Here is a 44709-nt window from a genome sequence, read left to right on the forward strand (position 1 = left end):
CGCCGTCGAGCGCGGCATGGGGATCGGTGGTCTGGCGGCCTTTGGCGTCGAGCGCGTAGCCGGGCGGGATGGGTTCGCCGCGCCGCGCGGCGCGCCGGATTTTTCCGCGCGCGGCGACCGCCGGCGACATGTCGAGATCGAACGGCATTTCCGTTCCGCCCGGTGCCGCCACCGCGATCGGGCTGGTGCCGAGCAGGCCTTCGCGGCCGCCCCACGGCGGCATCGCTTTCGAGGCATTGGTGAAGACGATGCCGATATAGCCTGCATCCATCGCCTGCAGCGCATAATTGGCCGCCATGCCGAAATGCGTGCTCCGGCGCGCGGAGACGATGCCGACGCCGAACTCGCGCGCCATCTCGATCGCTTCCGCCATCGCTTTGGTCGCGACCACGAAGCCGAACGCGTCCTGGCCATCGAGCGCGCCAACCATCGGCGTGACGCGCTCGACTTTCAAGTCCGGGCGCGGATTGATCAATCCGCGCCGCACGCGCTCGAGATAACGCGGCAGCGTCTGCAGCCCGTGGGTGTCGACACCGCGCAGGTCGGCGCGCACCAGGCATCGCGCGACCGTCGCCGCATCCGCCTCGGGCAAGCCATGCGCGATCAGCAGCCGGCGGCCGAACACCTCGGCGGCTTCGGCGTCGGCGTAGAACGGACCTTGCGTGCCGGGACTGGTTTCCTGCGTGACCGTCATGATGAGCACCGCAACCCTTTCAATCTCGATGGCAAAGACGCGCGTGTCCCGCGCGATGATTTCCTCTGCGCCGAAATGGCTTCTGAAGAGCGTCTTGATCGCGTGGTGGGCCCGGCAGGACTCGAACCTGCAACCAGACCGTTATGAGCGGCCGGCTCTAACCATTGAGCTACAGGCCCCGCCGCAGGGCGGCCGACGGGCTGCTGAGCGGTGCCGGGTCCGTTTACAGGGCGGGGGGCAATCGCGCAATGCGCCGCGGCGGGCTCACCCAAAGTCAATCCACCGATACACCGGCGAACTGCACGACCTTGCGCCACTTCTCGGTCTCGTCGGCGAGGAATTTGCCGAATTCGGACGGCGACATCGGCCGGGGAAGCCCGCCGAACTGGGCCAGCCGCGCCAGCAGCTTGGGGTCCTGCAACGCTTCGGCGACCGCCTTGTTGAGGATGTCGACGACCTCCGGCGGCGTACCCTTCGGCGCGCAGATGCCGTAGAAGCCGAGTGCCTCGTATCCCGGCACGGTCTCGGCGATCGCCGGCACCTCGCTCACGCCCGGCCAGCGCTGCGGCGAGGTGACGCCGAGCGCCCGCACGGTGCCGCCGCGCGACTGCTCCAGCGCGCCGGGCAGGTTGTCGAAGATGAGCTGCACCTTGTTGGAGATGACGTCGGGATAGGCGAGCGCCGATCCCCGATAGGGCACGTGCACCATCTCGCATTGGGTCATCGCCTTGAACAGCTCGGCGTCGAGATGCACCGACGTGCCGTTGCCGGAGGAGGCGAAGAACACCTTGCCGGGGTTCGCCCTGCAGTAGTCGATGAACTCGCGGACGGTCTTCGCGGGCACGTCGTTGGCGACCACCAGCATGTTGGGCAGCTGCATGATGCTCGCGACCGGCACGGTGTCGCGTAGGAAGTCGAACGGCAGTTTCTTGTAGAGCGAGGCCGAGATCGGGTTGTTGGCTCCGACGAACAGCAGTGTGTAGCCGTCCGCCGTGGCGTTGATCGCCGCTGCGGCCGCGATGTTGCCGCCGGAGCCGGTGCGGTTCTCGATCACGAACTGCTGGCCGAAATGATCCGACAGCCACTGGCCCATGATCCGCGCCGTGGTGTCGACCGGCCCGCCCGGCGCGAAGCCGTTGATCCAGTGCACGGCGCGGTTCGGGTAGGTATCGGCGGCGGAAACGGGCGCTGCGCCCGCTGCAAGGCCCCCAAGGCAAACGAGGGCCGACAGCGCGGCACGCAAGGTCCGAGGCATGAATCCTCCCATTCGGCTTCTTGTTGTCGGAGGATGCTTCCATAAAATCGCAGGCTTGCCTACTGCAATGATGCGGCGTCGCGCCGTTGACGCAGAGCTCGCCTGCTCGCGCTCATTTCTTCACCATCGGGCACGCCCGGTCGGGCGGGCCGAACGCCTGCTCGCCCGGGATCTTCGCCAGGATCTGGTAATAGTCCCACGGATACTTGCTCTCGTCCGGCGACTTGACCTGCGCCAGCCAGAGATCATGCACCATCAGATTGTCCTCGCGCAGCCGGCCGTTGCGGGCGAAGAAATCCTCGACCGGTTTCTCGCGCATCCTGGCCGTGACCTTCAGCGGGTCGTCGGTGCCGGTCTCCTTGATCGCGTCGAGATAATGCCAGACGGCGGAATAGACCCCGGCCTGCCACATCGTCGGCATCCGGTTCACCTTGGCGAAGTAGCGCCTGGACCATTCCCGCGTCTTGTCGTCCATGTCCCAGTAGAACGAGGTGGTCAAAAGCAGGCCCTGCGCCGCCTTCAACCCGAGGCCGTGGACGTCGGTGATCAGCGCGAGCAGCGCCGCCATCTGCTGGCCGCCCTTGAAGATGCCGAACTCGCCGGCGGTCTTGATCTCGTTCACGTTGTTCGGCGGGCCGCCGGCAATGCCGACGATCTTCGCCTTCGACGCCTGCGCCTGCAGGATGAAGGACGAGACGTCCGAGGTCGCAAACGGCGGCCGCACCGAGCCGACCACCTTGCCGCCGGTCTTCGTCACGACCTCGGAGGCGTCGCGCTCCAGCGAGTGCCCGAAGGCGTAGTCGTCGGTGATGAAGAACCAGCTGTCGCCGCCGCGCTTGACCACCTCCTGCGCGGTGCCCGCCGCGAGCGCATGGGTGTCGAACACCCATTGCAGCGCATAGGGCGAGCAGAACTTGCCGTGGAAATCGGCCGTTCCCGTCGACTGGGTGATGAACAGCTTCTTCTTCTCGTTGGCGATGCTCTGCACCGCAAGGCCGACTGCGGAGACCGGCACGTCGACGATCAGGTCGACCTGCTCGGTGTCGTACCAGCGCCGCGCGATGGCCGCGCCGACGTCTGGCTTGAGCTGGTGGTCGCCGATGATGACGCTGACCGGCTTGCCGAGCACCTTGCCGCCGAAATCGTCGACCGCCATCTGCGCCGCCGTCACCGAGCCCTGGCCGGTCGGCGTCGAGGCCGGCCCGTTCATGTCGGTGAGCACGCCGATCTTGACCGCGTCGTCGGAAATCTGCGCCCGCGCCGCGCCCGGCATCAGCATTGCGGCGAGCAGCGCCGCGAGCAGGGATAATGTCCTGGCTGGAATCAAGTGGTCCTCCCCCAATCGACGCGGCGTGCGTCTTTCGTGTTGCTGCGCCTCGCCACCGGCCGAGCTCGAAGCGAGCCGGCACGCGTTTGTGTATCCCGCATCCTTATGCAGATTTCTGCGATCTTCAACCATCCGGCAAACAGCGGAAATGTCATGGAGCAACGTTCCCGCGGCGCGAAACGCCCGGGTGATGCCATTGATCCGGCCCTCCGGAAATCAAGAGGGCGCAGGGAATGCCGAGTGCTTCAGCCGCACCCATGGCCCGCGTGCAACAAGAACGCACGCGGCGGTTACCACAGGTTCAGCCGAGATCACCGGCATTCCCTGCGCGATGGTGTTAACGCTTATGCCGTGCTCTCCCCGGGGACCGGGCTTTCTTGCCCCCGTCGCTCGCAAGATCATCTCTCTTTGCGAGCTTGACACCAGCGTCGGGGTGTCAGGACCACACGGTTTCGCCGTCCGCGGCATCCCGTTCGTCTGACGGGTTGCCTGCGTCCATCGCACCCCGTCCCGCGTTCGTGACGATCGCGATACGCCCCCCTTGCCGGGACGGGATGCACCTATAATCGCACTGATTTGGGGTCGGCGTCAAGCGATTTTCCGAAAATCGGAAGGCGATAGTTGCCGTAGGCCACGGCCGGTTTTGCGCATGGTCGGCACGCGGCCTCTTGGCTCGCGGCAGTCGCGAGCGCCTCAGGCAGTGACGGCGCGATGATCGTGGCCATGTGAAGCAAATATGATGATCGTACGACAATGATAAAGTGTTGAAGCCGGTTGACGTCAATCGACGCCTTTCTATCTACGCCGGGCAAATGATGCGACGTTGGCTGCCGTTTCTCCTCGAGAGCGGCGCGACAAGAAGATAGGAAGAAAGAATGAAGCCGTTATCGAGGACGATGATCGTCCCCCCTGTGAAAGCGCTGCTTGCAATCGCTGTCGTTGCCACGACTGTGTCGAAGGCCAGCGCGGAAGATTGGTGCCGGATCAACGAACACAATCTCTTGAGCTGCGGGTTTGCGAGCAAGGAACAGTGCAATGCCATGACGTCCGGCCGCACGGGCTACTGCGACCACAATCCGTTCCCGGGCAAGCCTGCCGCTCACCACCCGATCGGGGTGTATTCCCAGGCGGAATACACCGCCTGCCTGTCCATGAAACTGGATTGCGGCGGTGGTGCGTTTGCCTATGCACCGAAGACGAGGCCGGCAAGGAACTGAATGAAACGATCGGCGGCCGGTCACGCGGCTTGTAGAGCGGATGAGCGAAGCGCAATCTGTCTCAAACACCAGAGTGAAGGCCTGATTTCCAGCTCGGTTCGATGCGGCCGTGGGGCGGATTACGCTTTCGCTAATCCGCCCACAGGCTTCGGCGAGCTGGATAGAACGGGCAAAAGCGCGACAGTTCCGACGTTTGCAGCGGATTACGCTTTGTCGATCCATGCGCTATACCGGAGCGGCGGAACCGGTTCGGGAGTTGAAGATGGCCGTTCGCAGTGTCTCGATTGCACTCTCGACTGAGAACGTCGCGCGGTCCGTGAGGTTCTATGTGGAGCAGCTCGGCTTCACCTGCACGCTGCAATCGGAAGGCTTCGCACGCGTTCGGCTTGGCGTTGCGGACATCATGCTCGCGCAGCCCAACGCCCATCTGCCCTGGCAGGGCCCACGCTTCACCGGCTCGATCTATCTGGAGGTCGACAATGTCGAGGAGCTGTGGGAGAGCCTCAAGACTCGCGCGCGTATCTCTTACCCAATCGAGACCATGGCTTACGGCGTGCGTGAGTTCGGCCTGTTGGATGATAACGGCTATGCGTTGTCGTTTGCCCAGCATGTCGCAACGGACGAACGAGTGTCGCCGACGCCGTGACATGTCCCGATCGCGGCGATAGCATCCGGCTGACGAAGCTGACAGGCTCGGAGGCATGACATGGATCTCGATCTCACCGGCAAGACCGCGCTCGTCACGGCCGCGAGCGGCGGCATCGGCGCCGGTGTGGCGGAGGCGCTCGCGGACGCGGGGGTGCGGGTGGCGATCAGCGGGCGTACGCAGGCTTCGCTCGACGTGGTGGCCGAAAAGCTCGCCGCCAGCGCGGGCGGACGGCCGGCGATCGTGGTGGGCGATGTCGGCGCCAAGGATGGCCCGGGCCAGATCGCGGCCGAAGCCGCGGCAGCGCTCGGCGGCCGGATCGACATCCTCGTCAACAATGCCGGCGCCGCGCGGCCGATCGCCGGCGAGGTGGACGATGACTATTGGGACGAATCGTTCAACCTCAACTTCATGGCCGCGCGGCGGCTCGCCGATCTCGTCGTGCCCGCGATGAAGGCGCAGCGCTGGGGCCGGATCATCAGCATTTCCGGGGCGCTGGTGGCGCCAAGGCCGAATGCCGCGGCGCCCGCCAAGGCGGCGCTGGCGAGCTGGTCGCGAACGCTGGGGTTCGCGCTCGGCGGCTACGGCATCACGGTCAACACCATCGCGCCGGGGCGCATCAACACGGCGCAGATTCTGACCAGGCTGCACCCGACGGAGCAGTCGCGCGCCGACTACATCAAGCAGAACATTCCCGCCGGCTATTTCGGCGAGCCCTACGACATCGGCCACCTGGTCGCGTTCCTGGCCTCGCCGCTCGCGCGCTACATCAACGGCGCGGCGATCCCGGTCGACGGCGGCGCGGTGCGGCAGACGCTGTGAATCGCGGTGCGCCCCAGGGCGAGCATCCGCGGACAAGCCACCCTCGCGCCGGCTATCCTTCGTCCGCCGCGGCGAGCCGCTCGGCTTCGGCGAGATCCTCGGCCGTGTTGGCGTTGAAGAACGGATCGAGCGGTGTCGTCGGCCAAATGACGGTGGCGAGCGAAAAGCGCGCGGCCCAGCGGCCGACTTTCCTGACGCCCTCCACCACCAGCGCGTGGCGCAGCTCCTCGCGCAAGCCGACGCGCCACAGGCCGATCACCGGATGCGACTGCTCGGCGGAGGCCGCGATGGCGAGCTCGGCGTTCTGCTCGGCACGGGCCCGATGCAGGCGCGCGACGAGATCGCGCGGCAGGAACGGGCAATCGGCCGCCGCGCTCAGCATCCATTCGACCTCCGGCCGGTTGGTTGCGGCCCAGTCGAGGCCGGCGAGGATGCCCGCGAGCGGTCCTGGAAAATCGGCGACGCTGTCGCCGATCACCGGCAGGCCGAACGCGGCGAAGCGCGCCGGCTCGCCATTGGCGTTGAGGACGAGGCCGTCGCATTGCGGCGCAAGCCGCGCGATCGCGCGTTCCAGGATGGTGCGGCCGGCAATGCTGCGCATCGGCTTGTCGCCGCCGCCCATGCGCCGCGCCAGCCCGCCGGCGACCAGCACGCCCGGCGTGGGCGGCACGCCGCGCCCGTTGAGGCGCGGAGCATCCGGATTTGCCACGGCGGCCTTGTCGGTCTTCATGATACCGCCGAGGTTAGCATGACAGGGCGTGCGCGCGGATATAGCATTGGTGAAGATTGAACGAAATGCGGCCCCAGCCGTCATTGCGAGCGAAGCGAAGCAATCCACGTATCAACCCCGGGGAAAGATGGATTGCTTCGCTGCGCTCGCAATGACGAGGCGGCGGGTTCCGGAGAGTAGACTGAATGAGAGTCATTGGGCTCGCCGGCTGGAGCGGCGCAGGCAAGACCACGCTGGTGACGCGGGTGCTGCCGCTTCTCAAGGCGCAGGGGCTGCAGGTCTCCGTGATCAAGCATGCCCACCACGATTTCGACGTCGACGTTCCCGGCAAGGATTCCTGGCGGCACCGCGAGGCGGGCGCCGAGGAGGTGCTGGTGTCGTCCGGCAGGCGCTGGGCGCTGATGCACGAACTGCGCGGCGCCCGCGAGCCCCGCCTGCCGGAGCTGTTGGCGAAGCTGTCGGCGGTCGACCTCGTCATCGTCGAAGGCTACAGGTCCGACCCGCATCGCAGGATCGAGGTGCACCGCGCCGCCAACGCCAAGCCGCTGATGTTTCCCGACGACCCCGGCATTGTAGGGATCGTCGCCGACGTCACCGTGGCGACCACGCTGCCGACCGCTTGGCTCGACGACATTCCCGCCGTCGCCACGATGCTGCGGCGGTCCGCGATCGGGCTCGAGGATGTGCTGGCGCTGAACGCCGCGGAGATCTGAGGCGCGGCGACCTTCGGTGACCGGAGGAAAGCCGGGCGCCGTCAATATGTCCGCTTCGCAAGGCGGAGGATGGCATCTTCGCGGCGATGAAATTCCCGCACGGTGGCGTCCCGGCTCTCGTGGAGACCGACGGATGCGCCGAGCTTGGCGAAAGCGTGACCGTCGTGCGGATCTGCCGGCGCGGCAGATCGGTTGACGGCGCCGATTCCGCTCGCCATGCTGCGCTGCATGACGACGATACGACTGGATCTCACCGGGCTGAAATGTCCGCTGCCGGTGCTGAAGACGCGCAAGGCGCTGATGCCGCTGAGATCGGGCGACCTCCTGGAAATTCATTGCACCGATCCGTTGTCCGTGATCGACATTCCGAATCTGGTGCGGGAGACAGGCGACAAAGTCGAGATCACCGAGCACACTGCGCAGCGGATCGTGTTCTTGATCGAAAAGACCGATCGACTGATCGGAAAGGCTAATCAGTCGTCAGCTACACAAGGCTGACCGGCCTTTCGCATCAGCGAAGGTCGCTACGCGACCTTTTGTCTATCGACAACGAAAGCGGCATCTGCCCCAATCAATCTGTCGTTGCGATAGAGGTTGTGGCATGCCACGATCACACGCAAAATGGGCGTTCCGATCCCGGCGTATCTTGCGGATAGCGCAGGAGGATTCACGCGGCCCTTCGCGGTCATGCGACCGGAACAGGAATCCCAGGAGCTAGAAGAGTCCAACACGGGTGGTTGGAAGGGGAGAGATGTATGGCAAGTATCGACAGCGCGGGAACCATGGCCGGCGTGGGGGCTGGACTTCTCGATCGCGAGCACACTATCGCGAAGGCCGGATTCAATCGATGGCTGGTGCCACCGGCGGCGCTGTGCATCCATCTCTGCATCGGCATGTCCTATGGGCTGAGCGTGTTCTGGCTGCCGCTGTCGCGCGCGATCGGCATCGACAAGCCCGCAGCATGTTCGAGCCCATCGATGTTCGGTGACCTGTTCACGACCACCTGCGACTGGCAGATCACGAATCTCCTGTTCATCTTCACCATCGGAATCGTGATGCTCGGGCTGTCGGCGGCGGTGTTCGGCGGCTGGCTGGAGCGGGCAGGGCCGCGCAAGGCAGGCGCCGTCGCCGCGCTGTGCTGGGCGGGCGGTTTCGCGATTTCGTCGTTCGGCGTCTACGTCCATCAGCTCTGGATTCTCTGGCTCGGCCTCGGGCTAATCGGCGGCGTGGGGCTCGGCCTCGGCTACATCTCGCCGGTTTCGACCCTGGTGAAGTGGTTCCCGGATCGGCGCGGCATGGCGACCGGTATGGCCATCATGGGTTTCGGCGGCGGCGCCATGATCGGCTCGCCCCTGGCCAATCTCCTGATCAACTATTTCAAGACGCCGACCGACGTCGGCGTCTGGCAGGCCTTCCTGGTGATGGGCCTGATCTACTTCGTCTTCATGATGATCGGTGCTTTCGCCTATCGGGTCTCGCCGGTCGGTTGGCAACCTGAGGGCTGGACGCCGCCGGCACAGGCCAAGGCGATGATCACGCGGAACAACGTTCACCTCGAAGATGCGCACAAGACGCCGCAATTCTGGTTGATGTGGATGGTGCTGTGCATGAACGTTTCCGCGGGCATCGGCGTGCTCGCCATGGCCTCGCCGATGCTGCAGGAGATCTTCGGCGGTTCGCTGATCGGCCATCCGGATATCGGCGTCTCCGCGCTCGACGCGACGCAGAAGGTGGCGGTCGCGACCATCGCCGCCGGCTTCGTCGGCCTGCTTTCGCTGTTCAACATCGGCGGCCGATTCTTCTGGGCCTCCCTGTCGGATCACATCGGAAGGAAGAGCACCTACTACACCTTCTTCATTCTCGGCATCGCGCTCTATGCGCTCGCGCCGAGCTTCGCTCATATGGGGTCGCGGCTGCTGTTCGTCGGAGCGTTCTGCGTGATTCTCACCATGTATGGCGGCGGTTTCGCGACCATTCCGGCCTATCTTGCCGACATGTTCGGCCCGCAATTCGTCGGCGCGATCCATGGCCGTCTGCTGACGGCGTGGTCCACCGCGGGCGTCGTCGGTCCGCTCCTGGTCGGCTACATCCGCGACGCCCAACTGCAGGCCGGCATCGACCGGGCGCTGGCTTATGATCGCACGATGTACATCCTGGCCGGATTGCTCGTGATCGGGCTGGTCTGCAACTTCCTGATCAAGCCGGTCGACGACAAGTGGCATCTCAGTGATGCCGAGGTCGCAAAGCTGCAGGCCGAGAGCGCCAAGAGCGAGGCGGCGATCCAGCACGGCTCGTTCGGCATCGGCAAGGGTGGCCTCGACGTCAAGGCCGCGCTGTTCTGGCTGTTCGTCGGCGTCCCGCTCGCCTGGGGCGTCTGGAAGACGCTGGAGAGCGCGGTCAAGATCTTCTGAGCAGATATTCTGAGCGTTGCCATTCGCCGCGGGACGCCTTGCATGGCGCGTCCCGCGGCTTTCGTTTGACGTTTATCCGCAATGACGTTCGGCGCGGATGGTCACGTGAAATTGTCGCAGCAAAGCGGCTCGGCGAGCAGATCGATCTCGCTCTGCACCTCGGCGGGTTCTCGCACCGCGATCGGCGCGGTCTCGGCGGTCGGCACCTCGGGCGCAAAACGGTGGCGCGCCTTCTCGATGATCTCGCGCAGCAGCGCAGCGCTCCGCGTCAGCAAAGCAGGCATGGCGTCATCTCATGTCGATGTTTGCCGCCGCAGCGGCATACGTCTCGCCAGGATGACGGCTGCGGCATTTAAAAACGAGATGGCCGGGTGGGGAGAAATATAAGGGCGGCATAAGCGTCGCGTCCGACCGCGATCGTCTTTATGGGATTCCTATAAGTTCAGCGCTCCCGTCTTCTCGAAAACCTATGCGGCCGATGACACGTTTCGGCCCCGACATCGGGATGAAGGGCACCCGGCGGATTTCGCTCGCCGTTGATCCATCGCAATTCGCCCGTCCTCCCGATTCGCAACGATTGTGCGCGAAGCGCACAATGAGGAGCACCCCCCATGCTGGACGTTCTGATGATCGCCCTCGCCTTCGGCCTGTTCGCGCTGGCGATCGGTTACACCTATGCCTGCGAGCGGCTCTGAAGGAGACACTCATGATCTTCGACTATTCGCTGGCCGCCGCCGTCTCGCTCGGCCTGTTGGTCTATCTCACCTACGCGCTGCTGCGGCCCGAGCGGTTTTGATCTCGCCCCGTTCCGCGTCCTCTGAAGGCAAAACCCCATGACCGCAATTGGCTGGATTCAAATCATTCTGTACTGCGCCATCATCGTCGCCCTGACAAAGCCGCTCGGCTGGTACATGACGCGCGTCTTCAACGGCGAGCGCACCTTTCTGTCGCCGGTGCTGCGCCCGGTCGAGGCCGGTCTCTACCGGATCAGCGGCGTCGACGACAAGCGCGAGCAGCATTGGCTGACCTACACCGTCGCCATGCTCCTGTTCCATGTCGGCGGCGTCCTGATCATCTATGGCCTGATGCGGCTGCAGGCGTTTCTGCCGTTCAATCCGGCCGCGCAATCGGCCGTCGCCGAGGACCTGTCCTTCAACACCGCAATCAGCTTCATCACCAACACCAATTGGCAGAACTACGGCGGCGAGAGCACGCTGTCCTATCTGGTGCAGATGGTCGGCCTCACCCACCAGAACTTCCTGTCGGCCGCGACCGGCATCGTGCTGGCCGTGGCGCTGATCCGCGGCTTCGCGCGCGCCTCGATGCGCACGGTCGGCAATTTCTGGGTCGATGTGACGCGCTGCACGCTCTACATCCTGTTGCCTATCTGCATCGTCTACGCGCTGTTCCTGGTCTGGCAGGGCATGCCGCAGACGCTCGGCGACTATGTCGAGGCCATCACGCTGGAAGGCGCAAGGCAGACCATCGCGGTCGGCCCCGTCGCCTCGCAGGTCGCGATCAAGATGCTCGGCACCAATGGCGGCGGCTTCTTCAATGCCAACGCCGCGCATCCGTTCGAGAACCCGACGGCGCTGTCGAACTTCGTGCAGATGATCTCGATCTTCGCGCTCGGCGCGGGCCTCACCAACGTGTTCGGCCGCATGGTCGGCAACCAGCGCCAGGGCTGGGCGATCTTCTCCGTCATGGGCGTGCTGTTCCTCGCCGGCGTCGCCGTCACCTATTGGGCCGAGGCCAACGGCACCACCGCGCTCAATGCGCTCGGCCTGACCGGCGGCAACATGGAGGGCAAGGAAGTCCGCTTCGGCATCATCGCTTCGTCGATGTTCGCGGTGATCACCACCGATGCGTCCTGCGGCGCGGTCAACGCGATGCATGACAGCCTCACTGCGCTCGGCGGCATGATCCCGCTGATCAACATGCAGCTCGGCGAGATCATCATCGGCGGCGTCGGCGCCGGGCTCTACGGCATGCTGCTGTTCGTCGTGCTCGCGATCTTCGTCGCAGGCCTGATGGTCGGCCGCACGCCGGAATATGTCGGCAAGAAGATCGAGGCACGCGAGGTCAAGATGGCGATGCTGGCGATCCTGGTGCTGCCGCTGATGTATCTCGGCTGGACTGCGGTCGCCGTGGTGTTTCCGCCGGCCGTCGCCTCGATGGCCAATGCCGGGCCGCACGGCTTCACCGAGGTGCTCTATGCCTATACGTCGGCGACCGGCAACAACGGCTCGGCCTTCGCAGGCCTCTCCGGCAATACCTTCTTCTACAACCTGACGCTCGCGAGCGCGATGTTCGTCGGCCGCTTCTTCATGATCGTGCCGGCCATGGCGATCGCGGGCTCGCTTGCGGGCAAGAAGTCGATTCCGCCGTCGAACGGCACGTTCCCGACCACCGGGGGCCTGTTCGTCGGCCTCGTCGTCGGTGTGATCCTGATCATCGGCGGCTTGACGTTCTTCCCGGCGCTCGCGCTCGGGCCGATCGTCGAGCATCTCGCGATGACCCAAGGCGCCGTGTTCTGAGGGCACCGTGTTCTGATCGTTTCATTTCGGAGTTACGTCCATGGAAGTCGTCAAGGCCAACAAGCGGATGCCGGTGTCGGCGATGCTGGATCCGAAAATCCTCAAGCCCGCGATCGTGGCTGCGTTTACCAAGCTCGATCCGCGGCTGATGATGAAGAACCCGGTGATGTTCGTGGTCGAGATCGTGGCCGCGCTCACCACCGTGATCTTCGTCCGCGACCTCGTGACCGGCGGGGCTTATCTGGGCTTCACGTTCCAGATCATCCTGTGGCTGTGGTTCACGGTGCTGTTCGCCAACTTCGCCGAGGCCGTCGCCGAAGGCCGCGGCAAGGCGCAGGCGGATTCGCTGCGCAAGACGCGCACCGAGAGCCAGGCCAAGCTGCTGTCGGGCGCGGACGGCACGTTCCGCCTGGTGCCGGGCACCAGCCTCAAGGTCGGCGACATCGTGCTGGTCGAGGCCGGTGACGCCATTCCCTCGGACGGCGAAGTGATCGAGGGCGTGGCCTCGGTGAACGAGGCGGCGATCACCGGTGAATCCGCGCCGGTGATCCGCGAGTCCGGCGGTGACCGTTCGGCGGTGACCGGCGGCACGCAGGTGCTGTCCGACTGGATCCGCGTCCGCATCACCGCGGCGCAGGGCTCGACTTTCATCGACCGCATGATCCGCCTGGTCGAGGGCGCGGAACGGCAGAAGACGCCGAACGAGATTGCGCTCAATATCCTGCTCGCGGGACTCACCATCATCTTCGTGTTCGCGACCGTGACGATCCCGAGTTACGCGTCCTATGCCGGCGGTCAGATCTCGGTCGTGGTGCTGGTTGCGTTGTTCGTGACCTTGATCCCGACCACGATCGGCGCGCTGCTGTCGGCGATCGGCATCGCCGGCATGGACCGCCTGGTGCGCTTCAACGTGCTGGCGATGTCGGGCCGCGCGGTCGAGGCCGCGGGCGACGTCGACACGCTGCTGCTCGACAAGACCGGCACCATCACGCTCGGCAACCGGCAGGCGACCGCCTTCCGCCCGGTGCGCGGCATCAGCGAGCAGGAACTGGCGGACGCGGCGCAACTCGCCTCGCTCGCCGACGAGACGCCGGAGGGCCGCTCGATCGTCGTGCTGGCGAAAGAGCAGTATGGCATCCGCGGCCGCGACATGGCCGAGCTCGGCGCGACCTTCATCCCGTTCACGGCGCAGACCCGCATGAGCGGCGTCGATGCCGGCGGCTCGTCGGTGCGCAAGGGCGCGGTCGAGGCCATCCTCAACCATATCGGCGGCGGGTCGGCGCAGACGATGGCGAGCGGCAACACCGTCCGCGCCATCCAGGCGACGGCGAATTCCGATGTCGCCCGTGAAGTCCAGTCGATCGCCGACGAGATCGCCAAGGCCGGCGGCACGCCACTGGCGGTGGCGAAGGACGGCCGGCTGCTCGGCGTCATCCAGCTCAAGGACATCGTCAAGGGCGGCATCCGCGAGCGCTTTGCCGAGTTGCGCCGCATGGGCATCCGCACCGTGATGATCACCGGCGACAACCCGATGACGGCCGCGGCGATCGCGGCCGAAGCCGGCGTCGACGACTTCCTGGCGCAGGCGACGCCCGAGGACAAGCTGAAGCTCATTCGCGACGAGCAGGCCAAGGGCAAGCTGGTGGCGATGTGCGGCGACGGCACCAACGACGCGCCGGCGTTGGCGCAGGCCGACGTCGGCGTCGCCATGAACTCCGGAACGCAGGCCGCGCGCGAGGCCGGCAACATGGTCGATCTCGACTCCAACCCGACCAAGCTGATCGAGGTGGTCGAGATCGGCAAGCAGCTCCTGATGACGCGCGGCGCGCTGACGACGTTCTCGATCGCCAACGATGTCGCGAAATATTTCGCGATCATCCCGGCGATGTTCCTGGCATTCTATCCGCAGCTCAACGTGCTCAACGTCATGCATCTGGCGAGCCCGCAGAGCGCCATCCTGTCGGCGATCATCTTCAACGCGCTGATCATCATCGCGCTGATTCCGCTGGCGCTGAAGGGCGTCGCCTATCGCGCGATCGGCGCCGGCGCGCTGCTCCGCCGCAACCTGATGATCTACGGCGTCGGCGGCATCATCATTCCCTTCATCGGCATCAAGGTCATCGACCTCGCGGTCGCGGCCCTGCATCTGGCTTGATGACGAGACCCTGGAGACACAACCATGCTGAGAGAAATTCGTCCCGCCGTCGTTCTGCTGCTCCTGCTCACGCTGATCACCGGGCTCGCCTATCCGCTCGCGATCACCGCGATTGCCGGCGTCATCTTCCCGGACCAGGCGCAAGGCAGCCTGATCCGCCGCGACGGCAAGGTGGTTGGCTCAGCGCTGATCGGGCAGCAGTTCAGGAGCGACCAGTATTTTCACGGTCGTCCGTCGGCGACCACCGCGCCGGACCCGAATGACTCCACCAAGACCGTGCCGGCGCCCTACAACGCCGCCAATTCCGGCGCCTCCAATCTCGGCCCGACCTCGAAGGCGCTCGCCGACCGCGTCAAGGACGATGTCGAGAAGCTGAAGGCTGAAAAGCCCGGCAGCCCCGTGCCGGTCGATCTGGTCACGACCTCGGCAAGCGGGCTCGATCCCGACATCTCGCCGGAGGCGGCGCTGTTCCAGGTGCCGCGCGTGGCCAAGGCGCGCAACCTGCCGGAGGGGCGCGTCCGCGCCCTAGTCAACGACAACATCCGGGGCCGGCTTGCGGGATTGCTCGGCGAGCCGAGGGTCAACGTGCTGGCGCTGAATCTCGCGCTGGATGCCGCGTCCAGGTCGGCCGGCAAGTGAGCTAGGCGTCGCTCGACGCCGAGGCTATATTCGTTGCATGGCCAATTCCCGCCGCGATCCCGACCAGCGACCCTCGCCGGAAGCCTTGCTGGAAGCAGCCAAGCGCGAGGGCGGGGGTGTCGGCCATCTCAAGATTTTCGTCGGCGCCGCCCCAGGCGTCGGCAAGACCTACGAGATGCTGCAGAGCGCGCACGCCAAGCTGAAGGCCGGCGTCGATGTCGTCGTCGGCGCCGTGGAGACCCATGGCCGGGCGGAGACCGAGGCGCTGCTCCGCGGGCTCGAGGTGATCCCCCGCAGGCGCATCGAGTATCGCGGTCAGGTGCTGGAGGAAATGGATCTCGACGCGATCATCGCGCGCCGTCCGAAGATCGCGCTGGTCGATGAGCTCGCTCATACCAATGTCGCCGGCAGCCGCCATCCCAAGCGGTATCTGGATGTCGAGGAGCTGTTGTCGCGCGGCATCGACGTCTACACCGCCGTCAACATTCAGCACATCGAGAGCCTCAACGACGTCGTGGCGCAGATCACCCATGTCCGCGTGCGCGAGACCGTGCCGGATTCGGTGTTCGACCGCGCCGATGCCATCGAGCTGATCGACCTCACGCCCGACGACCTGATCCAGCGCCTGAAGGAGGGCAAGGTCTATGTCCCCAGACAGGCCGAGCGCGCGCTGGAGCATTACTTCTCGCCCGGCAACCTGACCGCGCTGCGCGAATTGGCGCTGCGCCGCACCGCCGACCGCGTCGACGAGCAGCTCCTGAATCACATGCAGGCCAACGCGATCGCCGGTCCCTGGGCCGCGGGCGACCGCATCCTGGTCTGTGTCAGCGAGGACCCGCGCGCCGCCGGCCTCGTGCGCTACACCAAGCGGGTGGCCGATCGCGTCCATGCGCCCTGGACCGCGATCAGCATCGAAACGCGGCGGACGCTGCAGCTCTCCGACGCGCAGCGCGATCGCCTCGCCGACACACTGCGGCTGGCGGAGGCGCTGGGCGGCGAGGCGTTGACCATTCCCGGCGTCGGGCGGCGCATCGCCGATGACATCATCAGCTTCGCCCAGGCCAACAACGTCACCCAGATCATCATCGGCAAATCGAGCCGCTCGCGCTGGTTCGAGATCATGCAGGGCTCGGTCGTTCACGAGCTGGTGCGGCGGACCGGCAACATCAGCGTCAACGTCATCGCCGGCGATGAGTTGCCGCCGGGGCCGGCCGGCAGGAGCGCGGTGCAGACCGCGGCGCGGCAGGAGCCGTTCCATCCGCGGCCCTATCTGATGGCGCTCGCGATCATCGCTGTCGGGCTCTTCGCCGGCGAAATGATCGATCGCTGGCTCGGCATCGAGAATGTCGACCTGGTGTTCCTCACCGCGGTGGTGATCGTCGCGGTGCGCTACGGCCTGTGGCCGTCGATCCTGGCCAGCATCGCCGCCTCGCTCTGCTACAACTTCTTCTTCCTGCCGCCGATCTACACCTTCACCATCACCGACCCGGTCAATATCGCAGCGTTCATCTTCTTCATGCTCATCGCCGTCCTGGTTTCCAATGTCGCAGGGCGCGTGCGGGTCCAGGCCGACACCGCGATCGGCCGGATCAGGACCACCGAGCAGCTCTACGCCTTCAGCCGCAAGCTCGCCGGCACCGCGACCCTCGACGACGTGTTGTGGGCGACCGCCTATCAGACCGCGCTGATGCTGAAGGTACGCGTCGTGCTGCTGCTGCCGGAGGAGGGCGTGCTGGCGGTGAAGGCCGGCTATCCGCCCGAGGACCATCTCGACCAGGCGGACCTTGCCGCGGCGAACTGGGCCTGGAGCAACGACCGCCCCGCCGGACGCGGCTCGGACACGCTGCCCGGCGCCAAGCGGCTGTTCATCCCGATGCGCACCGGCCGCGGCTCGATCGGTGTCATGGGCATGGACAACGATCGCACCGGTCCGTTGCTGACGCCGGATCAGCGCCGGCTCCTCGATGCGCTGATCGACCAGGGCGCGCTCGCGATCGAGCGCGTGCTGCTGGTCGAGGACATGGACCGGGTCAAGCGCACGGTGGAATCGGAGCGCCTGCGCTCGGCGCTGCTCACTTCGATCTCGCATGATCTCAAGACGCCGCTGGCCTCGGTGCTCGGCGCGGCTTCCACCATGCGCGATCTCGCTGACGGACTGGGCGACCAGGAGAAGCGCGACCTGCTTGCGACCGTGATCGACGAATCCGAGCGGCTCAACCGCTTCATCGCCAACCTGCTCGACATGACCCGGCTGGAATCCGGCACCATCGTGCCGAACGTGGCGCTGCACGACATCGGCGAGATCGTAGGCTCCGCGCTGCGGCGTGCCAGCAAGATCCTCGCGAACCACAAGGTCACGCTCGAGCTCGAGGCCGAGCTGCCGATGCTCGAGCTCGACGCGGTGCTGTTCGAGCAGGTGATCTTCAATCTGCTCGACAACGCTGCGAAATATTCACCCGCCGACACCACCGTCGCGATCAAGAGCGCGCGCGAGGGCAAGCATGTCGTGCTGCAGGTGACCGACGAGGGCGACGGGATTCCGCCGTCCGAGGTCGAGAGCATCTTCGACAAGTTCTACCGGGTGCAGAAGGTCGACCAGGTGCGGCCCGGCACGGGGCTGGGGCTGGCGATCTCGCGCGGCTTCGTCGAAGCCATGGGCGGCCGGATTTCGGCCGCGAACCGGTACGACCGCCGCGGCGCCGTGCTCACCATCCGCCTGCCGATTCCGGCCGGCGCCGCGGCGCTGGACACCGCCGCATGAGCGCGAACCCGATCAAGGTGCTGGTGATCGACGACGAGCCGCCGATCCGCAAATTGCTGCGGATGGGGCTGAGCACGCAGGGCTACGAGGTCCTCGAAGCCTCCAACGGCAGAAGCGCGCTGGAGATGCTGGCGAAAGAGCCCGCGCTGATCATTCTTGATCTCGGCCTGCCGGATATCGACGGTCACGATCTCCTGCGCATGATCCGCGGCCGCAACGACGCCGTGCCGATCGTGGTGCTGTCGAGCCGCGGCGACGAGGCCGGCAAGGTGCAGGCGCTCGATCTCGGTGCCGATGACTACGTGACCAAACCGTTCGGGATGGAGGAGCTGCTGGCCCGGCTGCGCGCGGCGCTGCGGCACCAGTTGCAGGTGCATGGCGAGCGGCCGGTGTTTCGCTCCGGCGATCTGTCCGTCGACCTGGTGCGCCGCATAGTCAAGGTCGGCGACAGGGACGTCAGACTTTCGCCGAAGGAGTATGACCTGCTGCGCGTGCTGGTGCAGCATGCGGGGAAGGTCCTTACCCACCGCTTTCTCCTGAAGGAATTGTGGGACGAATTGACCGACGCGCAATATCTGCGCGTCTATGTGCGCCAGCTCCGCCAGAAGATCGAGGTCGACCCGGAGCGGCCGCATTTCGTGCTGACCGAAACCGGCATCGGCTATCGTCTGCGCGCCCCGGACTAGTGCAAATGCGGAACCATCTCGTTGCGCGAGGATTAGTTCCACGCAATCGGGAGAGATTTTCATGGCACGCAAGGCAAGGAAATATTCAAAGAAGGCATCTTCGAGCGTCGAGCGCGCAATGAAGAAGCGCAAGCGCGGCAACCTGAAGAGCGGCCGCTCGGGCCGCAAGGTCAAGAGCCGCAAGCAGGCGATTGCGATCGGATTGTCCGAGGCGCGCAAGAAGGGCGCCAAGGTGCCGAAGAAGACGAGCAAGAAGCGCAAATCGAAGCGGTAGGTTTGCGAGCGAGGTCACGCAGCGTGGGCTAGGATTCGCCGAAGCTCGAAGAGCGAAGGCGAAGCGTGCCCACCGCCAAGATGCATGCTGTCGAGAGAATGGGAGGCACGGTGCTCCGCCCGATGCGAAGCATCGCGCGTGTGCGTCTTAGAGCGTTTTCGAGCGAAGTGGATACCGGTTCGCGTGAAGAAAACGCGTCAAAACAAAGAAGCTGGAGCTTCCGTTCCGATTCCATCGGAACGAAAAAGCTCTAGCCCACCTTGCGCTTGTGCCGCGCCGGCGAGCGATGCGCCTTGTTGGGCGCGCGCCGTTGCGTCGCGCGGCGCTGGCTCGACCGCGCGTTTGTCCGCCGTGCCGCGCCTTTTCCCTTCAGGCTCTGCTTCAGCGCGTCCATCAGATTCACGACGTTGCTTGGCCGTTCTTCCGGCTCGGCGATCTTGATCGGTTTGCCGGCGGCCTTGCGCTTCACCAGCGTCCGCAACGCGTTCTCGTATTCGTCCTTGAATTTCGACGAGTCGAAATGCGCCGCCTTGCTGTCGAGGATGTGGACCGCGAGCTCGACCATGTCCTTCGAGATTTTCGGACTCTTGATGTCGTCGAAATAGTCGTCGGCGTCGCGCAGCTCGTAAGGATAGCGCAGGGTGGTGCCGAGCAGGCCCTTGCCGAACGGCTCGATCATCAGCACGTGCTCGCGGTTGGTCAGCACGATGCGCGACAGCGCGACACGGTCCTGATCCCTCATCGCGTCGCGGATCACCGCAAAAGCGTCGACGCCGGCCTTGCCGTCGGGTGCGATGTAGTAAGGATGGTTCAGATAACGCGGGTCGATCTCGTCCGTGGGCACGAAACTGTCGATCTCGATCGTATGGTTGCTCTCGATCTGCACCGCGTCGAGCTCGTCCTTCTCGATCTCGACATATTTGCCCTTGGCGAGCTCATAGCCGCGCGCCTTCTGCTCGCCCTCGACAATGTCGCCGGTCTCGGCATCGACCATCTGCTGCTTCAGCCGGTTACCGGTGTCGCGGTTGATCATGTGGAAGCGCGTCTTCTCGACCGAGGTCGAGGCCGGGTAGAGCAGGACCGGGCAGGTCACCAGCGACAGTTTCAGCGAGCCTTTCCAATAGGCGCGGGGGGCCATTCACGATCTCCAGCGTTTCCAAGCCTTTATTTGCAGGGGCTTTTCGGAACTCCAACGGACGTTCGGGGTTTTGGTTCCGTAGAGGTGTGCTAGGCTCTCAAGGCCGGGCGATTACGAGAGACTGATTGTGCCGTCGCGAAAACTGTCGACCTACCGGAAGAAGCGCGATTTCGAGCAGACCTCCGAGCCCTCAGGCGAGGTCGAGGTCGCGCCGTCGAAGCGCCGCCGCTTCGTGATCCAGAAGCATGACGCGACCCGGCTGCACTATGACTTCCGGCTCGAGTTCGACGGCGTGTTCAAGTCCTGGGCGGTTACGCGCGGCCCCTCGCTCGACCCGCATGACAAGCGGCTCGCGGTCGAGGTCGAGGACCACCCGCTCGACTACGGCGACTTCGAAGGCACCATCCCCGAAGGCCAGTATGGCGGCGGCACCGTGCAGCTCTGGGACCGCGGCTACTGGGAATCGGACGATCCGGAACGTGGCTTCAAGAAGGGCGATCTCAAATTCACCCTCGATGGCCACAAGCTGCACGGGAGCTGGGTCCTGGTGCGCATGCGCCATAATCGCGACGGCAGCAAGCGCACCAACTGGCTGCTGATCAAGCATCGCGACGACTTCGCCAGGGAGGGCGAGGCGAACGACATCCTCGACGAGGATCGTTCGGTGGCCTCGGGCCGGACCATCGCGCAGATCGCCGAGGGCAAGGGCAGGGCGCCAAAGCCGTTCATGCTGGCGAAGAACGGCCGGGGCAGGGCCGACGCGGTGTGGAATTCCAACCGCGGTGAGGCCGCCGAGGCGCGCGCGAAAGCCAAAAATAACGACGAGGCTGATCCGAAGGCGACGTCTGCGAAGGCGCAGGCGGCGGTGACAGCGAAGGCAAAACGGATCGATTCGATTCCCGATTTCGTCGCGCCGCAGCTCTGTGCCGCGGTCGATCAGCCGCCGGGCGGCGCGAATTGGGGCCACGAGATCAAGTTCGACGGCTACCGGGTGCAGCTTCGTGTCGAGCACGGCAAGTCGACGCTGAAGACCCGCAAGGGCCTCGACTGGACCGACAAGTTTCAGGCCATCGCGCAAGAGGCGCGGGCGCTCCCGGACGTCATGATCGATGGCGAGATCGTCGCGCTCGACCACGACAATGTGCCGAATTTCTCCTCGCTGCAGGCGGCGATCTCCGACGGCGATACCAGCCGGCTGATCTTCTTCGCCTTTGATCTTCTGTTCGCGGAGGACATGGACCTGCGCCGGCTGCCGCTCTCGGAGCGCAAGCGTCGGCTGAAGGAGCTGTTGGACGCGCGGCCGAAGAGCCAGGCGAAATCGGTCCGCTATGTCGAGCACTTCGAGGCCGAAGGCGAAGAGGTGATGGAATCGGCGCGCAAGCTGAAGATGGAGGGTATCGTCTCCAAGCGGCTGAGCGCGCCCTATCAGTCCGGCCGCACCGAGAGCTGGACCAAGGCCAAGGTCCGCGCCGGGCAGGAGGTCGTGATCGGCGGCTGGAAGACCACCGGCGGCAAGTTCCGCTCACTGATGGCCGGCGTACAGCACGATGGTCATCTCGCCTATGTCGGCATTGTCGGCACCGGCTTCGGCCAGGACAAGGTCAAGTCCATCATGCCGGCGCTGAAGGCGGCGGCATCGCGAGAGAGCCCGTTCGGCGGCAAGAACGCGCCGCGCAAGACGCGCGAGATGCACTGGGTGAAGCCGGAGCTGGTGGCCGAGATCGAATTTGCCGGCTGGACCGCCGACGGCAACGTGCGCCAGGCCGCGTTCAAAGGGTTGCGGCTGGACAAGGCAGCGAGCGAGGTGGTGGCGGAACGCCCGCACATGGCCAGCGTCGCGCAGCCCGCGACGGCGCGGGCCCAGGTCAAATCGGCGAAGGCGGCCACCGCGCGGGCCAAGCCCGCGGACAAGAACGGCGGCGAGGTGATGGGCGTCGTCATCTCCAAGCCGGACAAGGAGCTGTGGCCGGACGGCGGCGACCGCGAGGGCGTGACCAAGCTCGACCTCGCGCGCTATTTCGAGCAAGTCGGCGAATGGATCATCCCCTATATCAAAGGGCGGCCGTGCTCGATCGTGCGCGCGCCCGACGGCATCGATGGCGAAAAATTCTTCCAACGTCACGGCATGCAGGGCACCTCGAAGCTGCTCGAGCTGGTCAAGGTGTCGGGTGACCGCAAGCCCTATCTGCAGATCGATCGAATCGAAGGTCTCGCGGCGGTCGCCCAGGTGGGGGGCCTTGAACTACACCCATGGAATTGCGCCCCCGATGAATACGACATGCCGGGACGGCTGGTGTTCGATCTCGACCCCGCGCCTGATGTCGCGTTCGCCGAAGTGATCGAGGCGGCGAAGGAGATGCGGCAACGTCTTTCCGACCTCGGAATGGAGAGCTTCTGCAAGTCCACCGGCGGCAAGGGCCTGCATGTCGTCGTGCCGCTGCGTCTCGGTGCGAAGGACAAGGTGAGCTGGCCCGAGGCCAAGGCTTTCGCGCAAGGCGTCTGCCAGCTGATGGCGGCCGAGGATCCCGAGCGCTACCTGCTCAACATGTCGAAGAAGCTGCGCAAGGGGAAGATCTTCCTCGATTATTTGCGCAACGACCGGATGTCGACGGCGGTCAGCCTGCTGTCGCCGCGGGCGCGGCCGGGCGCCACGGTGTCGATGCCGCTGAGCTGGTCGCAGGTGAAGGACGATCTCGATCCGAAGCGCTTCACCATCCGCACCGCACCGAAGCTGATGGCGAAGAACAAGGCCTGGCAGGGATTCGACGACGCGGCCTCATCGATCAAGGCGGCGATCAGGAAGCTTGCGGAGAAGGCCTCTTAATTCATTTCCGGGGTACGCAGGCGCGATTCCCCGGAAATGAGCATCTCGCGTGCGAAGGCTCAGATGCGTCCGAGCAGCAGCAGGATGACCAGGATCACGATGACGAGCCCGAGGCCGCCGCCGCCATAATAACCGGTGCCGTAGAACGGGCCGCCGCCGATGCCGCTGAAGCCGCCGAGCAGCGCGATGATGAGGATGATGAGGATGATCGTACCAATCGACATGCCGCCTCCTTGAAGCCTCTCGCGAGGCCCTTTGTCAGTTCCATGATGTGCCGGGGAAACGAGCGGGAACATTGAAAGTTCCGTTTTTTGCACTGCGATCGTGTGCGCTGCTCTTCTTTTCGCGACGGATGCGACTACATGCGATAAAACAGCAACAGGTGTTCCGATGTCAGCGCCACTCGTGGTTTCGATTCCGCATCGCCTCGGCCGCGAGGAGGCGGTCCGACGCCTGAAAACCGGCCTGACGCGCGCAGCAGCGCACGTTCCGGTGCTGAGCGTCGACGAAGAACGTTGGGACGGCGATCACATGTTCTTCCGCGTCCGCGCGCTCGGGCAGGCGGCGTCAGGCCATATCGACGTCGAGGAGGACCACGTCCGGCTGGAGGTGATGCTGCCCTGGCTGCTGCAGCGCTTTGCGCAAGCCGCCCAGACGATGATCCGCGATCGCGGCAAGCTGCTATTGACCAAGAAGAACTGATCGGGCCTCGTTTTTAGCGAGATGCGGAGGGTGGGCTAAGCGCAGCGTGCCCACCAATTACGGGCAATGCCGTCGAGAGAATGGTGGGCACGGCGCTGCGCGCCTTAGTCGTACTAAGTCACATGTGTGGTGCTCTCGTTGAAACTCTTGAGCTTTTTGGAACGACCATATTTGCACAAAGACGAGTCGATTCAATGGCTTGAGTCTTCTTGTGACTCAGTACGATTAGCCCACCCTACGAGACCTCGATGCGCTTGCGGGCCGTTTTGGCCGGGGTTTCCATCCGCGCCTTCAGCAAGGCGACCGGCAGGTGCTGGAACAGCGTGGCGAGCGGAAGCTCGCTCGTGCCGGCGTCCTCCATGGCAAAACCGCTCACATCGACAAAGCCGTCGAAGACATCTGCTGAGGGCCATGTCCGGCCGCCTTGCGAAAGCGGCGCGAACGTGCGTCCGGCCACGACGATCGCGGCGTCCCTGCCGCGACGTCGGGCGAAGGCGATGACGTGGCTGCGATGCGTGCCGCTCACCTCGAGCGGATGATAGTCGCCGAAGGTGAAAACCTCCGCGAGCTCGTGCCGGAGTTTCAACAGGTGTGCGGTCCAGGCGAGCTTCAGCCGCCCGCTGCGCCAGTCCTGCACCAGCGCCTGCCAATCGGGAGCCTTCAGCGCCTCCAGCATATTGGCGCGCGCGTCAAAATCGATCGGGCGGCGATTGTCGGGATCGACCAGCGAGAGGTCCCAGAGCTCGGTGCCCTGGTAGAAGTCCGGCACGCCCGGCAGCGTCGCCTTCAGCGTGACCTGGCTCAGCGAGTTGAGCGCGCCCAATAGCGCCACGCGCTGCGAGAAGGTCGCGAGCGAATCGAGGAACTCGCCCGAGGCTTCGCGATCCAGGATCCCTTCGATGAAGCCGTGCAGTCCCGCCTCATAGGCCTCGACGGGATTGAGCCAGCTCGTCTCCTGCTTGCCTTCGCGCGCAGCCTTCGATGCATAGGCCTGGATGCGCTCGGCGAAGGCGTCATCCTGCGCGGCTACGGGAAAGGCGCCGAGCAGCGCCTGGTACAGCATGTATTCGGCGGTCACCGACGGCGCGCGCATCTCGCCCCTGGTGACGACATGCGGCGCATTCAGGACCTTCCATTTCGCGACCGTGCTGGTCCATTCGCCGGATATTTCGGACAATGCCGCGAGCCTGGCGCGGGCATCCTCGCCGCGCTTGGTGTCGTGGGTCGCAGTCGCCGTCATGCCATGCGGCCAGGCCCTGGCGCGCGCCTGCATCAGCGCGTGAAACGCGGCGACCGACAATCCCTTCGAGGCCGGGTCGCCGCCGACCTCGTTGAGCGCGAGCAAGCGATGGTAGCGATAGAACGCGGTGTCCTCCAGCGACTTCGCCATCAGCGGACCGGTGAACTGCTGCAGCTTCAGCGCGAAGCGCCGCACCCGAGCGGTCGAGTGCGCGGTCTCGCCGCGCCGGATCAGGTCCATGGTGATGGTGTCGCGAAGGAAATCGAAAATGCCGTCGTCGGCGGCGAACCAATCCGCTCGCGCCCGTTTGACGGTCTCGCCGATCAGCTCGCGGTCGTGTGCGCTCGGCCCGGGCGCCGTCAGATAGGTGCGGTAGACCGGGAAGTGCAGCACATAGAGCTCGAGCGCCTGGGTCAGGCTGTCGGCGGAATAGTCGCGGGTGGAATAGTGCCCGTTGGCGATGCGGGCCAAGAGCCGCGCCAGCACGGTGAACTCGCTGGAGAGCAGCGTCCGCAGCACGCGCCGCTTGGCGCCGCGCAGCACCGGCTCGAGCCGGGGCGGGGTCGATGAAATCTGCCGCCAGATCTCGTCCAGCGCGTCGAGTCCGCTCGGCTCGACCAGCACCTGGGTGATGACGTTCATCCACTCGTAGCCGGTGGTGCCGTGCACGCCGGCGAAGGCCTGCAGCTTCTCGCCTTCGCCGAGGATCTTCTCGACCACCAGATAGAATGGCCTGGGATGCTTGCCCTGGGCGTCGCGGATCAGGCGGCGCAGGCGCTGGAAATATTGCGCGGGATCGCGCAGGCCGTCGATGTGGTCGAGCCGCAGACCCTGCAGCCGGTCTTCCGCGATCAGCCGCTTCACCAGTTGATGCGAGGCATCGAAGGTCCCGGCATCCTCGACCCGAAGCCCGGCGAGCGTGTTGACGTCGAAGAAGCGGCGATAGTTGATGTCGCTCGAGGCAAGCCGCCAGTGACCGAGCTTGTAGTGCTGACGCTCCAGGAGATGATGCAGGGCGAGCGTCGGCGCCGGGCGGTCCTTTCCCGCGCGATAGGCGGCAAGTCCCTGCGCGATGAGCTCGGCCGCGCCGATCGCCTTCAGCGCGGCCTTGAAGGAAGGCGCTTCCTCGCGGTTCGGATGGCGCAGGCCCCGGTAGCGCGACGCCAATTCGAGGATGCGCCGGCCAGCCTCGCTGTCCTCGGCGCCGGCTTCCTTCACGATCATCCGCAGCACCTCGGCGTAACGCTCGGGCGCGATCGGCAGGCGGTGCTCGAAATACCAGCAGGAGAAGCTGCCTTCGTCCGCATCGTAGCGCAGCTCGATCTCGCCGCGCTCCAGCGCCTCGCCATAGGAAACGCCGAGGATCGGCAGCAGCACGCCGCCGCGCGCGCGGTAGGGCAGTTGCTCCCAGTCGATGTCGAAGGAGACCGCGCGCGGCGAGGCCGGGCCCCATTCCAGGACATCGAGCCACCAGGGATTGTCGGCGTAGTGCACGCCGACATGGTTGGGCACGAAGTCGAGGATCAGGCCGAGATCGTGCTGCTTCAGCGCCTCACTCAACTGCGCGAAGCCGGCTTCGCCGCCGAGCTCCGGGTTCAGCCGGGTGTGGTCGACGACGTCATAACCATGGGTCGAGCCCTTGCGTGCCTTCATGAAGGGCGAGGCGTAGAGATGGGTGATGCCGAGCGCCTTCAGATAGGGCACGATCTCGGCCGCCTTGTCGAAGCCGAAATCCTTGGTGAGTTGAAGCCGATAGGTCGCGAGCGGGATCGGCGACGCCATGTCAGCTCTCGACGCGCCAGAACACCGACCAGGGGTCGAGCTGCTCGCCCGGCTCGCCGCCCCAGATCGGCGTGCCCGCCATCGCTTCGCGCGGCCGTGCGATGCTGCTGCCGGACAGATTGGCGAGCAGCCGGAGCGTCGTGCCGTCGCCGATGCGCCAGCTCGCCCTCAGCACGCCGTTTTCGTTGGCCTGCGCCTCGCCGAAAGCCATGCCCTGGAGCCGCGGCACAATCTCGCGCCGGCGCGTTGCGAGAAGACGCCGCACCAGCTCCAGCCGCGCGCGGCCGCTCGCGGTCGTGCGCCCATCCCAGTCGAGCACCGCCGACTTGAACGTGGCGGGATCGAGCGGATCGGGAACCTCGTCGCCATAGGCTTCATATGCCCAATCGTATTCCTCGCGCCGCCCCTTGCGCACGGCTTCGGCAAGTTCGCCCTTGAAATCGCAGAAGAACGGGAACGGCTTTTTCGAGCCCCATTCCTCGCCCATGAACAGCATCGGCGGCATCGGCGCGAGCAGGGTCACGGCCAGCGCGGCTTCGATCGCGCGCGGATCCGCGATCGCCTCCAGCCGGTCGCCGAGCGGGCGGTTGCCGATCTGGTCGTGGTTCTGCAGGAAATTGACGAAGGTGGTGGGCGCCAAATGGCCGCTCGACTCGCCGCGCGGCTTGTTGCCCCAGAACGGCGCGTTCTCGCCCTGATAGACGAAGCCCGATGCCAGCGAGCGGGCGAGATGGCCGCGCGGCGAGGTCTGGTAGTCGCCGTAATAGCCCTGGCTCTCGCCGGTCAGCAGCACATGCCAGACGTGGTGATAGTCGTCGTTCCACTGCGCGCGGAACTTGCCATGCGGAGGCTCTTGTGTGGCGTCGAGCAGGCTCGCACAATTGTCGCCATTCTCCAGCACGAGATGGATGTGCCTTCCGGTCCGGGCCGCGAACGCGCCGGCGGCGCGGCTCAGATCGTGCAGCATGGAGATCTCGCCGGGCTCGACCAGGATGTGGTTGGCGGCGTCGAACCGCAGCCCGTCGAAGCGGTAGTCGCGCAGCCAGTGCAGCGCGTTCTCGATCGCGAACGCGCGCACCTCTGGCCGGCGATAGTCGATCGCGCTGCCCCACGGCGTGTGGCCTTCGGTGAAGAAGGTCGGCGCATAGCGGTGGAGGAAATTCCCCTCCGGCCCGAAATGGTTGTAGACCACGTCGAGAAACACCATCAGCCCGCGCAGATGCGCTTCGTCGATCAGCCGCTTCAGCTCCTCGGGGCGGCCATAGGCGCTGTCGGGCGCGTACCACAGCACGCCGTCATAACCCCAGCCCCGGCTTCCCGCGAAATCCGCCAGCGGCATCAGCTCCAGCGCGGTGATGCCGGTCGCCACGAGATGATCGAGCTTGTCGATCATCGCGCGGTAGCTGCCTTCCTCCGTGAAGGCGCCGACATGGGTCTCGATGAAGACGGCGTCCTGCCAGGGGCGCCCGCGCCAGTCCCTGGCGCGCCAGTCGAAGCGGGCATGATCGATGACTTCGCTCGGGCCGGACACGTCCTCGGGCTGGAACGCCGATGCGGGATCGGGTACGTCGATCTCGTCGTCGATGCGGAACCTGTAGCGTGCGCCGCCCTTGATGCCAGCGACATCGGCTGTGTACCAGCCATCCGCGCCACGCTGCATCGGGTGCGGCAGTTCCAGCACCACGTCGACGCGCCTGGCCGCCGGCGCCCACAGCCGGAACGAGGCGCCGTCGTCCGTCACGCTGACGCCGAAAGAGAGTTGCTTCATGTCGTCCCTGCGAAGGCCAGCACCGCGCGCGGCGGGGCCTTGGTGTCGATCCCCGGTGCGAAGTCGGCGCTCGTCTGCCTGGCTTCGGCCGTATTCAATATCCGTCGCCAGCTCTTGTATTCCGGCAGTTTCGGCAATTTGAACCCGATCTCTTCCGGCGCGGCATTCAGGACGATAAAGATCGGAGCCTGCCCCGGTTCCACCGGGCCGAGCACATAGGACAGGAATCGCCCTTCCGGAAACTTCCAGTCCTCCTCCTTCATCTCCTCCGCGGCCGGCGTCAGCCAGAGCACGCCGTAAGAGCCGTCGGCTCGCCGTCCGTCCAGCCAGCTCGGTGCGCGGATCTGCGAGAATTTCTCGCGCAGCTCCGTCATGTGCCCGATGAACTCGGTGAGGTCGTCGCCATCGCGTCCCAGTCCGTCCCACATCACCCAGCCGGTTTCGTTGTCCTGGCAATAGGCGTTGTTGTTGCCGTTCTGCGAATTGGCAACCTCGTCGCCGGCGAGGATCAGCGGCACGCCCTTCGCCAGCAGCAGGCAGGCAAGGTGATTCTTGCGCAGCCGCCGGCGCAGCGAGATGATGTTGGGGTCGTCGGTCGGCCCCTCATGGCCGCAATTGTTGCTGTGATTGTCGTTGGAGCCGTCGCGGTTGTTCTCGCCATTGGCCTCGTTGTGCTTCTCGTTGTAGCTGAACAGATCCTGCAGCGTGAAGCCGTCATGCACGGTGATGTGATTGATGCTGGCGCGCGGCCTGCGGCCGCCATGGTTGAACAGGTCGGAGGAGGCGGTCATGCGGCCGGAGACTTCGCCGATCAGGCTGCCTTCGCCGCTCCAGTAGCGCCGCATGGCGCTGCGGCAGCGGTCGTTCCATTCCGACCATTGCGAGGGAAAGCCGCCGACCTGGTAGCCGCCCATGCCGAGGTCCCAGGGCTCGGCCACGAGCTTGACCTGCGCCAGCACCGGATCCTGCCGGATCGCGGCCAGGAAATTGCTGTTGCGGTCATAGCCGGTGGGCTCGCGCGCCAGCGTGGTCGCGAGGTCGAAGCGGAAGCCGTCGACATGGCAGACCTCGACCCAGTAGCGCAGCGAGTCCATCACCATCTGCATCACGCGCGGATGGGTGAGGTTGACCGAGGAGCCGCAGCCGGTGAAGTCGTCATAGTAGCGCGGGTTCTCCGGCTTCAGCCAATAGTAGGAGGCGTTGTCGATGCCGCGGAACGACAGCGTCGGTCCGAGATGGTTGCCCTCGGCGGTGTGGTTGTAGACGACGTCGAGCATCACCTCGATGCCGGCGTCGTGCAGCCGCGCCACCGCGGTGCGGAAGGCGTCGAGCGGATTGTCCTGGGCGTAGCGCGGCTCCGGCGCGAAGAAGGCCAGCGTGTTGTAGCCCCAGTAGTTGGCGAGCTTCTTCTCCACCAGCACGCGGTCGTCGACGAAGCCGTGGATCGGCAATAGCTCGATCGTCGTGACGCCGAGCCGCTTCAGGTGCTGGATCATGGCGGGCGAGGCCAGCCCGCCATAAGTGCCGCGCAGATTGGGTGGCACGTCGCCACGCACTTGGGTCAATCCCTTGACGTGCGCCTCGTAGATGATGGTGTCTTCCCAGGGAATCTGGGGCCGCATCTCGCGGCGGCCCCAGTTGAAGGTCTCGTCGACCACGACCGCCTTGAGCATGCCGCGCGCATTGTCGCGGCGGTCGAAGGAAAGGTCCTCGCGCGGGCTGCCGGTGCGATAAGCGAAATGCGCATCGCTCCAGACCAGGCGGCCGGCGAGCCGCTTGGCATAGGGATCGAGCAGGAGCTTGTTGGGATTGAAGCGGTGGCCGTGCTCCGGCTCATAGGGGCCATGGACGCGATAGCCGTAGAGCTGCCCGGGCGAGACGTCGTTGAGATAGCCGTGCCAGACGTCCTCGGTGCGTTCGGGCAGCTCGATGCGTTCGAGCTCGCGACGACCCTGATTGTCGAACAGACACAGCTCGACCTTCTGCGCGTTGGCGGAGAACAATGCAAAATTGGTCCCGCGACCGTCCCAGCTTGCGCCGAGACGCGAGAAGGTTCCAGCGGTCAGTCGCATGATGCGCTAGCTTTCCGGGATCAAATACATGGCGGCCAGTGGCGGGATGGTCAGGGCCAGCTCGGGGCCGCCGGCGCCGTCCTGGGTGTGGACCTCGCCGACATTGCCGACATTGCTGCCGCCGTAATGGGCGGAATCGGAATTGAACACCTCGCGCCAGCGGCCGGCATAGGGCACGCGGACGCGGTAGCCGTGATGGACGCTCGGTGAGAAATTGACGACGACGACGCAGCGCGCCCGCGGATCGCTGCCCTTGCGCAGCCAGGCGAACGTGTTGTGGTCGGCATCCTCGGTAATGATCCAGTCGAAGCCTGCGGCCTCGCAGTCCAGCTCGTGCAGGGCCGGCAGGTCGCGATAGAGCCGGTTGAGGTCGCGCATCAGGGCCTGGATGCCGGCATGCTTCTTCTGCTCCAGCAGATGCCAGTCGAGGGAATGGTCGTGGTTCCACTCGCGCTCCTGGCCGAATTCCGAGCCCATGAACAACAGCTTCTTGCCGGGATGGGCGAACATGAAGCTGTAATAGGCGCGCAAATTGGCGAAGCGCTGCCAGTCGTCTCCCGGCATGCGGCCGAGGATCGAGCGCTTGCCGTGCACGACCTCGTCATGCGACAGCGGCAGGATGAAGTTCTCGGAGAAGGCGTAGTGCAGGCCGAACAGTATGTCGCCGTGGTGGTACCTGCGATGGATCGGATTCTTGCCGATGTATTTCAGCGTGTCGTGCATCCAGCCCATGTTCCACTTGTAGCCGAAGCCGAGTCCTCCGGACTCGATCGGTCGTGACACCTGCGGCCAGGCGGTCGACTCCTCCGCCGCCGTGGTGGCCTGCGGAAAGCGCGCGAACAGCTCGCGGTTGAAGCGCCGCAGGAACTCGATGGCTTCGAGATTCTCACGCCCGCCATACTGGTTCGGAATCCAGCCGCCCGACGGGCGGCTGTAGTCGAGATAGAGCATGGAGGCGACCGCATCGACCCTGAGGCCGTCGATGGCGTAGCGTTCCAGCCAGAACAGTGCGTTCGACACCAGGAGGTTGGTGACTTCGGTGCGGCCGTAATTGTAGATCAGCGTGCCCCAGTCGAGATGGCGGCCCTGCATGGGGTTGGCGTGCTCGTACAGCGCAGTGCCGTCGAAATGCGCAAGCCCGTGCGGATCGTCGGGGAAATGGCCGGGCACCCAGTCGAGCAGCACGCCGAGGCCCTCGCGGTGGCAGGCGTCGACCAGGCCTGCGAAATCGGCCGGCGAGCCGAACCGGCTGGTCGGCGCGAACAGGCCGGTCGGCTGGTAGCCCCAGGAGCCGTCGAACGGATGCTCGCTGACGGGCAGGAATTCCACGTGGGTGAAGCCGAGATCGCGGACATAGGCCGGCAGCTGCTCGGCCAGCTCGCGATAGCTCAGCCACTCGTTGTTGCCCTTGCGCCGCCACGAGCCGAGATGGACCTCGTAGATCGAGATCGGCGCGGTGCGCGAGTTGATGCCCGCAGGCGCCGGCCGCGGTCGCGGCAGGTTCGCCTCGTCGAACACGATGGAGGCGGTCTTCGGGCGCACCTCGGCCGCGAACGCCAATGGATCGGACTTCAGCGGCAGATGCTGGCCGTGCGGGCCGATGATGTCGAACTTGTAATGATCGCCCGCCTTGGCGCGCGGGATGAACAATTCCCAATAGCCGTTGCCGCGCACGCGCATCGGATGCCGCCGCGCGTCCCACAAATTGAAGTCGCCGACCACGCTGACCCGCCGCGCATTCGGCGCCAGCACGACGAAGGCCACGCCGTCGACGCCGTCGAGCGTCATCGGATGGGCGCCGAGCTTGTCATAGAGCTGCTGGTCGGTGCCTTCGCCGAGCAGATAGAGATCGTAGTCGCTGAGCACCGGCGGGAAGCGGTAGGGATCGTCGAGCTGGACGACGTTGTCGCCATATTGTGCGCGCAACTGGTAGCGCCGCGAGCCGTGCGGTGCGGTGCCTGCGAACAGCCCGGCATCGTGAATCCGCGACAGCGAAGCCACCTCGCCGTGTTCGCCGATCGCCTCGACCTTCGATGCTTCCGGCAGGAAGGCGCGCACCACGGCGCCGTCGCCCTCGTTGTGCAGTCCGAGATAGTGGAAGGGGTCGGCGTGGCGGCCTTCGACGATGGCGTAGGCTTCGGCGGAAAGTTTGCTCATGAGGTCTCGCTCGGGGTCTCGCTTGCGGGCTCGGAGAGAATGCGCAGCATCCCTAGCAGAGGAATGCGCAGCCAGTCAGGCCGGCGTGCCAGCTCATCCTCGATCTCGAACAGGAATTTTTCGACCAGGAAGAATTTCAGCAGTGCATCGCTCGCAGGCTGGTCCGCCGGCCACAGTCGTGAAGCCTTCATGATTTCGCGATAGCCGCTCAGTAATGCCGCCGTCGCGCGGTCGCGCCATCCGAGCAGTGCGGCGCCGAGCCGGCCCTTCTCGTCCGGCGCCAGGCCGAGCGCGCGGTCGAACGCAGCGCCGACCGAGTAGTCGATCGAATTGATCAGGCAGGCGAGGTCACGCGCGGCCGGCGCCTTGCGGCGCCGTTCGTCGAGCGCAAGCCGGCCGTCGCCGTCGAAGCCGCTGATGTAGATGTCGTCCTTGACGATCAGCATGTGCGCCAGGCGCAGATCGCCGTGCTGACGGATGGTCAAGCCGCCGACGTCGGGCGACAGCAGGTTGGCGAGGAGGTCCGCGAGCGTTTCTCGCTGAGCGAGCAGGCGGTCGACCAGCGCGCGGTCGGATTCCTTGATCGTATCACGCTGCCGCTTCAACGAATCGAAAACGCGTGCGGCGCGGGCTTCCACCTCGCTGATCCAGCCTCGCACCCCGTCGGGCTCCATCGGCTCCGGCGCGAAGGGCATTTCGTCGGAGCGCGACGCCAGCGCCAGGTGCAATTCGGCGACGCGCGAGCCGGCCTGCGACATGTAGCGGAGATACGGCGTCTGCTCGTCGCTCTTGCGGTCGGAATCGCTCGCGGCCAACAGGCGGAAGTCGTCGACGAAGCGATCGAGATAGGCCGAGCTGACCGTCCAGGCGTCGCCCTGATTCTCGATCAGCGCATGCACGGTCGCAATTGCATAGTGGTTGTTGCCTTCGATGAATTCGACGCTGCCGAGCAGGGCCGGCGCATTGGCGAAGCCCACTGTCTCGGTCAGGAAATGCCCGACCTCGATCGCGGGCGCCGTCCCCGCTTCCATCTTGCGATAGATCTTGACGACGTAATCGCTGTCCACGAGCGAGGTGTTGTTCATCCAACCGGCCTCGATCGGGCGAATGCGCCCGGGCTCGCGAACGGGCTGGTCGGTGAAGCGGCTGGTCGGCCGGAACTCGAGCCGCAGCTCGCCTTCCTTGACCGTGAGCGATTCCTGCAGGTTGCGCAGCAACAGGCCGAGAAAGATCGGCTCGGACGCGACATCGAGCAGGGTGCCTTCCCGCGCGCCCTGCCGGACGGCCGCGAAGGCGATCGGGTTGTAGCGCTCACGATCGAACCGGACCCACTCGATCTGCATCGGCAGGAGGTAGCGCGTGGTGGTGCCGCCTTGCGTGGCCTCGAAGAACGCCAGCCACGGCCGGTTGTCGCCGATCTCGCAGAACGGAATCGCCGACACCAGCCCTGGACGGATTCGTTCCGGCGTGTGCTCGGGATACCAGCGCGTCCGCGCCAGATGTCCCGGCAGCACGTCGCGCTCGAACACGCTGCGGGTGCGTGCGAGCGAGACCCAGGTCGAGCCGAGCGGCACCACCAGCGTCTCGAACTCCGGCACCGCGCGCGGGGTGACCGGCTCCGACTTGTCGCGCTCCTGCAGCAGGAACCAGTAGAAGCCGTACGGCCCGAGCGTGATCATGTAGGGCAATTCGCCGATCGCGGGAAAGCGCGAGCGGCCGAGCATCTCCAGCGGAATGCGGTCCTTCCAGGCGGACAGGTCGAGCTCGGTCGCCTGCGCCGAGCGCGACAGGTTGGCGACGCAGAGGATCACCTCGCCCTTGTACTGCCGGACATAGGCCAACACCGCGCGGTTGGCCGGGCGGATGAAGGTCATGGTGCCGCGGCCGAAGGCGAGCGTCGATTTGCGCACCGCGATCAGCCGCTTGGTGGCGCTCAGGAGCGACGACAGGCTGCGTGACTGCGCCTCGACATTGACCGACTCGTAGCCATAGACCGGGTCCATGATCATGGGGGCGTAGAGCCGCGCCGGATCGGCGCGGGAGAAGCCGCCATTGCGGTCCGGGGTCCATTGCATCGGCGTGCGCACGCCGTTGCGGTCGCCGAGATAGATGTTGTCGCCCATGCCGATCTCGTCGCCGTAATAGATGATCGGCGTGCCCGGGAACGACAGCAGCAGCGAGTTCATCAATTCGATCTTGCGGCGGTCGTTGTCCATCAGCGGCGCCAGCCGCCTGCGGATGCCGAGATTGATGCGGGCGCGCGGGTCGTTGGCGTAGGTCGACCACAGATAGTCGCGCTCGACGTCGGTGACCATCTCGAGCGTCAATTCGTCATGGTTGCGCAGGAACAGCGCCCATTGGCAGTTGGCGGGGATGTCCGGGGTCTGGCGCAGGATGTCGGTGATGGGAAAGCGGTCCTCCTGCGCGATCGCCATGTAGATGCGCGGCATCAGCGGGAAGTGATAGGCCATGTGGCATTCGTCGCCATTGCCGAAATATTCCTGGACGTCCTCCGGCCATTGATTGGCCTCGGCCAGGAACAGCTTGTTCTTGGAATGGGAGTCGAGCTCGACCCTGAGCTTCTTGATGATGGCGTGGGTCTCGGGCAGGTTCTCGTTGTTGGTGCCGTCGCGCTCGCACAGATAGGGGATGGCGTCGAGCCGGAATCCGTCGACGCCGGCGTCGAGCCAGCGCTTCATCACCTGGATCATCGCCTTGACCACGCGCGGATTGTCGAAGTTCAAGTCCGGCTGGTGCGAGAAGAAGCGATGCCAGTAGAACTGGCCGGCCTCCGGATCCCAGGTCCAGTTCGACTTCTCGGTGTCGGTGAAGATGATGCGGGTTTCCAGGTATTTCTGGTCGGTGTCGCTCCACACATACCACTCGCGCGCGCTCGAATTCCGGTGGCTGCGACGGGCGCGCTTGAACCAGTGGTGCTGATCGGAGGTGTGGTTGATCACGAGCTCGGTGATTACCCGCAGGCCGTGCTTCTTGGCTTCCTGGATGAAGCGGTTGAAGTCCTTCATGGTCCCGAAATCGGGATTGATGGTGCCGTAATCGGCGATGTCGTAGCCGTCGTCGCGGCCGGGCGAGGGATAGAACGGCAGCAGCCAGAGCGCGGTGACGCCGAGCTCCTGCAGATAGCCGAGCTTCTCGGTCAGGCCGGCGAAGTCGCCGATGCCGTCATTGTTGCTGTCGGCGAACGCCTTGACATGCAGCTGGTAGATGATCGCGTCCTTGTACCAGAGTTCGTCGGCGTCGAGATCGGTGGCCGGCAGCTCATGGGCGTCGATCGATGAGAGCACGTTCATGGCACTGTCCCCTCAAGCCATGCGACCGCATGCGGTCTCGACTCGCGCCCGCTGCATGCGGGCGCGCCCGTCGGGTGACATAGGCGGAACGACGCCGCAAGCAGCGGCGCTCTCGACAGTTTGAGTTGTATCGTTCACGGTGATGCCATTGACATGGAACCGGCGTCCCATTCCTTTAACCTAATGCCAGAAGGAGACGCTTCGACCCTCCCTAACCAAGCCTCTTCTGCGGCATTGGTTCCCGGCCGGAACGTCCTGTAGGCTAGAGCGTTAAATACGGCTATCCTGTTTTCGTATCTAGATAATTTAGCGACGCCTCGCCACCGTCGCGTGCAAACCGCGTGCCGAATGGACCTCTACACCACAGCCAACAGTCTCGGAATTCTCACCGAATTTGTCGATGGCCAGGGGCAGCGTCGAATCACCGACGAAGCCGCGCTGCGAATCATCGTCGATGCCCTGCCGGTACGCCGGCCTCAGCGCTTTGTCGAGGGCGCGATCGTGGTCCGTACTGGACAACCGGCGCGGACCGAGCTCAGCCCCGCGGCCAAGCTGCCGGTGCGCTGGACCATCGAGACGCCATCGCGCGTGATCACCAGGGGCGAAGCGATCACCCGCTCCATCGTCTGGCCCAGGGGCCTGTCGAGCGGCACCTATCGGTTGAAGCTGCGCGATGATGCCAAGAAGGTCGAGGAGGTGCCGCTTATCGTCGCACCGCAGCGGGCGTTCGGCGGCGATTTCCAGCGCGGCTGGCTGCTCGCGGTGCAGCTCTACGGCGTGCGCTCGGCGCGCAACTGGGGCATGGGCGATTTCGGCGATCTGCAGGCCTTGATCAGGCTCGCGGACGAGCTGGGCGCCGATGGCGTCGGGCTCAACCCGCTGCACGCGCTATTCGACGATCGTCCCGCCGATTGCAGTCCTTATGCGCCGAACAGCCGGCTGTTCCTGAACGCGCTCTATATCGATGTCGCCGCCATCCCCGAATATCGCGACACTGTCGATTGCGAGGTGATCGCGCGGCTGCGGCAGACGCCGATGGTGGAATATACCGAGGTCGCGGCGCAGAAATGGCGCGGCCTGCGCGAGGCGTTTGCGGCATTTTGCGTCGGCGCTGCGCCCGAGCGGCTGGCCGATCTCGAAGCGTTTCGCGACGAGCGCGGCATGCTGCTGCGACGCTTCGCGAGCTTCGAAGTGCTGCGTCACCGCTTCGGCAAGCCGTGGTGGGAATGGCCGGAGGAGTGGCGGCGGCCGACGGACGGAAGATGCGCGGAGCTTCGCAGCGGACCCGATGGCAGCGAGATCGCGTTCGTCGAGTTCGTGCAATGGATCGCGGACCGGCAGTTGCGCGCCTGCAGGGAGCTCTCGCGGCAGCTCGGGATGAAGGTCGGACTCTATCTCGACGTCGCCGTCGGGGTGCAGTCCGACGGTTTCGATGCCTGGAACGAGCAGTCGGCGATCTCGCGCCATCTCGCGGTCGGTGCGCCACCCGATCCCCTGCAGCCGTTGGGCCAGAACTGGGGGCTGGCCGGCTTCAACCCCGCCGGACTCGAACTGACCTCGTTCGCGCCGTTCCGCGACATGTTGCGGGCCTCGATGCGTCACGCCGGCGCGATCCGGCTCGATCACGCGTTCGGCCTGAAGCGGCTGTATCTCGTGCCGCACGGCTTTTCCGCCAAGGACGGCGCCTATGTCCAGATGCCGTTCGGAGCGCTGCTGGCGGTGACCGCGCTCGAGAGCGCCGCGCACAAATGCGTCGTCATCGGCGAGGATCTCGGCACCGTGCCGGAAGGTTTCCGCGAGCAGATGAACGGCTGGGGCATCTGGTCCTACCAGGTCATGCTGTTTGCCCGCGACGATGGCGGCCGCTTCCGCGGCGTCGACTATTTCTCGCCCGAGGCGCTCGTCACCTTCAACACCCACGACCTCTCGACCTATGCCGGCTGGCGTTCTTTCGGCGACCTGAAGCTGAAGCGCTCGCTCGGCCTCGATCCCGGCGAAACCGACGAAGCGCGCTGGCATGCGCTCGGCATGCTGGACGAACTGCTGCGCGACCACGGCATCGATCGCAACGATTTCTCCTCGGTGACGGGATTCCTGGCCCGCAGCCGATCGCGGCTGCTCGCGATCTCGCTGGAGGATCTGCTCGGGATCGTCGATCAGCCCAACATTCCCGGCACCGTCAACGAGCATCCGAACTGGCGCCAGCGCCTGCCGGTGACGATCGAGGAGATGGCTGCGGCGATCGACGTCGCGGCGCTCAGGGTCGCGACGCGGGAGCGGGCGCGCATGGCGGGCTGACGGGCTTCTTTTCAAAGGTTTGCGTGAATGCCCTCCAGAATCGAAGACTATGGCCTGATCGGCGATTGCGAGACCGCGGCGCTGGTCGGTCGTGACGGGTCGATCGATTGGCTGTGCTGGCCAAATTTCGATTCCGACGCCTGCTTCGCCGCCATTCTCGGCAGCGAGGAAAACGGCCGCTGGCGGATCGCGCCGACGGAGGACGTGCTGGAAACCTCCCGGTGCTACTGGGACAACACCCTGATCCTGGAGACGCGCTTCGAAACCGAGAGCGGCACGGTCGCGCTGATCGATTTCATGCCGCCGCGCGGCAAGGCCTCCGACGTCGTCCGGCTGGTGCGCGGCATCAGCGGCAGCGTGCCGATGCGGATGGAGCTGGTGCTCCGCTTCGGCTTCGGCGCCGATATTCCCTGGGTGAAGCGCGACGAGGACCGTTCCGCGCTGCTCGCGATCGCGGGGCAGGACATGACGGTGCTGCGCACGCCGGTCGAGACCCGCGGCGAGAATCTGACCACGGTCGCCGATTTCGTGGTCGGCGAGGGCGAGACCATTCCGTTCGTGCTCACCTACGGCCCCTCGCATCTGCCGCTGCCGGAGCCGATCAATCCGGCGGTTGCGCTGGAGGAGATCAAGGATTTCTGGCTCGAATGGTGCAGCCGCTGCAGATATGAAGGCGCGCACCGCGAGCTCGTCATGCGGTCGCTGATTACGCTGAAGGCGCTGACCTTCGGGCCGACCGGAGGCATCGTCGCGGCGCCGACCACCTCGCTGCCGGAGAAGCTCGGTGGCGCGCGCAACTGGGACTATCGCTTCTGCTGGCTGCGCGACGCCACCTTCACGCTGCTGGCGCTGATGAACTCGGGCTATACCGAGGAAGCCGCGGCCTGGCGCGGCTGGCTGCTGCGCGCGGCCGCCGGCGCGCCCGGAAACATGCAGATCATGTACGGCATCTTGGGGCAGCGGCGCCTATTGGAATGGGAGGCCGGCTGGCTGCCGGGCTATGAGGGCTCGCAGCCGGTGCGGATCGGCAACGCCGCGCATGCGCAGCTGCAGCTCGACGTCTATGGCGAGCTGCTCGATGCGTTCTACCAGGCGCGGGTGCTGACGCACGACCGGCTTGCCGACGGCACCTGGGCGCTGGAATGCGCGGTGCTGAAGCATCTTGCCGAGGTGTGGGACCAGCCCGATCACGGCATCTGGGAGCGGCGGGGCGAGGGCAGGCACTACGTGTTCTCGAAGGTCATGACCTGGGTCGCCTTCGATCGCGCCATCAGGAGCGCGGAAAAATTCGACCTCGAGGCGCCGCTCGCAAGCTGGCGCGTGCTGCGCGAGTGCATCCACCGCGACGTCTGCCAGCGCGGCTTCGATGCCGATCTCAACAGCTTCGTCGAATCCTACGGATCGCAGATGCTCGATGCCAGCGTGCTGCTGCTGCCGGCAGTCGGCTTCCTGCCGCCTTCCGATCCGCGCGTGCGCGGCACGATCGAAGCGATCGAAAAATACATGATGCGCGACGGCTTCGTGCTGCGGCACGACCCGCGCGAGATCACCGACGAGATCCAGCCGATCGAAGGCGCGTTCCTCGCCTGCAGCCTGTGGCTCGCCGACGCCTATGTGCTGGCCGGCGACATCGGCAAGGCCGAGCCGCTGTTCAACCGCGTGGTCGGGATCGCCAACGATCTCGGCCTGCTCGCCGAGGAATACGACACGGGTGCCGGCCGCCAGACCGGCAACTTCCCGCAGGCGCTGACCCACATCGCGCTGATCAACACCGCGCACAACCTCGACGAGGCACGCAAGGCCAGCGAGAAACCCGCGATGCAGCGGTCGAAGTAGAAGCGGAGAGGTAGGGTGGGCTGAGGCGCGCACGCGACGATGCTTCGCATCGCGCGGAGCGACGTGCCCACCATTCTCTCACGGCCTGGCTTCAAAATGGTGGGCACGCTCCTGGCTTTGCGTGGCGAGCTTCTGTGCATGCGGCTGCTTAGCCCACTCTGCGAACTCTACCCCTTGGCGTTCTCGCGCAGGATCATGTCGATGGCGTTGGCGAAACCTTCCTCCTCGTTGGAGGTGGTGACGAGCTTGGCCTGCCGCTTGATCTCGTCGGTCGCGTTGCCCATCGCGATCGACAGGCCGCTCACGGCGAACATCGCCAGATCATTGTGCATGTCGCCGATGGTGGCGACGGCGTCGGTGGAGATTCCGAGCCGCTTCGCCATGGCCTGCACGAAGGTGCCCTTGTTGACGCCGGGCGGCGTGATGTCGAGATAATAGTTCTGCGACCGGCTCGCGGTCGCCTGCGTGCCGAGCGCTTCGCGCATCTTGGCCTCGCAGCGCACCAGCATGTCGAAATCGGACGACGAGCCGACGATCTTGCAGGCCCGCGACACATAGGGCGCGAAGTCGTCGATGATGGTGGGATCGGCGAGGATCGCGCGCTTCTCGTTCGGAACATAGGGGCCGTCGGGATTCCGCGTCAGCCATTGCTGGTTGGTGAACAGCCAGATGTCGGCGCCGAACTCGCGCAGGATATCGAGGCTCCGCGCGGCGGCCGAGGTCGGAATCAGATGCTGCTCGACCGCCTTCATGGCGGGATCGACGATCGAGGTGCCGTTGAACGGGCCGACCGGCAGCGTGATCTTGAGCGGCTCGATCAGGAAGCGCATGCCGATCGCCGGCCGGCTGGAGGTGATGGTGAAACCGATGCCGGCCCCATGCAGCCGCTGGGCCGCGGCCTTGGCGGCTTCGGTCAGCGTCTTGTCCTTGGTCACCAGCGTGCCGTCGACGTCGGAAACCACCAGCGCGATACGCGTCATGCACCACCCCTCAATTGCCGCAGGACGTCGTCGACGATGGTCGTGACCGGCGCGTCGATCGACACTGCCAATGCATGCTCGTCCGGTCCGGGCGGCTCCAGTGTCTCGAACTGGCTCGCGAGCAGGTCCGCCGGCATGAAATGGCCCTTGCGATGGCCGATGCGGTCCGCGATCAACGCCTGCGAACCGTCGAGATAGACGAAGCGGATGTCGTCGCGCCCGTGCACCAGGAGATCGCGATAGACCCGGCGCAGCGCCGAGCAGCCGATCACGATCTTCCGGCCGCCGGCGCAGACGCGGTCGATCTCGGCCGCGATCGCCTTGAGCCAGGGCCAGCGATCCTCGTCGGTCAAAGGCTGACCCGCGCTCATCTTGGCGACGTTGCTGGCGGGGTGGAACGTGTCGGCGTCCTCGTAGGCCCAGCCCAGGCGTTCCGCGAGCGCGCCGCCGATGGTGCTCTTGCCTGAACCGGCGACGCCCATCACGATCAGCGCGCAGGGTGGCTTACTCGGGCTCGCGGGCACGAAAATCCTCCGGCAGCGCGGCCGTGTCGACCAGCCAGATCGTCTCGCCGATCGAGCGCGCGCGGTTCGCCGGCAGCTTCTCGCCGGCGAGCAACCGCGTCAAGATCGCGCGCTTGCCGGCGCCTCCGATCTCGAACAGCATCTCCCGGCAGGAGGCGAGCGCGGGCAGGGTCAGGCTCACGCGCGGCACGAACGGCTCGACATTGGCCTTCGGCACGCCGACCACCCAGCGCGCGGTCTCCTCCACCGCCGGATAGCCCGGAAACAGCGAAGCGACGTGGCCGTCGGGCCCGGCCCCCATCAGCACCATGTCGAACAGCGGCCGGGCGTTGTCGAGGTGATCGGCACCATGGAAGGATTGCAGCTCGCGCGCATAGCGCGCGGCGCTGGCGTCGGGGTTGGCCGTATCGGTCGGAATGGGGTGAATGTTCGCGGCAGGCGCGCATGCATCGAGGAAGGCGCTCCGCGCCATCGTCATGTTGTTGAGCGGGTCGGTCGCGCCGACGAACCGCTCGTCGCCGATGAACCAGTGCACGCGCTCCCACGGAATTCGTGTCCGGCAGGGCTCTCGCGCCAGCAAATGATAGAGCTGCTTCGGGCTCGATCCGCCGGTCAGACAGATCGCAACGCGCCCGGGGTTCGCATCGACCCGTGCCATCAGCCGCTCCGCTGCGGCCTCGGCCATCGCCGCGGCATCCGCGACCACGATCAATCGTCGATGGTCGCGCGGCTCCGTCACGGTCAGAGCTTCCGCCAGCTACGGCCATCGCGCCGCAGGAGCTCCGCGGCGCCGGATGGACCCTCGCTGCCGGCCGGGTACTTCTCGAGTCCCTTGCCGCCGGCCTGCTTCCAGGCCTTGAGGAACGGCTCGACCGCCCGCCATCCCGCCTCGACGCCGTCGGCGCGCTGGAACAGGATGTTGTCGCTGATCATGCAGTCGTAGAGCAGGGTCTCGTAGCCGGTGGAGGGCTCGGCGTTGAAATAGTCCTTGTAGCGGAACTTCATTTCCACGCCGCTGATGTTGATCGTCGGTCCCGGCACCTTGCTGTTGAACTGCAGCGTGATGCCTTCGGTCGGCTCGATGCCGATGACGAGATAGTTCTCGGCCAGCCCGTCGACCGGCGTGCATTCGAACATTGCGAACGGCGCCTGCCGGAACTTGATCGCGACCTCGGTGCGCTTCAGCCCGAGCGCCTTGCCGGTGCGGAGATAGAAGGGAACGCCGGCCCAGCGCCAGTTGTCGATGGTCAGCTTCAGCGCCGCGTAGGTCTCGGTCGTGCTGTCAGGCCTCACGTCCTCGGTGGCGTCATAGGCTGGAACGATTTCGTCGCCGATCCGGCCTTGGCCATATTGCCCCCGCACCGAATTGCGCAGCGCCTCGTCCTCGTTCGGGACCTGGATCGCCGCCAGCACCTCGGCCTTTTCCGAGCGCACGGTGTGGGCGTCGAATTTCGCCGGCGGCTCCATCGCGATCAGCGACAGCAGTTGGAACAGATGGTTCGGCACCATGTCGCGCAGCGCGCCGGTCTGGTCGTAGAAGCTGCCGCGATGTCCGACGCCGAGCTTCTCATCGACCGCGATCTGCACATGATCGATGTGATGGCGGTTCCAGATCGGCTCGAACATGCCGTTGGCGAAGCGCAGCACCAGGATGTTCTGCACCGTTTCCTTGCCCAGATAATGGTCGATCCGGTAGATCTGGTGCTCGTTCAGAATGCTCAGCAGCTCGTCGTTCAGCGCCTTTGCCGAGGCGAGGTCGGTTCCGAACGGTTTTTCGACGATCAGCTTGCGCCACGGGCCGTTCTCGTCCTGATGCACCAGCCCGACGCGCCCGAGCTGGCGCGCGATCGGTGCGAACGCATTCGGCGGCGTTGCCAGATAGAACAGCCGGTTGCCGCCGGTATCGCGGGCGGCCTCCAGCTTCTCCAGTCGCTCCTTCATCCGGTCGAAAGAGCCCGGCTCGCTGGCATCGGCCTCGATCGCGGTGACGCATTCGAGCAGCCGGTTGGCGATAGCGTCATCCACTGCGCGGGTGGCGAACTTGCGCACGCCCTCCATCAGGCTTTCGCGCAAGGTCTCGTTCGACATGCCCCTGCGCACGACGCCGACCACGCAAAACCGCTCCGGCAAGAGGTTCGCGGCCGCGAGGTTATAGAGCGAAGGCATCACGAGGCGATGGGTGAGGTCGCCGGTGACGCCGAACAGGACGAAGCAGCAGGAATCCGGCTTTCTTTGCGCGTGACCGTTCGCCATTCTGATGCCTTGTCCTTTATCGTTATGCTCTCAAGTCTTTGGCTTCGGCCCCGGTTCCCGATGGCCGCCGAAGCCGGCGCGCATGGCCGAGAGGATTTTTTCGGCGAAGGTGTGCTGCTTGCGCGAGCGGAAGCGGGCGAACAGCGCCGCGGTCAGGACTTCCGCCGGCACCGCCTCGTCGATCGCGGCGTTGACGGTCCAGCGGCCTTCGCCGGAATCCTCGACAAAGCCGGAGTAATTGTCGAGCGCGTGGTTCTCCGCGAGCGCGGACGCCGTCAGGTCGAGGAGCCAGGACGGGATCACGCTGCCGCGCCGCCACACCTCGGCAATGTCGGCGATGTCGAGATCGAAGCGGTGCTCTTCCGGCAGCGCGTCGATATTGGCATTCCTGAGAATGTCAAAACCTTCGGCATAGGCCTGCATCAGGCCGTATTCGATGCCGTTATGGATCATCTTGACGAAATGCCCCGCGCCGACCGGGCCGGCATGGATATAGCCCTGCTCGACGCGCGGGTCACGGCCCTCGCGATGCGGCGTGCGCGGGATGTCGCCTGCACCCGGCGCCAGCACCTTGAAGATCGGATCGAGGCGGTCGACCACCGCCTTGTCGCCGCCGATCATCATGCAGTAGCCGCGCTCGATGCCCCAGATGCCGCCGGAGGTGCCGACGTCGACGTAATGGATGCCGCGCGCCTTCAGCGACTTGCCGCGGCGCACGTCGTCCTGCCAGAAGGTGTTGCCGCCGTCGATGATGACGTCGCCATCCTCCATCGATTTCGCCAGGGTCTCGATGGTGGCCTCGGTGATCTTGCCCGCCGGCAGCATGACCCATGCGGTCCGCGGCTTCTCGAGCTTGCCGACGAAATCCTCCAGCGCCTTGGCGCCCGTGGCGCCGTCGGCGGCGAGCGCCGCCACCGCCTTTTCGTCCTTGTCATAGACTACGGTGGTGTGTCCATG

At 65.5% G+C, this 44709-nt stretch carries 33 protein-coding genes, 1 tRNA gene and 1 pseudogene; 17 read left to right on the plus strand and 18 right to left on the minus strand.

Going from position 1 to position 44709, the window contains the following annotated elements; genetic code table 11:
- The 4 genes from JOY90_RS00045 to JOY90_RS00060 all read right to left on the minus strand — a co-directional run.
- A partial coding sequence (locus JOY90_RS00045) for an Ldh family oxidoreductase (protein ID WP_291689132.1) occupies nt 1-694 on the minus strand: 694 nt, incomplete at its 3' end.
- A 103-nt stretch (nt 695-797) separates the two neighbouring features.
- Nucleotides 798-873, minus strand: a tRNA-Ile gene (locus JOY90_RS00050).
- A 95-nt stretch (nt 874-968) separates the two neighbouring features.
- A complete protein-coding gene (locus JOY90_RS00055; protein ID WP_291689133.1) occupies nt 969-1949 on the minus strand; it encodes a tripartite tricarboxylate transporter substrate binding protein in 981 nt (326 codons plus the stop codon).
- A 112-nt stretch (nt 1950-2061) separates the two neighbouring features.
- Nucleotides 2062-3228, minus strand: coding sequence for an ABC transporter substrate-binding protein (locus JOY90_RS00060; protein ID WP_291689162.1), 1167 nt, complete (start codon nt 3226-3228; stop codon nt 2062-2064).
- A 923-nt stretch (nt 3229-4151) separates the two neighbouring features.
- On the opposite strand from JOY90_RS00060, the gene JOY90_RS00065 reads away from it, so the two are divergent.
- The 3 genes from JOY90_RS00065 (at nt 4152) to JOY90_RS00075 (ending at nt 5961) form a co-directional block, all read left to right on the plus strand.
- Nucleotides 4152-4493: a DUF3551 domain-containing protein gene (locus tag JOY90_RS00065; protein WP_291689134.1), complete on the plus strand. Its 342-nt coding sequence runs from the start codon at nt 4152-4154 to the stop codon at nt 4491-4493.
- Nucleotides 4494-4755: 262 nt separating this feature from the next.
- Nucleotides 4756-5139, plus strand: coding sequence for a VOC family protein (locus JOY90_RS00070; protein ID WP_291689135.1), 384 nt, complete (start codon nt 4756-4758; stop codon nt 5137-5139).
- 60 nt (nt 5140-5199) lie between these two features.
- The gene (locus tag JOY90_RS00075; protein ID WP_291689136.1) at nt 5200-5961 is read left to right on the plus strand and encodes an SDR family oxidoreductase; all 762 of its coding nucleotides are present in this window, start codon (nt 5200-5202) and stop codon (nt 5959-5961) included.
- Nucleotides 5962-6013: 52 nt separating this feature from the next.
- Here JOY90_RS00075 and mobA read toward each other — a convergent pair whose 3' ends face one another.
- On the minus strand, nt 6014-6691 hold the full coding sequence (mobA, locus tag JOY90_RS00080; protein WP_291689137.1) for a molybdenum cofactor guanylyltransferase MobA: 678 nt from the start codon (nt 6689-6691) through the stop codon (nt 6014-6016).
- A gap of 185 nt (nt 6692-6876) precedes the next feature.
- Here mobA and mobB point away from each other — a divergent pair, with 185 nt between their 5' ends.
- The 3 genes from mobB to JOY90_RS00095 all read left to right on the plus strand — a co-directional run bounded on the left by mobB (nt 6877) and on the right by JOY90_RS00095 (nt 9815).
- On the plus strand, nt 6877-7404 hold the full coding sequence (gene mobB, locus JOY90_RS00085; RefSeq protein ID WP_291689138.1) for a molybdopterin-guanine dinucleotide biosynthesis protein B: 528 nt from the start codon (nt 6877-6879) through the stop codon (nt 7402-7404).
- A gap of 228 nt (nt 7405-7632) precedes the next feature.
- Nucleotides 7633-7902: a sulfurtransferase TusA family protein gene (locus JOY90_RS00090; RefSeq protein ID WP_291689163.1), complete on the plus strand. Its 270-nt coding sequence runs from the start codon at nt 7633-7635 to the stop codon at nt 7900-7902.
- A gap of 257 nt (nt 7903-8159) precedes the next feature.
- Nucleotides 8160-9815 carry an OFA family MFS transporter gene (locus JOY90_RS00095; RefSeq protein ID WP_291689139.1) on the plus strand — a complete coding sequence of 552 codons (1656 nt, stop codon included), beginning with the start codon at nt 8160-8162 and terminating at the stop codon, nt 9813-9815.
- 101 nt (nt 9816-9916) lie between these two features.
- On the opposite strand, the gene JOY90_RS00100 is transcribed toward JOY90_RS00095, so the two are convergent.
- Entirely contained in the window at nt 9917-10099 is a 183-nt protein-coding gene (locus JOY90_RS00100; protein WP_291689140.1) for a hypothetical protein, read from the minus strand.
- A 422-nt stretch (nt 10100-10521) separates the two neighbouring features.
- Here JOY90_RS00100 and JOY90_RS00105 point away from each other — a divergent pair, with 422 nt between their 5' ends.
- The 7 genes and pseudogenes from JOY90_RS00105 to JOY90_RS00135 all read left to right on the plus strand — a co-directional run.
- Nucleotides 10522-10611 carry a K(+)-transporting ATPase subunit F gene (locus tag JOY90_RS00105; RefSeq protein WP_291689141.1) on the plus strand — a complete coding sequence of 30 codons (90 nt, stop codon included), beginning with the start codon at nt 10522-10524 and terminating at the stop codon, nt 10609-10611.
- A 37-nt stretch (nt 10612-10648) separates the two neighbouring features.
- Nucleotides 10649-12352 carry a potassium-transporting ATPase subunit KdpA gene (gene kdpA / locus JOY90_RS00110; protein WP_291689142.1) on the plus strand — a complete coding sequence of 568 codons (1704 nt, stop codon included), beginning with the start codon at nt 10649-10651 and terminating at the stop codon, nt 12350-12352.
- A gap of 40 nt (nt 12353-12392) precedes the next feature.
- Complete coding sequence (gene kdpB, locus JOY90_RS00115; RefSeq protein WP_291689143.1) at nt 12393-14507, plus strand: potassium-transporting ATPase subunit KdpB; 2115 nt, start codon at nt 12393-12395, stop codon at nt 14505-14507.
- Nucleotides 14508-14531: 24 nt separating this feature from the next.
- The gene (locus JOY90_RS00120; protein ID WP_291689144.1) at nt 14532-15146 is read left to right on the plus strand and encodes a K(+)-transporting ATPase subunit C; all 615 of its coding nucleotides are present in this window, start codon (nt 14532-14534) and stop codon (nt 15144-15146) included.
- Nucleotides 15147-15183: 37 nt separating this feature from the next.
- Nucleotides 15184-17907, plus strand: coding sequence for a sensor histidine kinase KdpD (locus JOY90_RS00125; protein ID WP_291689145.1), 2724 nt, complete (start codon nt 15184-15186; stop codon nt 17905-17907).
- Nucleotides 17904-18593, plus strand: coding sequence for a response regulator transcription factor (locus JOY90_RS00130; protein ID WP_291689146.1), 690 nt, complete (start codon nt 17904-17906; stop codon nt 18591-18593). The genes JOY90_RS00125 and JOY90_RS00130 overlap by 4 nt, the downstream gene beginning before the upstream one ends.
- Before the next feature lie 61 nt (nt 18594-18654).
- Nucleotides 18655-18849, plus strand: a pseudogene (locus tag JOY90_RS00135) (DUF6496 domain-containing protein); the annotation flags it as partial.
- A 268-nt stretch (nt 18850-19117) separates the two neighbouring features.
- Here the strand turns inward: JOY90_RS00135 and JOY90_RS00140 are convergent.
- Nucleotides 19118-20005 (minus strand): Ku protein, encoded by an 888-nt coding sequence (locus JOY90_RS00140; protein ID WP_291689148.1) that lies wholly within the window; start codon nt 20003-20005, stop codon nt 19118-19120.
- 127 nt (nt 20006-20132) lie between these two features.
- Between JOY90_RS00140 and ligD the strand changes: the two genes are divergently transcribed.
- Nucleotides 20133-22829 (plus strand): DNA ligase D, encoded by a 2697-nt coding sequence (ligD, locus tag JOY90_RS00145; protein ID WP_291689149.1) that lies wholly within the window; start codon nt 20133-20135, stop codon nt 22827-22829.
- Nucleotides 22830-22888: 59 nt separating this feature from the next.
- Here the strand turns inward: ligD and JOY90_RS00150 are convergent, their stop codons facing one another.
- Entirely contained in the window at nt 22889-23053 is a 165-nt protein-coding gene (locus tag JOY90_RS00150; protein WP_291689150.1) for a DUF3309 family protein, read from the minus strand.
- A 166-nt stretch (nt 23054-23219) separates the two neighbouring features.
- Here JOY90_RS00150 and JOY90_RS00155 point away from each other — a divergent pair, with 166 nt between their 5' ends.
- A complete protein-coding gene (locus JOY90_RS00155) occupies nt 23220-23531 on the plus strand; it encodes a polyhydroxyalkanoic acid system family protein (RefSeq protein ID WP_291689151.1) in 312 nt (103 codons plus the stop codon).
- Between the two features lie 235 nt (nt 23532-23766).
- On the opposite strand, the gene treY is transcribed toward JOY90_RS00155, so the two are convergent.
- From treY to treS, 5 genes are read right to left on the minus strand one after another with little or no spacing between them, the layout of a single operon-like run.
- Entirely contained in the window at nt 23767-26553 is a 2787-nt protein-coding gene (treY, locus tag JOY90_RS00160) for a malto-oligosyltrehalose synthase (RefSeq protein ID WP_291689152.1), read from the minus strand.
- A 1-nt stretch (nt 26554) separates the two neighbouring features.
- Entirely contained in the window at nt 26555-28321 is a 1767-nt protein-coding gene (gene treZ / locus JOY90_RS00165; RefSeq protein ID WP_291689153.1) for a malto-oligosyltrehalose trehalohydrolase, read from the minus strand.
- A complete protein-coding gene (gene glgX, locus JOY90_RS00170) occupies nt 28318-30393 on the minus strand; it encodes a glycogen debranching protein GlgX (RefSeq protein WP_291689154.1) in 2076 nt (691 codons plus the stop codon). Before glgX ends, treZ begins: the two co-directional genes overlap by 4 nt.
- Nucleotides 30394-30399: 6 nt before the next feature.
- Nucleotides 30400-32550 carry a 1,4-alpha-glucan branching protein GlgB gene (gene glgB / locus JOY90_RS00175; protein ID WP_291689155.1) on the minus strand — a complete coding sequence of 717 codons (2151 nt, stop codon included), beginning with the start codon at nt 32548-32550 and terminating at the stop codon, nt 30400-30402.
- Complete coding sequence (gene treS, locus JOY90_RS00180) at nt 32547-35861, minus strand: maltose alpha-D-glucosyltransferase (RefSeq protein WP_291689156.1); 3315 nt, start codon at nt 35859-35861, stop codon at nt 32547-32549. The genes glgB and treS overlap by 4 nt, the downstream gene beginning before the upstream one ends.
- Nucleotides 35862-36209: 348 nt before the next feature.
- Between treS and malQ the strand changes: the two genes are divergently transcribed.
- Complete coding sequence (gene malQ, locus JOY90_RS00185) at nt 36210-38159, plus strand: 4-alpha-glucanotransferase (RefSeq protein WP_291689157.1); 1950 nt, start codon at nt 36210-36212, stop codon at nt 38157-38159.
- Nucleotides 38160-38186: 27 nt separating this feature from the next.
- The gene (locus tag JOY90_RS00190) at nt 38187-39995 is read left to right on the plus strand and encodes a glycoside hydrolase family 15 protein (protein WP_291689158.1); all 1809 of its coding nucleotides are present in this window, start codon (nt 38187-38189) and stop codon (nt 39993-39995) included.
- A 167-nt stretch (nt 39996-40162) separates the two neighbouring features.
- Here JOY90_RS00190 and JOY90_RS00195 read toward each other — a convergent pair whose 3' ends face one another.
- The 5 genes from JOY90_RS00195 to gnd all read right to left on the minus strand — a co-directional run.
- Nucleotides 40163-40975, minus strand: a complete 813-nt coding sequence (locus JOY90_RS00195; RefSeq protein WP_291689159.1) for a Cof-type HAD-IIB family hydrolase — start codon at nt 40973-40975, stop codon at nt 40163-40165.
- Nucleotides 40972-41457, minus strand: coding sequence for a gluconokinase (locus tag JOY90_RS00200; protein WP_291689164.1), 486 nt, complete (start codon nt 41455-41457; stop codon nt 40972-40974). Before JOY90_RS00200 ends, JOY90_RS00195 begins: the two co-directional genes overlap by 4 nt.
- Nucleotides 41458-41479: 22 nt before the next feature.
- Complete coding sequence (gene pgl / locus JOY90_RS00205) at nt 41480-42184, minus strand: 6-phosphogluconolactonase (protein ID WP_291689165.1); 705 nt, start codon at nt 42182-42184, stop codon at nt 41480-41482.
- 56 nt (nt 42185-42240) lie between these two features.
- A complete protein-coding gene (gene zwf, locus JOY90_RS00210; protein ID WP_291689160.1) occupies nt 42241-43752 on the minus strand; it encodes a glucose-6-phosphate dehydrogenase in 1512 nt (503 codons plus the stop codon).
- A gap of 30 nt (nt 43753-43782) precedes the next feature.
- Nucleotides 43783-44709 (minus strand): phosphogluconate dehydrogenase (NAD(+)-dependent, decarboxylating) (gnd, locus tag JOY90_RS00215; RefSeq protein ID WP_291689161.1); only part of this gene is annotated, 927 nt, incomplete at its 5' end.

The sequence above is a fragment of the Bradyrhizobium sp. genome, from assembly GCF_019242285.1.
Lineage (GTDB): Bacteria > Pseudomonadota > Alphaproteobacteria > Rhizobiales > Xanthobacteraceae > Bradyrhizobium.

What these genes read in the sequence shown, in the direction of transcription:
- JOY90_RS00105 (WP_291689141.1), top strand. Translation starts at nt 10,522, where the DNA reads ATGATCTTCGACTATTCGCTGGCCGCCGCCGTCTCGCTCGGCCTGTTG.
- JOY90_RS00060 (WP_291689162.1), bottom strand. Translation starts at nt 3,228, where the DNA reads ATGCTGATGCCGGGCGCGGCGCGGGCGCAGATTTCCGACGACGCGGTC.
- malQ (WP_291689157.1), top strand. Translation starts at nt 36,210, where the DNA reads ATGGACCTCTACACCACAGCCAACAGTCTCGGAATTCTCACCGAATTT.
- JOY90_RS00090 (WP_291689163.1), top strand. Translation starts at nt 7,633, where the DNA reads ATGACGACGATACGACTGGATCTCACCGGGCTGAAATGTCCGCTGCCG.
- JOY90_RS00055 (WP_291689133.1), bottom strand. Translation starts at nt 1,949, where the DNA reads ATGCCTCGGACCTTGCGTGCCGCGCTGTCGGCCCTCGTTTGCCTTGGG.
- mobA (WP_291689137.1), bottom strand. Translation starts at nt 6,691, where the DNA reads ATGAAGACCGACAAGGCCGCCGTGGCAAATCCGGATGCTCCGCGCCTC.
- treS (WP_291689156.1), bottom strand. Translation starts at nt 35,861, where the DNA reads ATGAACGTGCTCTCATCGATCGACGCCCATGAGCTGCCGGCCACCGAT.
- treZ (WP_291689153.1), bottom strand. Translation starts at nt 28,321, where the DNA reads ATGAAGCAACTCTCTTTCGGCGTCAGCGTGACGGACGACGGCGCCTCG.
- treY (WP_291689152.1), bottom strand. Translation starts at nt 26,553, where the DNA reads ATGGCGTCGCCGATCCCGCTCGCGACCTATCGGCTTCAACTCACCAAG.
- JOY90_RS00150 (WP_291689150.1), bottom strand. Translation starts at nt 23,053, where the DNA reads ATGTCGATTGGTACGATCATCCTCATCATCCTCATCATCGCGCTGCTC.
- JOY90_RS00070 (WP_291689135.1), top strand. Translation starts at nt 4,756, where the DNA reads ATGGCCGTTCGCAGTGTCTCGATTGCACTCTCGACTGAGAACGTCGCG.
- kdpA (WP_291689142.1), top strand. Translation starts at nt 10,649, where the DNA reads ATGACCGCAATTGGCTGGATTCAAATCATTCTGTACTGCGCCATCATC.
- JOY90_RS00075 (WP_291689136.1), top strand. Translation starts at nt 5,200, where the DNA reads ATGGATCTCGATCTCACCGGCAAGACCGCGCTCGTCACGGCCGCGAGC.
- JOY90_RS00190 (WP_291689158.1), top strand. Translation starts at nt 38,187, where the DNA reads ATGCCCTCCAGAATCGAAGACTATGGCCTGATCGGCGATTGCGAGACC.
- JOY90_RS00140 (WP_291689148.1), bottom strand. Translation starts at nt 20,005, where the DNA reads ATGGCCCCCCGCGCCTATTGGAAAGGCTCGCTGAAACTGTCGCTGGTG.
- JOY90_RS00100 (WP_291689140.1), bottom strand. Translation starts at nt 10,099, where the DNA reads ATGCCTGCTTTGCTGACGCGGAGCGCTGCGCTGCTGCGCGAGATCATC.
- glgB (WP_291689155.1), bottom strand. Translation starts at nt 32,550, where the DNA reads ATGAGCAAACTTTCCGCCGAAGCCTACGCCATCGTCGAAGGCCGCCAC.
- JOY90_RS00125 (WP_291689145.1), top strand. Translation starts at nt 15,184, where the DNA reads ATGGCCAATTCCCGCCGCGATCCCGACCAGCGACCCTCGCCGGAAGCC.
- JOY90_RS00130 (WP_291689146.1), top strand. Translation starts at nt 17,904, where the DNA reads ATGAGCGCGAACCCGATCAAGGTGCTGGTGATCGACGACGAGCCGCCG.
- glgX (WP_291689154.1), bottom strand. Translation starts at nt 30,393, where the DNA reads ATGCGACTGACCGCTGGAACCTTCTCGCGTCTCGGCGCAAGCTGGGAC.
- JOY90_RS00155 (WP_291689151.1), top strand. Translation starts at nt 23,220, where the DNA reads ATGTCAGCGCCACTCGTGGTTTCGATTCCGCATCGCCTCGGCCGCGAG.
- JOY90_RS00200 (WP_291689164.1), bottom strand. Translation starts at nt 41,457, where the DNA reads ATGGGCGTCGCCGGTTCAGGCAAGAGCACCATCGGCGGCGCGCTCGCG.
- pgl (WP_291689165.1), bottom strand. Translation starts at nt 42,184, where the DNA reads ATGGCCGAGGCCGCAGCGGAGCGGCTGATGGCACGGGTCGATGCGAAC.
- JOY90_RS00095 (WP_291689139.1), top strand. Translation starts at nt 8,160, where the DNA reads ATGGCAAGTATCGACAGCGCGGGAACCATGGCCGGCGTGGGGGCTGGA.
- zwf (WP_291689160.1), bottom strand. Translation starts at nt 43,752, where the DNA reads ATGGCGAACGGTCACGCGCAAAGAAAGCCGGATTCCTGCTGCTTCGTC.
- kdpB (WP_291689143.1), top strand. Translation starts at nt 12,393, where the DNA reads ATGGAAGTCGTCAAGGCCAACAAGCGGATGCCGGTGTCGGCGATGCTG.
- mobB (WP_291689138.1), top strand. Translation starts at nt 6,877, where the DNA reads ATGAGAGTCATTGGGCTCGCCGGCTGGAGCGGCGCAGGCAAGACCACG.
- JOY90_RS00120 (WP_291689144.1), top strand. Translation starts at nt 14,532, where the DNA reads ATGCTGAGAGAAATTCGTCCCGCCGTCGTTCTGCTGCTCCTGCTCACG.
- JOY90_RS00065 (WP_291689134.1), top strand. Translation starts at nt 4,152, where the DNA reads ATGAAGCCGTTATCGAGGACGATGATCGTCCCCCCTGTGAAAGCGCTG.
- JOY90_RS00195 (WP_291689159.1), bottom strand. Translation starts at nt 40,975, where the DNA reads ATGACGCGTATCGCGCTGGTGGTTTCCGACGTCGACGGCACGCTGGTG.